Here is a 57,671-nt window from a genome sequence, read left to right as displayed (position 1 = left end):
AACGGCCGATGGACGATGTGGACGTGGTGGGCCGCGTCGTGTGGAAAGGCGGCAAGATCTGACGTGTTCGGCGCTTGCCATTTGATCCCGTGCTGGCCATTTCAGAGGCATGAGCCAAGCAACCGCCGCCAGCCAGCCGCCGATGAAAGTGGCGATCCTGCCCGTCACCCCGTTGCAGCAGAATTGCACGCTGTTGTGGTGCACTGCCACGATGAAGGCGGCCGTGGTCGATCCGGGTGGCGATCTCGAACGGATCAAGGCCTTGATCGCCAAGGCTGGGGTCACCGTGGAAAAGCTGCTGGTGACGCACGGTCACCTCGATCACTGCGGCGGCACGGCCCAGCTTTCGCGCGATCTGGGCGTGCCGATCGAGGGGCCGCACGAGGCCGACATGTTCTGGATCGCCAGGCTGGCCGACGATAGCGGCCGCTGGGGCGTTCCGGCCGAGATTTTCACGCCCACGCGCTGGCTCGAAAACGGCGATACGGTAACGGTCGGCAATCTGACGCTCGACGTGGTGCATTGCCCGGGACATACGCCGGGCCATGTCGTGTTCTTTCATGCGCCGTCACGCTTTGCCCTGGTGGGCGACGTGCTGTTTCAAGGCGGGATCGGCCGTTGGGATTTTCCGCTGGGCAATTTCGACGATCTGATCGCTTCGATCACCGGGCGGCTCTGGCCGCTGGGAAACGATGTGACGTTCATCCCCGGCCATGGCCCGCACAGCACGTTCGGCCAGGAACGCGCCACCAACCCTTATGTCGGTGACGCGGCCCTGGCTTGATTCATTCGGCTTGATGCCGAACGTCAGGCGCCGGTTGCGATCACGATCGCCCAGATCGCGAGCCCCAGCAGGATCAGCAGCGTGCTGATCGCGCCGACCATGCGCAGTTTGCCCAGCGCACCGCCGTCCATGCCCAGGCCATGTCCGACGCGGCCCAGCAGGTAGACTGCCAGTACGCCCAGCAACCACGGGCTGCCCGGGCGGGCCAGTTCGATCGCGGCTGTCAGGATCAGGATGATCGGTGCGCTTTCGATGAAATTGGCCTGGGCGCGCATGCGGGCGATCAGCGCGGGATGGCCGCCATCGCCCATGAACACGCCGGCATCGCGGCGGACCTTGCCGATGCGGATCATCAGCCAGATATTGATAATCGCCGCAGCACCGGAAGCCGTCAGGGTTATGGGCAGAATGGTCGCCATGTTCGTCTATCCCTCTCTCGTCATGCACGGGCCTTTGCACCTGTCGCGCAGCCGGCCCCGGCATGCTGGTAAACCAGCGAGCCGATACTTGCAAAGCGGCAGAAAATCCGTATAGGCGCGCCTTCGCCCGTGATAGGCGATACCGGTCCACCCGCTTTCGTCCGGAACGGAAACCGCATGAACTCCTCGTCGCGAGATGCGGGGTTGTGTGGGGGCACGGTTTTCCCTATCGCGCCCGCAATCGTTGTAATTTTCAGGAACAGGTGCCGCAATGGCCGTCCCCAAGAGAAAGACCACCCCGTCCCGCCGGGGCATGCGCCGCAGCCACGATGCGCTGACGGCCGAAGCGTTCCACGAATGCTCCAACTGCGGTGAACTCAAGCGTCCGCACATGCTGTGCAACGCTTGCGGTCACTACAACGGCCGCGAAATCATCGCCGTCGGCGCCTGAGCCGGTCCAACGGAGGGGTGACCGGATCATGAGCCTGCCCAGAATCGCCGTCGATGCGATGGGCGGTGACGTGGGCGTGCGCGTGATGATCGAAGGCGCCGCGCTTGCCCGCCGGCGCCATGATCGCTTCAAGTTTCTGCTGGTGGGAGACGAGGCGGAGATCGCCCGGGCTCTCGACCATCATCCCAACCTGCGCGGCGCATCCGAAATCCTCCATGCGCCCGAAGCGGTCGCCGGTGACGAGCGGCCGACCCAGGCACTGCGCCGCGCCCGCACCACGTCGATGGGGCTGGCGATCGATGCGGTGAAGCGGGGCGATGCGGGCGCTGCCGTCAGCGGCGGCAACACCGGGGCGTTGATGGCCATGGCCAAGCTTGCCCTGCGCACGATGCCCGGCATCGATCGGCCGGCGCTGGCGGGTCTTTTGCCCACGCTGGGCCAGCATGATCTCATCATGCTCGATCTGGGCGCCAATACCGATTGCGATGCCCGCAATCTCTTTCAATTCGCGATCATGGGGGCCGCCTATGCCCGCATCGTCAACGGGCTTGACAGCCCGCGCGTGCGCCTGCTGAATATCGGCACGGAAGAAACCAAGGGCACCGAAATCCTGCGCGATGCCGCCGCTTTGCTCAAGCAGGCCGATGCCTCGCTGGCGCTCACGTTCGATGGGTTCACCGAATCCGACAAACTGTCGCGCGGCGATTTCGACGTGGCCGTGACCGATGGCTTTTCCGGAAACATCGCGTTGAAAGCGATGGAAGGCGCGGCTCGCTTCGTGGGCGATCTTCTGCGCCGCAGCTTCGCCTCGTCCCTGCGGTCCAAGGTGGGCTTTCTGATTTCCCGCCCGGCGACCGAAACGCTCAAGCACCATCTCGATCCCAACAATCACAACGGCGCGGTCTTTCTGGGTCTCAACGGCGTGGTGGTGAAAAGCCACGGCAACGCGTCGGCCATGGGCGTGGCCAATGCCGTGGCCGTGACGGCGCGCCTGCTCGAGGAGAACCTGATCGAGCGCATCGCCGCCGACGTTGCCGCAGTGGATCCGGACACGATCCGCCAGCCGGCCCGGCGCCGCACGGCGAACACGGAAGGCGAAACCGCGCTGTGACTGTGCGTTCGGTCATTACCGGCAGCGGCTCTGCCCTGCCGCAACGCGCCGTTTCCAATGCCGAAATGGCACTGATGGTGGATACCACCGACGAATGGATCGTCGAGCGCACGGGCATTCGCAACCGCTATATCGCCGGTGAAGGGGAAACCACCGCATCGCTGGCCACGCAGGCGGCCCGTCGCGCGATCGAGGCCGCCGGGGTGGATGCAGCCAGCATCGATCTGATCGTGCTCGCAACCGCCACGCCTGACCAGACGTTTCCGGCCACGGCCACGATCGTGCAGCATAACCTTGGCTGCAACGGCGGCATCGCGTTCGATGTGGGCGCGGTCTGCTCGGGCTTTCTCTATGCGCTCGGCACGGCCGATTCGATGCTGCGCACCGGCATGGCGCGCCGTGCGCTGGTGATCGGCGCGGAAACGTTCAGCCGCATTCTCGACTGGCACGATCGCACCACGTGCGTGCTGTTCGGCGATGGCGCCGGTGCCCTGGTGCTCGAAGCGCGCGAGGTTGACGAAGCCGATCCCGCCGCGCCCGGCATTCTAGCTACCCGGCTTCATGCCGATGGCGCGCACAACCAGTTGCTCTATGTCGATGGTGGCGCGTCAACAACGGGCACCGTGGGCAAGCTGCGGATGAAAGGGCGCGAGGTGTTCCGCCACGCCGTTACCAACCTGGCCGCCGTGCTTCAGGAAGTGCTGGAACGATCCGGCCACCTTGCGGAGGATATCGATTGGGTCGTGCCGCATCAGGCCAATTACCGCATTCTCGACGCCACGGCGCGCAAGCTTGGCCTGCCGCCGGAAAAGGTCGTGGTGACGGTCGATCGCCATGCCAACACCAGTGCGGCTTCGGTGCCGCTGGCGTTTGACGTGGCCGTGCGGGACGGACGTATCAAGCCGGGCCACCTTGTCGTTTTTGAAGCGATGGGCGGCGGCTTTACCTGGGGTGCCTGCATCGCGCGTATCTGATGCGCGCGCTGGAGGGGGGAAGGATCGCCCGTACCGTGTCCGCACGGTCGAAGCGATCCGTAGCATACCGCCGAAGCCGGATTTTTGCTGCGCGGAAAATCCGATCGGTTTCGGCGGTGTCGATGGCATTGCCTGTCCCGCAAAACGCGCTATTGTATGGGATGGGAAGAGATTTTTTTACCGGGGGGTAAATTTATGATGCGTTCAATTGGTACGCTCACTCGGGCCGATCTGGCCGAGAGCATCAATCGCCGGGTCGGTTTGTCGCGGGCTGAATCGCTCGACATGGTCGAAGCGATCCTGCAGCATATGAGCGGCGCGCTGGCCGAGGGCCAGAACGTCAAGATTTCCGGATTCGGCACTTTCCTGCTGCGGGACAAGGCCGAACGCATCGGACGCAACCCCAAGACCGGGGTCGAAGTGCCGATCACCCCGCGCCGGGTCCTGACATTCCGCGCCAGCCAGATGCTCAAGGATCGCATCAGCGACGGTTCCTGATAGATTGGATTCATGACGGATAAGGGCCATCTCGTTTCTCCCGAAAGCGTGATTGATGATGGCAAGGCGCCAGACGCTTTGCGCACGATCGGAGAGGTGGCCCGGCTCCTGGGCGTGAAACCGCATGTCCTGCGCTATTGGGAAGATCAGTTCCCGATGCTGCGCCCGCTGACGCGCGCCGGCAACCGGCGTTATTACCGGGCGCACGACATGGCCCTGGTCGCGACGATCGACCGCCTGCTCAACCACGAAGGCTATACGATCCGCGGCGCTCGCCAGGCACTGGAAGGCGGGCCGCCTGTGAAACGGCCCGTGGTGACGCAACGTGCGCAGGCGCCATTCGCCCCGGAGGCTCCGCCTGATCCGCCACCGGTTCCCCCGCTGGAGGCCGAGCTGGTCGCCGCGGTGGCGCGGCTGCGCTTGCATCTCGAACAAATCCGCTCTGGCCTGGCGCTCGCTCTGGACGAGGGGTGATCTGCGGGGGAATCGGGCAGCGCGCCCTCACAGCCTAAAAGGGCATGGTGGCTGGCTTGTCTGGAAAGGCATTTGCTTTTCAAAACTTTACCGCGCATTGCCCTTGTGGGCATGCCGCGGGCTCGGAACGCTTCGCGCATTTCGTTGTTCGACCGGCGGCAATGATGCCATTGGAGAGTTCCCATGCTCAAGAGCAAGTTTTGTGCGTCGCTGGCTGCAGTCGGTCTGGCGCTCGTATTGACCCCAGCGGCCCAGGCCGCTTCCAAGACGGTCGGCGGCGCCGCGATGGTGGATAGCAAAACGATCGTGGAAAACGCCTCGCAATCGGCCGATCACACCACGCTGGTTGCTGCCGTCAAGGCTGCCGGCCTGGTCGACACGCTGAACGGCCGGGGGCCTTTCACGGTCTTTGCGCCCACCAACGCCGCTTTTGCCGCCTTGCCCGCCGGCACTGTTGAAACGCTGCTCAAGCCGGAAAACAACGCCGCCCTCGTCAAGGTTCTGACCTATCACGTGATCGCCGGCAAAGTGACCGCGGCCGATCTCGTCGGCAAGATCAAGGCCGGCGGTGGCAGTGCGTCGGTCACCACGGTGGAAGGCGAGCCGCTGACCGCCAGCCTGGACGGCAGCAACGTGGTGCTGACCGACGCCAAGGGCGGCAAGGCAACCGTGACCATTGCCGACGTGCCCCAGTCGAACGGTGTGGTCCACGTGATCAATGCCGTGCTGCTGCCCTGAGCGAACACGACCGGGCCTGAAGCGAAACGGAATAGCCGTCGTGGATCTTCAGACCCGCCTCCGACACCGTCATCAAGCCCCCTCCCGCCACCGGGAGGGGCATTTGCCGCTCAGGCTTCCAGCGCCTCGGCGATGAGTCTGCGTGTATTGCCGATGCCGTAGAGCGCGATGAAGCTACCCATGCGTGGCCCCTGCGAAGAGCCGAGCAGGGTTTCATACAAAGCCTTGAACCAGTCCCGCAGACTTTCGAAGCCGTAGAGCGGGTCCTTGCCGATCGCATAGACGATGTTCTGCAATTCCTCTGCCGTGGCATCGTCGCTGGTCGCCGCCAGTTCTTCGTCCAGAGCTGCAAGGGCCGCTGCCTCGCCCGCTTCCGGCTTGCGTCTTATCAGCGTCGGGGCGATGAAATCGCGGTTGTAGGCCAGCGCCCGCGTCACCAGCGCATCGAGTGCGGGGTGCGCGGCCGGATCGGCATCGTGCACATAGTTGGCCAGGTATGACCACACCTGTTCGCGCGTGGCATGGGCGCCCAGCACGCCGACAAGGTTGAGCAGCAGGCCATAGGTGACCGGCAGCCTGTCGCCCGCGCCCGCCGTTTCGCCATTGACGCGCAAAAGATGCCACACCGGGTTGCCCAGTTGTTGCTCGACGGGCTGGGTGGCCAGCTTTTCGCGAAACTGCCAGTACTCGTCGACCGCCCGCGGGATCACGCCTACATGCAGGGACTTGGCGCTGCGGGGCTCGCGGAAAATGTAAAACCCCAGCGATTCCTCGCTGCCATAATCGAGCCATTGCTCGATGGTCAGGCCATTGCCTTTGGACTTGGAGATCTTCTCGCCCTTCTCGTCGAGGAACAACTCGTAGATCAGGCCTTCGGGGCGACGCCCGCCGAGCACCTGGGCAATGCGCCCGGACTGGGTCACGCTGTCGGTCAGGTCCTTGCCGCACATCTCGTAATCGACGCCCAACGTTACCCAACGCATGGCCCAATCGACTTTCCACTGCAGCTTGGCCTTGCCGCCCAGGATCGATTGCTCGACCGTTTCACCGGTTACGTCGGTAAAGCGGATCATGCCGGCCTCCGGATCCACCACCTCGACCGGCACTTGCAGTACCTGGCCATTGCCGGGTGAAATCGGCAAAACGGGCGAATAGGTCTGGCGCCGTTCCTCGCGCAAGGTTGGCAGCATGATCGCCATGATCGCGTCGAAATGGCGCAGCACGTTCCTGAGCGCTTCGTCGAACCCACCGGAATTGTAGCGTTCCGCGCCGGAAACGAATTCATAGTCGAAGCCGAAGCGATCGAGGAATTCACGCAGCATTGCGTTGTTGTGGTGGGCGAAGCTTTCGAACTTGCCGAACGGGTCGGGAATGCGGCTAAGCGGCTCCTGCAGGTGGGCGGCCAGCATGTCCTTGTTGGGAACGTTGTCGGGCACTTTGCGCAGCCCGTCCATGTCGTCGGAAAAGGCCACCAGACGGGTAGGGTGCCCGCCGGTCAGCACTTCATAGGCGCGACGCACCAGCGTGGTGCGCAAGACTTCCTGGAACGTGCCGATATGCGGAAGGCCCGAGGGGCCATAGCCGGTTTCGAACAGCACGGGCACCAGCGCGCCGGCCGCATCCCTTTTTCCGTCGGGATAGCGCTTGACCAGCTTGCGCGCTTCTTCGAACGGCCAGGACTTCGAGGCATGGGCGGCGGCGGTGAGTTCGGTCTGGGTCATGACTCCCGCCCTTTCGCGTCTCGCGGGCGGGATGGCAAGGTCTTTGGCCCTCATGCGGCCGCCGGTTGCATGCGAAAATGCGGTACAACCCTGCAAGCAAGGCTGCACCGCATTTCCGTGGAGGCTCCCGAAGCGCGATGTGGATGGGGGTCTTACTTCAGGAGCGTCAGGACATTCTGCTGGTTCTGGTTCGCCTGCGAAATCATCGCAGTCGATGCCTGGGCCAGGATCTGGGCCTTGGCCATGGCCGTGGTTTCAGCAGAATAATCGGTATCGAGAATGCGGCTGCGCGCATCCGAAAGGTTGGTGACGTTGTCGTTCAGGTTGTTGACCACCGACTGCAGGCGGTTCTGCCCGGCACCAAACTCGGCGCGCACGGCCGTCACCTGCAGCAGAACGGCATCGATGTTGTCCATCGTGGCTTCGGCCTTGGTGGGATCGGAAACGTCGAGTGCCTGGGTGGTGGACGCCGGGTCATAGGCCGAAGCACCGCTGCCGAACATGACCTGCCCGTCAAAGGCCTTGGACCGCAGCGTGACGACATTGCCGGTCTGCGCGCCGGCCTGGATGTCGAGCGTCAAATCGTCCGTGCCGTCGGTGGCCGGCGTGGAAGCCATCACTTTGAACACGTTGTTGCCGTTGAACAGCGAGTTGTTGAGCACGTCGGAAATCTGCGCGGTCAGGTTGGCCACTTCCGATTGCATCGCCACGCGGTCGGAGTCCTGGTAAGTCGCCGATTTGGACTGCACCGCCAGTTCGCGGATGCGCTGCAGCATGGCCGTGACTTCGTTGAGCGCGCCATCGGCGGTCTGCGCCATCGAGATGCCGTCGTTGGCGTTGCGCACGCCCTGCTGCATGCCCTGGATCTGCGCGGTCATCGTCGTGGTGATGGCAAGACCCGCGGCATCGTCCTTGGCGCTGTTGATGCGCTTGCCGGTCGAAAGGCGCTGCATGGCGATGCCGGTTTGCTGTGAGGCTGTGACGGAAGCATTGGCGGCACGCATCGCCGCGATGTTGGTATTGATAACTGCCATTTCCCATTCTCCACTATGGGTTGAGGAGCGATCCGGCGGTTCCCATCCGGTTCGGCAGCAAAGACGGCGATGCCTCGGTTTGTTTAAGAGCAGGCGGCACATGCGGCCCGCAATCCCGGCTTCGGCTTGCTCCGCGTTCCATTTTCGTTCACAGGATCAGGATGGCCGACCCTGCCGTTCCAGACCCGGGCGATCCAGCCCCGCCGGCGCTCGATCTGCCGGCCATTCATGCCAATCATGGCGGTTGCTGGCTACGCGGGCTGGACATGTTTCCGTCCACCAGGGCCGTCGGCAAGGGGGACGCGATCGTGGCCGCGGCCGATACGCCGCTGCTCCTGCTCAATGCCCCGCTGGTGGCCAGTCGCCTCGGCTATCCCGATCTGTCAGGCCTTGATCTGCTGGAGCTTTTTGCCTTCATCCACCCGGCGCGGTTCATGGTGCCCACGCCAAAGGGGCTGGCCGACGTGCTGGGCCTGCCCTTGCCGCAGGGCGATGCCGATGTCCCCTTGCTGCTGCAACAGGCCGCCGAAGCCCTGCTGGCGACGGCAGGCGCCGCCGGCTGGGCCGAGCGGGAAGGGGCGTGGAGCGCGCTGCAATCGCTGATCAAGCTCGGCTGGCCTTGGGCGACGCTGCTGTCGGGCCGGATCGCTCGCCCCGAGCGTGCGGAGCGCTGGCTGTTCTCGCGCCTGCCGGAATGGGAAGAGGCCGGCGAGCGACCGCAGCCCGCGCAAGTCGTGCTCGATCCCGGGGCGGTGGAAGCGCGCCTCGCCACGCTGACCGGGGCCGGGGCGGAAGACCGGCCGGGCCAGCGCGCCTTTGCTCGCGAGGCAGCGCGGATGTTTGCGCCACGCCGGGGTACACGCCAGCCGCATATCGTGCTGGCGCAAGCGGGCACGGGCACCGGCAAGACGCTCGGCTATCTCGCGCCCGCTTCGATGTGGACGCGCGATTCGGGCGGAACCGTCTGGGTTTCGACTTATACCAAGGCATTGCAGCGGCAATTGCGCCGCGAAAGCGCCCGTGCCTTTGCCCCGCCGCCGCCGGGCAGCAAGACGCCGCCACCGGTGGTCGTGCGCAAGGGGCGGGAAAACTATCTGTGCCTGCTCAATCTGGAAGATGCGCTGCAGGGGGGCTTTACCGGGCGCCCGGCCGTGCTGGCGCAACTCGTGGCGCGCTGGGCCGCCTATAGCCAGGATGGCGACATGATTGGCGGCGATCTCCCCGGCTGGCTCGCCACGTTGTTCCGCAGGCGCGGCATCGCCGCGCTGACCGACCAGCGCGGCGAATGCGTCTATGCCGGCTGCCCGCATTATCGCAAATGCTTTATCGAACGCGCGGCGCGCGCCAGTGCCGAGGCGGAACTGGTGATCGCCAACCATGCACTGGTCATGGTCAATGCCGCGCGCGGGCGCGATACGGCGCAGCGCCCCACGCGCATCGTGTTCGATGAAGGGCATCACGTGTTCGATGCAGCCGACAGCACGTTCGGCGCCGCGCTGACCGGTTCGGAAACGATCGAGTTGCGGCGCTGGGTGATCGGGCCCGAAAGCAAGGCGCGCGGGCGCCGGCGCGGGCTTTCGGCGCGGCTGGCCGATGTCGCCGGTTATGACGAAGATGGCGCCCAGGCCATTGCCGATGCGCGCCGGGCCGCGGAACGGCTGCCCGCCGAAGGCTGGCTGGCGCGGATTGCCGATGGTGCCCCCGAAGGACCGGTGGAACGCCTGCTCGCGGCCGTGCGCGCCACGGTTCTCGCGCGCGACGAAAGCGGAGGAACAGAGGCGGGCTATGGCCTGGAAACCGAAGCGGCCCAGCTCGACGGACCGCTGCTGGAGGCGGCCGCCGCCGCGCTGGAAACGCTTGAAGACCTGCGCCAGCCGCTCCTGCGCCTGACCGTGCGGCTGGAAGCGATCGTCGAGGAAGGGCCTGACTGGCTCGATGCGCAGGCCCGCGCGCGGATCGAAGGCGCGCGCGGCGCCATCCAGTGGCGCACCGATCTGCTGGCCGGCTGGGTCGCGCTGCTGGGGCGGCTGGGGGGGCCTGCCGATCCCGATCACGTCGATTGGCTGGCACTCGACCGTTCCGATGGGCGGGAATGGGACATGGGGCTGCACCGCCACTATCTTGATCCGATGAAGCCTTTTGCCGATGCGGTGCTGGCACCCGCGCATGGCGTGCTGATGACCTCGGCCACACTGACCGACGACGAGGACTGGAGCGGCGCCGTCGCCCGCAGCGGCGCGGCGCGGCTTGACGTGCAGCCCCACCTTTTCGCGGTGAAAAGCCCGTTCGACTATCCCAATCAGGCGCAGGTGCTGATCGTGACCGACGTGCCCAGGGGTGACATCGCCGGGCTGGCGGGTGCCTATGCCCGCCTGATCGAGGCAAGCGGCGGCGGGGTGCTGGGCCTGTTCACCGCCATCCGCCGCCTGCGCGCGGTGCATGGGCGCATTGCGGACCGGCTCGCCCGTGCCGGCCTGCCGCTCTATGCCCAGCACGTGGACCCGATCGACACGGGCACGCTGGTGGATATCTTCCGCGATGATCCGCGCGCGTCGCTGCTGGGTACCGATGCCTTGCGCGACGGGGTGGACGTGCCGGGCCGGTCGCTCCGCCTGGTGGTGATGGAGCAGGTGCCTTGGCCCAAGCCCTCGATCCTGCACCGCGCCCGCCGCATGGCCGCCCCGCGCGAGGAAGGCGGCGCGCAAGGGTTTGATGACCGGATCATTCGCGCGCGGCTGGCCCAGGCGTTCGGCCGGCTGATCCGCTCGGCGCAGGATCGCGGGCATTTCGTCGTGCTGTCGTCCGCGTTTCCTTCGCGCCTGCTGTCGGCTTTCCCGGCGGGCACGCCGGTGCGCCGCGTCAGTCTCGAGCAGGCTTTACAATCCATCGCCGGGCGTGTTGATGAAGCGGCGCCGGGATCGAAAGTCGAAAGTTCGCCGTGAAGACGCTTGCCCTGTTCCGCCACGCCAAATCCGACTGGAGCGATGCCCGTGCCCGCGATTTCGACCGGCCGCTGAACGGGCGTGGCCAGCGCGGCGCTCTGGCCATGGGCCAGCATGTGCGCGACAGCGGGCGCCGCTTCGACCGGGTGATCGCCTCGCCCGCGGTGCGCGTGGCCGAAACCGTGGAATGGGCCAGCAAGGCGTGGAACCGCGTGTTTCCGGTGGAATGGGACCGCCGCATCTATCTCGCCAGTTCAGCCACGCTTGTCGATCTGCTGCGCGCCTTGCCGGGCGACCCGCAAAGCGTCTTGATGATCGGCCACAATCCCGGCCTTGAAGACCTGATTTTCGACCTGGTGCCCGACGACGGATCAAGCCCCTTGCGCGAAGTGGTGGAAGCCAAGTTCCCCACCGCCGCCTTCGCCGTGCTGGAACTTGACGTGACGCGCTGGGCCGAGATCGACAGCAATTGCGCGCGGCTGGTGGCGTTGACGCGGCCACGTGATCTCGATCCCGCGCTCGGGCCGCAGCCACAGGGCTGAATGGCTGGCGCTGATCGAAGGCCGGTTATTCACGATCACCGCATTGAATGTTCGATTTGGCCTGAAGCCGCCATTTGACTTTTGGAACCGATCCTCGCCGCCGTTAGTGACGGCTTCTGGCTGGTGCACGGAACATTCCGGTTTGCCTCTGTCGATGCGCTCGTTCAGACGCTAAAGTGTTGCCGAAACAACAGGCACTGAGGAGCGAGGGCGGCTTGGTCAGTTATCAGGACATCTATCCCTCGCCTGCCATCCTGCGCAGCTTCGATATCGTACGCCCGCGTGCGGCCGAATTGCTGAACCTCGAGTATTTCGAAGCGGAACCTGCCGGGATGCCGCATGAGATCTTCTCGCAGCACCATCTCCTCCTCAATCTGCGCGAAACTCCGATGCGGGTCGAGAACTGGCGCGACGCGATGCATCGTGATTTCACTTTTCTGCCGAACGAGATCGTGCTGACCCCCGCCGGCATCCGTAGCGGCTGGCACTGGCACGAGCGATCGAAAGTCATCGTCATCACGATCATGCCGGACATGCTCGATCGCTTTGCGACGACCGAATTGGGACTCGTGCTGGGCCAGCGCCAGCTATGGGATACACCACAAGCACTCGATGCCGATCTCTGCCAGTCGGGGATCATGCTGCTCGATGCTCTGCGTAACCGCGCGACGGGATCGGAAGTGATGTACGAATCCCTGGCGCGCATCTTCCTGGTCAAGCTCATCCAGCGCTATGGCGAACTTCGCAGCGAGGCGCTCGATTTCAGCCGGGGCTTCACCGCCAGCCACTACAAGCGAGTGCTGGATTTCGTGGCCGCCCGGTTTGCGGGGCCGATCACGATCGAGGAGATGGCGCAGGTCGCGGGCCTCAGCCCGGCGCACTTCTCGCGGCTGTTCAAGGAGGTTCTGGGCGACAGCCCCTATCAGTTCGTCATGGATTACCGGGTCGAGCAAGCCAAACGGATGCTGAGCGAGCGCGGCCGGCCGATCATCGATATCGCGCTCGCGTGCGGCTTTGCCGACCAGGCGCATTTCAGCCGCATCTTCAAGCGCCTCACCGGCCAGACCCCGCGCGCCTTCCGTCTGGCGCGGTAGCAGGATCGTTCAAAAACTTCCGACGCCTGTTCAAGCCCGGCAGGCCAGACTGCGGCAAAAGCATCTCGTCACTTCAAGCCGAGGAGCAAGCCATGAACACTGTCGAGAATATCACCAAGGTCCGTTTTCCCAGCGCCGAGGCGGGCGTCGATCTCGTCGGCGATCTCTACGCCCCGCTGATTGACCGCATCGACAGCGCCGCGTTCGTCATCATCGGGCCGATGACTTTCCAGAAGGAGCAGGCGCCGACCCAGTATGCGCGCCGCCTTGCGGCGATGGGCCACACCGCGCTCGTGTTCGACACCCGCTACCGCGGCGAGAGCGGCGGTGAGCCCCGGGCATGGGAGAACCCCTGGCACAAGGTTGCCGACATCATCAGTGCCGCCGCCTTCCTGCGCAGCCAGCCCGGCGTCAACCCCGAGCGACTGATCGGCCTCGGCATCTGCCAGGGCAGCTCGGAAATGCTGCGCGCGGTCGCGGAGGATGACATGCTCAAGGCCGGCGTCACGCTCGCAGGCCAGTATCGTGATCACGAAGGCGATATCGCCTGGCTGAGCGAGGAGGGTTATGCGGCACGCCTCGCCCAAGGCCAGGCCGCCAAGGCCAAATACGATGCCACCGGCGAAATCGACTATGTCGCTGCCGTCGACGAATTCGACATGAATGTCGGCATGCCGGGCAAATTCGTGTGGGACTGGTATCACGTCTGGGCCGACACGGGCCTGTGGGACAACCGCTATGCGGTCATGAGCGATGCGGACCTGCTGCCCTACGAGTCGATCAGCGCGGCACGAAACCTCACCAAACCCTACTTGCTGATCCACAGTGACAACAGCTTCCTTCCCGACGCCGCCCGGCGCCATTTCGAAGCCATGCCCTCCACCCGCAAGACGCTGCTGTGGGACGGGGACACGCCGCACCTGAGCTACTACGATCAGCCCGAGGTTCTCGACCGGACCGCGGCCTCGATCGAGAAGTGGGTGTCGGAACTCTGAAACTGCCGAGCAACGCCCCGTTTCGCAAAGCTGCCGGCTCTCCCGGCGCCACGAAACGGGGCGTGATGGCCCTACCGACCAACTCACGCCATTTCCAATGCACGCGAGTGACATCAGCTCCCGCTGCAACCTGCCAGCGAGACATGTCGGGAGCAATCGTGGCATAGCCAAAGTTAGCAGTTTTCTGGATATCCAAGCTTGCAACTGGCAATGGCGAGCACATCACCGTTCCCTCATCACTCGCTCGATTAGGCGCGCGGATAATCCCGCTCCGTCTTCTCGCATAATCAACTCCGCTAGCCGCCTTGCCTCAGCGTGGCAGTGGTCGTTTGTCAGAAGCTCCGACAGGATTGGTGAGACTGGTCTAGCTGCGAAAAGCCTGGCTGCGACAACCCGGCCAATGCCGAGGCGCTGGATTCTTGTGCCATTGTCATATTGGTCGCCCATGTGCGGAACGACGAGTTGCGGCTTACCGGCACGAAGGGCCTGACCCGTGGTGCCGATCCCGCCGTGATGCACGATCGCGGCGGCGTGAGGGAACAGGAGCGAGTGTGGCGCGTAGCGACAAGCGAATATCCTGTCGTCCGACTGTCCACTGTGGCCGCCGCCATGGAGGAGGACCGCGCGCCGGCCGAGCTTCCTCGCGAGCTTTTCCGCCTCGCCATAGAAATCGCCCGGGGCGAAAACGGCGAAGGAACCGAGCGTGAATACGAGCGGGGCAGGTCCCGCATCAAGGAACGCGGCAAGCGCAGGATCCAGTTGCGGCGGAGCGCCGTTTTCGCTGTCGAAAAACGGGAAGCCCACCACTTCGGACCGTGGCGACGCGTCGGGCGGCAGGGGCGCGAAGTGCGGCGAATAGCAGCATAGGGTGAGCGCCGCACGGCGCCCTCCGTCCAGGAGCAGCGCTTCGCGCGATGGTTCCAAACCATTGGCCTGGCGTACGGCGTTGATCCGCGCTCCATAACGATGCCGCAGGACGGCGCGCATCAGCCGATAGACCGACCGGTTCCAGCCTCTGCCAAGTGCACCCGGCGAAGGACCGGCCAAGATCCTGAACTGCGGGGTTCGGGGTGGATCGTCTTTGGAAAAGAGGGTCATCGGTTGAAGCACGACATTGACCAGCGGCAGGCCGTGCTTTTCCGCTGCGATGCTGGCCGCGAAGGCGAACAGCGAAGCGACCACAAGATCGGCCGGATCGAGCAAGGAGTCGAGTGCGACAACGCTGTCGGCCACCGAGGGCATCAGCACTTGCTCCATAAGGAACTTCTGATCGCTCATGACCCGCGCCACAGCGTCGCGATCGGAAACACCCATGCGCTGTCTGATCGTTTCGAAGGAGGGTAGGATCGCTTGCCCCTCGAGACCAGCTGCATGGACCTTGGCGACATGGTCCTCGGGAACCGCGAGCACGACGCTGTGGCCACACTGCTTCAACGCCAGACCCATCGCGATGAAAGGATGCAGATCGCCCAGTGATCCGATGGTGACCAATACGATCCTCAGCATGGGCACGGACATGGCAAACGAGCACTACAGCCCGAAGACAACAACCACATTGTGGTCGTGTTAGGAACTGCGGATCCAAGGCCTGTCGGCCGCCAGCGGCAATTACCCCGCTGAGCTGAGAACCGGCCTTTGCCGACCAATTCAAACCGTTCGTTTGCATGACAGCGGATGCCAACCCTTGCCGTAACCTGCTGTCAGCACATATTGGTTATTACAGCGATGTCTTTGCCAAAAGACGCGTTTTCACCGAACCTTGCTGCTCACGTGTCGCAGATCAGGCGGTAGCCAATTCCCGGCTCATTGAGGATCAGCGATGGCTGCGAGGGGTCGTTCTCCAGTTTGAGCCGTATTGCCCGTGCCGCCACGCGCAGGTACTCGACATCGGATTCGTGCCCCTTGCCCCAGACGGAGCGAAGCATCTGGGCATGGGTTACGACGCGCCCAGGCGATTTGCCGAGTTCGGCAACGAAGCTGTACTCCTTCGGCGTCAGGTGAATTTGCCGGCCTTCCTTACGAACGACCCGCGCATCAAGGTCGATTTCGATATCGCCATGCCGCAGGACCGGCGTGGCGATTTCCCGGGCCTGGCGGTGCCGCAAAGCCGCCCGGATGCGCGCCAGGACTTCGTCATTGTCGAAGGGCTTGGAGATGTAATCGTCGGCGCCGAGATCAAGAGCGGCGACCTTTTCCTCGGTTGCGTCACGCGCAGAGATCACGATGACCGCGCTGCCTGATCGCTTGAGCACCGGAATGAGCTCCAGACCATCACGGTCGGGAAGACCAAGATCAAGGAGTACGACATCGGGCTTGTCGATCTCGATCGAAGACATAGCTTCCCTGGCCGTGCCCGCCTCGACGACACGATTGTCGGTACGGGCAAGACCCGAACGCAACAGGCGCCGAATGGCAAGTTCGTCGTCCACGACCAGAACCGTCGGTCGATGCATCATAGCGCTGGCAGTTCCTTCAGCTGGCCGGCCGGAAAGCGGATGACGAAAGACGCTCCCATGCCGTCTCGGCGGTTTGCCGCTGCAACATCAAGGCCCATGGCCTCGGCGAAGCCTTTGACGATGGCGAGGCCAAGCCCGGTACCTCCGCCACGATCCGAGCCTTCGATGCGGGAAAAGGTGTCGAAGATGCGCAGCTCCTGCCCCGGCGGGATACCTGGACCCTCATCCTCGATGATCAACGCTATCTCCCTTCGGTCATACCGGGCGGTGATGGCGATAGGCGCGCCTTCGTTACCATGTTTGGCCGCGTTCTCGATCAGATTGATCAGGCAATGATGGAACAGCTGCGGATCGGCCATGACGAGTGGCAGGTCTGCCGGCAGCGCGACATTGACCGGATGCTGCCGCAGCATCGCTTTGAGGTCGTGCAGCGCGCTTCCGACGGCTTCGGACAGATCGACCGGGACGGTGGACTGGCGCAGTGATCCCGCCTCTATCCGCACCATGTCGAGCAGATTGGCGACAAAGCGATGAAGCCTCTCCGCCTCGGCCCTGATCTCGGTCAACTGCACGTCCTGCTCGCCGGAAAGCGCCCGGATCTCCTTGAGATTTCCGAGAATGGTGGTGAGTGGCGTGCGCAAATCATGACTGACGGACGAAAGCAGCGCATGACGCAGCCGGTCCCGCTCGCGCACCTGGGCAAGTGCCTGCATTTCCCCTTCGAGCATCATGCGCTCGAGCGCAAGGCCCGCCTGATCGAGCAGGCTCATGAGCAGCGGCAACTGGTCCGACCTTACCGCTGCGCTTGCATCCGGCCGTGACAGACCGAACACGGCAAGGACCTTTTCGGACGAACCGAGCGGATAGAACAGCCATTCGGATGCCGTCAGCGTGTCCGAGCCCATTCCCGCAGGCTTATTGTGGGAAAAACACCATTGCGCCGCGGCGCTGTCGAGCGTTTCGAGCCGGCAACCGGGTGGCACCGACGCGCGCAGAGCCAGCTGATCGCCGCGAGGCATCAGCACGGCGGCATTGGCTTCGAACAAGCGGCCGATCTCGCTGGAGATGACCCGGGCCAGCTCGTCCACGCTGCTGATCCCGGTAAGCTTGCGTGCGAAGCCTGCAAGCGCGCTGTTCTGGGCCGAGCTCTCCCGCGCCAGCAGCGCCTGGTCGCGCACGCGTGCGGCAAGCTGGCTGGCCGCCACCGCCACGCCCAGGAGCACGAGCACGGTGACGATGTTCTGCGGATCCTGGATCGTGAAAGTCAGCGTGGGCGGAATGAAGAAGAAATTATAGGCGAGCGAGGAAACAAGCCCCGTGACGACCGCGGTGCGCAAACCATATCGCGTCGCCGCCACCAGCACGGGCAGCAGGAACAGCAAGCCGACATTGGTGATGTTGCCCCGCGTAAAGATTGCCACCCCGCCGAGCGTGACCAGGCCTGTGAGCCCCAGCGAGACGAGGTATCCTGCAAGGCTGCCCCAGGCACCTTCGGGCCGCGTGCGGCGCAGCCGCCGATGGTCTGCGCCGGCCATGCCAAGCGGCAGCACGTGGACCGCAAGGTCCGGGGTCTCGCGCACGAGCCGGTCGACGATCGAACCGTGACGCAGCTCGAACCAGCGCGAACGCATCGACTTGCCAACGATCAGCTGGGTAGCGCGCATGTCGGAAGCATAGCGCCTGAGACCTTCGAACACGGTCTCGGCCGGTACGCTTGCCACTTCGGCTCCAAGCTGGGTTGCAAGGTGCATCGTTTCGGCAAGCTGGCTGTTTTCTGCAGGGGTGAAAGTGATCGCGCGGGGTGTCTCGATGTGTACGACCGACCACGATGCGCGCAAGGCATCGGCAAGCCGCTTGGCAGCTCTGACCAGCTCAGCCGCACCGGGCTGTTCGCTGATCGCAACCAGCAGACGGTCGCTGACCGCGAAGGTGCCGGCCACGGCATTGGCGCGCATGTAGTCGAGCATCTGGGCATCGACCGCCTGCGCTGCCCGGCGCAGCGCAAGCTCGCGCAGGGCTGAAAGGTTGGACTTGGAGAAATAGTGCGTGAGCGCGCGCGTCGCTTCGTCGGGCACGTAGACCTTGCCCTGGCGCAGCCGCTCGATCAGTTCGTCCGGCGGAATATCCACGATTTCCAGATCGGCGCTCTCGATTACCCGATCGGGCAGCGTCTTCCGAACGCGTACCCTGGTAAAGGACGCGACCAGATCGTTCAGGCTTTCGAGATGCTGGATATTGAGCGTCGAATAGACATCGATCCCGGCCTCGAGCAGTTCCTCGACATCCTGATAGCGTTTGTCGTGGCGGCTTCCGGGCGCGTTGGTGTGAGCGAGCTCGTCGACCAGGACAAGCTGGGGCCGTCGGACGAGAATGGCATCGATGTCCATCTCGTCCAGCTGGTGCCCCTCGTAGGCGACCTTGCGGCGGGGAACGATCTCGAAGCCATGAACCTTGGCCTGCGTATCCCTGCGGCCATGAGTCTCGACAATGCCTATGACGACATCGACACCCGCCTCGCGCCGCGATGCGCCGTCGCTCAGCATCTCGTATGTCTTGCCCACACCTGGCGCGGCACCGAGAAAGACTTTGAGACGGCCTTTCCCATCGCGCACGGTGCTGCGCAAAAGGGCATCGGGATCAGGCCGCGTTTCGTTCATCGCTGCCGTTGTGCGCCGGGCGGTGGCAGGCTGTCGAGTGCAAGATTGAGTTCCAGGACGTTGACGCGCGGCTCTCCCAGGAAGCCGGCGAGGGGGCTTTCGACATGACCGGCGACGAGCGCCCGGACCGGCGCCTCGCCAAGTCCGCGCGCTCTTGCGACGCGCGCAACCTGGAAAAAGGCTGCCTCGGGACTGATGTGAGGATCAAGTCCCGAGGCAGAAGTGGTCACCAGGTCAGGCGGAACAGAGACACCCGGTGAAGTCCGCAGCGCAGCCACGTCGGCTTGCACGCGATCGGAAAGGGCCTGGCTTGCCGGCCCGAGGTTCGAACCTGCCGAAGCGGTCGCGTCGTAACCCTTGCCGGCGGCGGACGGACGGCCGTGAAAATAGCGCTCGCTGGCAAATGCCTGGCCGATGAGCGACGAGCCGATGGCTCGTCCGTTGCGCTCGATCAGGCTGCCGTTGGCGGCACCGGGAAACAGGACCTGCGCGGCAGCGGTAAGTGCGAGCGGGTAGGCGATCCCGAGCAGGAGCGCGAAAAGGACGGTCAGGACGAGCGCCGGGCGCAGGGCAGAGACAAGATCCTTGAACATTCTGTTATCCTCAGGCGAGGTGGAGGCCGGTGATCACGAGGTCGATCGCCTTGATGCCGGCAAAGGGAGCGACAAGGCCCCCGAGGCCATAGATCGCAAGATTGCGCGCGAGCAGCGGTCCCGCTGCCATCGGGCGGTAGGTCACCCCGCGCAAGGCAAGCGGCACCAGCGCGGGAATGATCAGGGCGTTGAAGATGATCGCCGAAAGGATCGCGCTTTCCGGCGACGCAAGGCCCATCACGTTCAGCTTGCCGAGGCCGGGATAGAGGGCCACGAACATCGCCGGAATAATGGCAAAGTATTTGGCAACGTCGTTCGCGACCGAGAAAGTCGTCAGTGCCCCGCGGGTCATCAGCAACTGCTTGCCGAGACCCACGATCTCGATCAGCTTCGTCGGGTCGCTGTCGAGGTCGACCATATTGCCCGCCTCCCGCGCCGCCTGCGTGCCCGTGTTCATCGCAACGCCGACATCGGCCTGGGCAAGCGCCGGTGCGTCGTTGGTGCCGTCGCCGCACATCGCCACCAGCTTGCCGCCCTGCTGTTCCTTGCGGATGAGCGCGAGCTTGTCTTCAGGGGTGGCTTCCGCAAGGAAGTCATCGACGCCGGCCTCGGCCGCGATCGCCGCGGCGGTGAGCGGATTGTCGCCGGTGATCATCACGGTCCGGATGCCCATGCGGCGCAGTTCGGCAAACCGCTCCCGCACCCCGGCCTTGATCACGTCCTTGAGCGCGATGACGCCAAGCAATCTGCCATTGAGCGCGACGGCAAGAGGCGTCTGGCCCGAACGCGCGATGTCTTCGGAAATGCGCCTTAGTTCAGCTGCCGAAGCGCTCCCCGCGGCTTCGGGGTTTGCACGAAGGATAGCGTCGACCGCGCCTTTCTGCACCAGGTCCTGCCGTGTCCGAAGGCCGGAGAGACGGGTCTGCGCCGTGAAGGGTATGACTTCGGCGTCTTCGGGAAGCCCGGCCATGGCGATCCCAAACCGTTCGCGCGCGAGCACCACGATGGAGCGTCCTTCGGGCGTCTCGTCAGCGAGACTGGCAAGCAGTGCCGATTCGGCAAGCGTAATCGCCTGAACATCGTTCACCGGCCGGAATTCCGCCGCCTGGCGATCGCCGATCGTGATCGTGCCGGTCTTGTCGAGCAGGAGAACGTCGACGTCACCGGCGGCTTCGACCGCACGACCCGACTTCGCCAGCACGTTGAAACGCACGAGCCGATCCATGCCGGCAATGCCGATCGCCGAAAGCAGCGCGGCGATCGTCGTGGGAATGAGCGTGATCAGCAGTGCGGCAAGGACCGCCACCGGAATCGCACCGCCGGCATAGCTCGCAAAAGCGGGAATCGTTGCGACGGCAATCAGGAAGATGATCGTCAGACCGACCAGCAGGATCGTCAGCGCGATCTCGTTCGGCGTCTTCTGCCGCTCAGCCCCTTCGACCAGGGCGATCATCCGGTCGAGAAAGCCCCGGCCCGGCTCCTGGGTGACGCGAACGCGAATCCAGTCGGAGATAACCCGCGTTCCGGCGGTGACGGCCGAGCGATCGCCGCCCGCCTCGCGGATGACCGGAGCGCTCTCGCCCGTGATCGCCGCTTCGTTGACCGATGCAACGCCGGCGATGACTTCGCCATCGGCAGGAATGAGATCGCCCGTTTCGACCAGCACTTCATCGCCGCGTCGCAGATGCGAGGCCGCAACGGTGCGGCCATCGGGCAGGCGGGCGACGAGGTCGCTCTTGGTCGCGTGCAGCGAGGCGGCCTGGGCCCGTCCGCGTCCTTCGGCGAGGGCTTCGGCAAAGGTGCCGAACAGCACGGTAAGCCACAGCCATACGATCAGTTGCGCCTGGAAGCCGAAAGGCAGCGGCTCGTCGCCGATGACCAGCAGCACGGTCAGGAGCAATGCGACCACCGCCGTCGTGAACAGCACCGGATTGCGCACGAGTTCACGCGGGCTCAGCTTGGCGAACGCTTCGCGCGCGGCGGGCGCGACCAGGCTGGCTGAAAACATCGAAGATGCGGTTGTCATGGAAACTTTCCTCAGAACAGCTGGCCCGAGATCGTGGCGAAGTGGTCCGCGACCGGGCCGAGCACGAGACTGGGCAGGAACGTCAGGCCGCCGACGATCAGGATGATGCCGACCAGAAGGCCGATCCACAGTGGTCCCGTCGTCGGAAACGAGCCGGCGGTTTCCGGCGTGTACCGCTTGCCGGCAAGGCTGCCGGCGATGGCCAGCGCAGGCACGATCATGAAAAACCGGCCGATCCACATCGCCACCGTCAGCAGGCCGTTGTACCAGGGCGTCCCCGCGGTAAGGCCGGCAAATGCCGAACCGTTGTTTCCCGTGCCGGAGGAGAAGGCATAGAGGATTTCGGTAAAGCCGTGCGGACCCTTGTTCAGGGGGCCTGCGAGGCCCGACGGCAGGACTGCACTCAGCGCGGTGAAGCCGAGAATGCACAAAGGCAGCACCGCGATTGCCAGTACGGCGAGCTTGACTTCGCGGGCTTCGATCTTCTTGCCGACGTACTCCGGCGTGCGGCCGACCATGAGGCCGGCAACGAAGACCGCCAGCATCGCGAACAGCAGGAAGCCGTAGATGCCTGCGCCGACGCCACCGACGACGATCTCGCCAAGCTGAATGTTGAATAGGGGAATAAGGCCGCCCAAAGCGGTGAAGCTGTCATGCATGGCGTTCACCGCGCCGCACGAGGCGGCAGTGGTCACCACCGCGAACAGGGCGCTGGCCGCAATGCCGAAGCGAACGTCCTTGCCTTCCATGTTGCCGCCGGCGACGCCGAGGTGATGCAGCACGGGGTTGCCCGCCGCCTCCTGCCAGTAGGTGATGCCTGCGCCGGCAAGAAAGAGGACCATCATGGCCGCGAGAATCGCCCAGCCCTGGCGGGTGTTGCCGACAGCCTTGCCGAAACACCAGGTGAGGCCCGACCCGATCGCGAAGATCGACAGCATCTGGACCAGGTTGGTGAGCGCGGTAGGGTTCTCGAACGGATGCGCGCTGTTGGCATTGAAGAAGCCGCCTCCGTTGGTGCCGAGCATCTTGATCGCTTCCTGGCTCGCCACGGGGCCGAGCACCAGCGTCTGTCTGACACCCTCGAGCGTGGTCAGATCGATGCTGGATGCAAGGGTCTGCGGCACGCCGCTCGCCGTAAGGAACAAGGCATAGACCACGCAGGCGGGAAGCAGCAGATAGAGCGTGATGCGGGTGCAGTCCGCCCAGAAATTCCCGATCGTGGCAGCTTCACGCCGGGCAAAGCCGCGAAACAGCGCGAAGGCAATGGCGATGCCGGTTGCGGCAGACAGGAAATTGTGAATGGCAAGCGCCATCATCTGGCTGAAGTTGCTGAGCGTGCTTTCGCCGGCATACCATTGCCAGTTGGTGTTGGTGACGAAGGCGACGGCCGTGTTCATCGCGCCATCGCTGCTCAGACCGGTCAGCCCGCGTGGATTGAGCGGCAATACCGCCTGCAGCCGCAGCAGCGCATAGGTGAGCACCGTCAGAACGAGCTGGAAAAGCAGCATGTGCAAGGCATAACCGCGCCACGTCTGTTCGGCGTCGGGCCTTATGCCGGCAAGGCGGTAGAAGCCGCGCTCTACCGGGCCAAGCATGCGATGCGCAAACGTCGCTCGTCCTTCGTAAAGGGCAAACAGGTAGCTGCCGACCGGTTTTGCCAGGGCAACGGTCACAGCAGTGAAGAGAACGATCAGGGTCCAGCCTGCGATGGTCATCATGAAAGTCCTTCAGAACCGCTCCGGCCGCATGAGAACGACGAGAAGGTAGACAAGCAGAAGCGCGCCGGTCAGGCCGGCGAGTGCCAGGGACAGCGTCATCAAAGTCTCCTCAGGCTTTCTCACAAAGGCGAACGAAAGCCAGGGTTACGAGAAACAGCGCACCCAGCAGGGCTAGCCACAAGAGGTCGGGCATCATGGCGTCCTTCAGTGCCGGAAGCTGCGGGGAGGGATGGGTTCGTGGCGCAACAGGCCAGCGCCTTCGAGCGTGAGGGCAAGGCCGCACGCAAGAAGGACGACGCTTGCCAGACAGACAAGGAACGCCACAGCGCTGACCGGATGCGGGCGCGGCGTTGCTATCAGAACGTGCACCAGCAGTGCGAGCTTCGTGCATAGCCCAAGAAGCACAAAGCCAAGGGTTCGGCAGGCGAAGCCCGCCACCCAGGGGTGTCTCTTCAGGCCGAACCGATCAGGGTACCACGACATGGGGGGGCTCCAGCACGACAATTGCTGGAGTTCAGGTGCGACAGCTTGGCATAAAGATTCCATGGGGAAGCCGAGCTTGCCCATAAAGTTTATGTAAAATCGAGGTGGAACCCGACGGGCCGCGCGCGCGATTGATGCGACTTGAAATGCGCCATCGAAACGCGAAGGGACCGTGATCTGCGTTTCCGAAGTCGCCCTCTGCGCCCACTACCGCGCCGTCTGTTCCGCGATCCAGCCGTGCACCTTGGCGTCCAGCACCGGCAGGGGCAGCGCGCCGCTGCCCAGCACCTGGGCATGGAACGCGCGCAGATCGAAGCGCGGGCCGAGGCGGGTTTGCGCTTCGTCGCGCAGGCGCTGGATAGTCAGGGCGCCGATCTTGTAAGCCACCGCCTGGCCGGGATCGGCGATGTAGCGATCCACTTCGGCCTGGGCGTCGCTGCGCCCCATGCCCGAATTGGACAGCATATAGTCCAGCGCCTGCGCGCGGGTCCACCCCTGGCTATGCAGGCCGGTATCGACCACCAGACGCATCGCGCGCAGCATCTCGTCGTCCAGCGTGCCCCAATGCTGCATCGGATCGGCATAGATGCCCATGGGATAGCCCAGCGTTTCGGCATAGAGGGCCCAGCCTTCCACATAGGCGGTGTTGCCGCCATAACGCTGGAAATCGGGCAGGCTCGCATTCTCCTGGGCCAGGCTGATCTGGAAATGATGCCCCGGGGCGCCTTCGTGCAGATAGAGCGTGGCAACGCCGGTCAGGAACCGGCTTTTGAGATCGAACGTGTTGAAATAGAAAACGCCGGGCCGCGTTCCGTCGGCCGTGCCGGGGCTGTAGCTGCCGCCTGCCTCGAACCGCGCGCGATAGGCCGGGTGCGGCACGATCGTCAGCGGCGTCCGCGGTAGGGAAACGAAGAAGCGCGGGGCCTGTGCCGATACGATTTGCGCGACCTGCCGATAACCGGCGGCAAGGTCTTCGGCCGTGCGCGGGTGATAGCGCGGGTCGATCCGGAGCGTGTCGAAGAACGTGCGCAACGGGCCGGCGAAGCCCAGCCGGGTTTTGACCGCCTCCATGTCTCGCTGGATGCGCGCCACTTCCGACAGGCCCAGCGCATGGACGTGCGCGGGATCGAGATCGAGCGTGGTGTGATGACGCAGCAGCGCGCGATAGAGCGCCGTGCCGCCCGGCAGCGCGCCGAGCCCCACGCTGGTGCGGGCGGCGGGCAGATATTCGTTGGCCAGGAACGCGCGCAGGGCGCGATAGGCGGGATAGACCGCTTCCACCGTGGCGGCACGATATTCGGCGCGCAGGCGGCTGCGCGCCAGCAGGGCGGATTTGCGCGCGAGGCGGCTGGCCGGCGCCGTGTCGCCCGGCTGTTCGGCCGGGCTCATGAACAACGATCGTTCGGGTGGCCGGGCCAGCAGCGCGTCGATCTGCCGGATCAGCGTTTCGACAACCGGGCGGGGGCTGGTGATGCCACGCGCCAGGCCCCGACGATAACCGGCCATGGCCTGGGCAAAGACATGCGGCAGGGCGCGGTCGCGCGCCAGGTTGGCGGCATGATCGGCCGCGGTTTCCAGAGGGGCAGGGCCACCTGCCGAGGCGAGGCCGGGATATTCGACCTGCAGGCCGCCCACCGGATTGAGCGGCATCATCGCCAGCATGTCTGCCACCGCCGGCGACAGCATCGTGCTTTCGTCGTCGAGAAGCGCCGCATAGGCCTGGGCAGAGATACGATGCGGCGCGTCAAGCGCGCGGCGATCGATCCGCGCCAGCGCGTCGCGCGCCGCGGCGTTGCGCTGGCGCTGCATGGTCAACAGCGCCGGATCGAGAACCAGGCGGAACTGGCTGCCGCTCACTGGCTCGCCCCGTTCCAGGGCATCGATCGGGTCGAGCGCGCGGCGCGCGGCATCGTCTTGCGCCAGCAGCGTGTCGAGCATGGCATTCGCGGCCGGCGAAGCCTCTTGCGCGCGTGCCGGAGACGGCTCGACGGCGTCGGCCCTGGCAAGGGCCGGGGTGGCAAGCAGTGCAAGGCAAAGCAGACAGGCCAGGCGTACCGCCGCTGTCAATTCCATGGGCGTGACCGATACCACTTGGTCAATACATACTTCACGCCCGCGATTACCGGGCGGCCGGCATGCAGGCTGTTGGGATTGGGCCGGCCCTCGGCCGTCATGTTGTTCCAGATCAGCAGGGCGCCCTGCTGCGGCGGAACGGACAGGTGCACTTTCGGGAAATCGGTGGAGCCGCCGTCGTCGACCGCGTTGAGATAGGCCATCGCCGTCCAGCTGCGCTGGCCGCCGTTGCGCATTTCCTCGGCCCACATCGGGTCGGAAGGGCGGAAATGATCGAAATGCGCCTTGAACTCCTGGCCCGGCTGGTAACGCTGGCCCTGAATGGTTTCGCCAAAGCGGGGATCGATGCCCACCAGATCGTCTATCCGCCGTTGCAGCATACGGATGAAGGGATCGCGGGGATCGACGTCGCCGCTATAGCTCGTGCGGCCGCCGTCGTTGCTGTAACTGTCCGATGGCCGCGCCACCGCGTCGACCACGCCGATCAGCCGTTCGCATTCCGCGCGGGTGAAGAATTCGCCTACGGCATAGATTTCCAACCCTTCGACGGGGATGCGGTAAGCGGCCGGATCGGCATCGAGTCGCGTGCGGACCTGGTTGCCGATGCGTTTGAGATCGGCAACGTCGGGATCACGGTCGGAACGGAACAAAACCATAGTCTGATCGTCATGAAGCAAGGCCCCGGACGCGGCAAGCCGTCATCGGGCAGGCGCGCCGGTCGCAGCAGAAGTTTCATCATCCGGGTTTTAGTCCACTTCGGACTGAAATCATTGATAATTCTTGCGAAATAATGTCGATAAGGGGGCATTGCGAGATATAGTTAATTCGAAAACGTTTCGCGGATCGGACCAGAGGCGGAAATGCCAGGCCCTGCGAACGTCACGGTATTCGAATTGCCCTGTTTCTCTTACGCTGGCGCGCCCGTTCGACAGCAATGCCGTTTCTGAACTGGGAGATCGCGTTCCCTTGGATGCCGTATTCGATGTCGAGGCGGAAGCTTTCCGCATTGCCAAGGCCCTCTACGCGCTGCGCCGCCGTCGCGACAGCGCAACGCCCATCAGGGGATTGTTCGGAGAGCCGGCATGGGACATTCTGCTCGACCTGTTCATTGCCTACAAACAGGGCGTGGACCTGCAGGTTTCCAGCGTCTGTCTGGAAGCGGGCGTTCCTTCCACCACGATCCTGCGCTGGATTGCGCGGCTCGAAAGCGAGGGCGTGCTTTATCGCCAGGCCGACAGCGGCGATCTGCGCCGTCGCTACGTCAGGCTGACGGCAGACGGCGTCGCCATGATGCGCAAGATTCTGGTCGCCATCGGCGCGATTTGATTTTTGCACAAACGCGGTGCGCCGCCGGCTTGGGCGCGCGCACCGTGTTTGTCGGGGGGGGGCGGCCAACCCGGACGGGGTCAGCCCGCCGCGTCTTACCAGAAGAAATTGTAGATAACGTCGACGACCTGGCCGGTGTAAGTATCCACGAGCACGACGTCGTTGAAATAACGCACCCACTGGAACGGGGGATAGGCCGGCGGCAAGCGGTAGGCCCAGGGATCGGTGATCCAGAACTGCTGGGCAAAGAACGGCACGCCAAGATAGAGGCCAGCGCTCAGGCGGTTGTAGCCAAAGCCCGGTATGGGCGGAAAGTACCCGGGGCCACGGAACAGATCGCGATGACCCGCACGCCACCCGCGCCAGTCGAACCTGGGATCCTGGCGCCAGTCGTTGCGCCAGCCGCCGCGGTTGTCGCCCCATCCGGGGCGGCCGCCCCAGCCATTATTGCCCCAGCCCGGCCGGCCAGGGCCGCGGTTATCGCCCCAGCCTGGCTGACCAGGGCCGCGGTTGCCGTTCCAGCCGGGTTGGCCGGGGCCGCGGTTACCATTCCAGCCTGGCTGACCAGGGCCACGGTTATCGCTCCAGCCGGGTTGGCCGGGGCCGCGGTTGCCGTTCCAGCCGGGTTGGCCGGGGCCGCGATTACCATTCCAGCCGGGCTGGCCAGGACCCCGGTTGTCACCCCAGCCGGGCTGGCCGGGGCCGCGGTTGCCGTTCCAGCCGGGTTGGCCGGGACCACGGTTGTCACCCCAGCCGGGCTGGCCGGGGCCACGGTTCCATCCTGGCTGACCCGGCCCGCCATTGCCATTCCAACCCGGTTGCCACGGGCCGCGATTGCCGCCCTGCCAGCCAGGTTGCGGTCCGCGCGGGGCGGGGATCTGCGCCTGGGGCGGGGGGGCGACCGGGCGCGCCTGCCCGCCGCCGGGAAAGCCGCCGCCGCGCGGCTGGCCACCACCAGGGAAGCCACCCCCCCGGTTTTCACCACGGTTTTCGCCGCCACGCCGTTCGCCCCGCTCCTGTGCAAAAGCACCTGACGGCAGCGCGGTGGCCAGGGTCGTGACGGCCAGCGCCACGCCGATCGTCGATTTCCATTTGCTGATGGCGGCCATGGCCGTCTCCTCGCGTCCAAAGGGGTCTCAAAAAAATCGCGGCGACAGCGTGAGATTTACCATCGCATGCACATATTTCTAAATGTTGTCCGCTGTCGCGTCGCTGAACCGGGTTGATAGCCCGATGTTCATCTTGATACCCTGGCCCATGCCGTATCAATCCGATGTCGAGGACAGCCTCCAACACGTGCTCGCCGATGCCCAGGCGCGGCTGGCAGCGGCGGTTACCGATCGCCAGGCCGCGATGCATTGCCCGGTGATCGGCACGCCTGATGGGGAAATGCGCATCATGGTGCTGCGAGCCGTTTCGCCGGGGCTGGCTGCCGTGCGGTTTCACACCGATGCCCGCAGCCCGAAAGTGGCCACGATCGCGGCCCACGGCCGTGCCGGCGTGCTGGCTTATGACCCGCAGGCACGGGTGCAGTTGCGCCTCGCCGGGCGGGCGCGAATCGCGCGTACCGGGCCGGTGCCCGATGCGGCATGGGAGGCGGCCGCCCCGTTCAGCCGCCGCTGCTACCTGGCCCAGGCCGGGCCGGGAGCACCCCTTGCCGGCCCCGGCAGCGCGCTACCGGACGATCTGCTGGGCCGCCGCCCGACCCTGGCCGAGACCGAGGCAGGGCGCGATGCTTTCGCGGTCCTGCTGATCGAGCCGGAAACGCTCGACTGGCTGAGGCTCGATGCCCAAGGCGGGCGCCGGGCCCGTTTCGTGCGCAGGGCGCAGGGTTGGGAAGGGGGTTGGGTAGCGCCCTGACGCCCTGATATTCTGACGGTCGCGCCGGCCTCGTTCCGATCCAGTCCTCACCCCCTTCCGTTCGGAAAGGGGTGGGGTTGCTACTCAGCGCGTCAGCTTCTTGTATGCCAGGCGCGTAGGCCGGTCGGCCGCATCGCCCAGGCGCCGGCGCTTGTCTTCCTCGTACATGGCAAAGTTGCCTTCGAACCATTCGACGTGGCTGTTGCCTTCGAAAGCCAGGATGTGGGTCGCCAGGCGATCAAGGAAGAAACGGTCGTGGCTGATCACCACGGCGCAGCCGGCGAAGTTTTCGATGGCTTCCTCGAGCGCGGCCAGCGTTTCGACGTCGAGGTCGTTGGTCGGCTCGTCAAGCAGCAGAACGTTGCCGCCGGTTTTCAGCATCTTGGCCATGTGCACGCGGTTGCGTTCGCCGCCCGAAAGCTTGCCGACGTTCTTCTGCTGATCCTGGCCCTTGAAATTGAAAGCGCCGACGTAGGCCCGGGTCGAGGTGTCGAACCCGTTGACTTTCATATAGTCCAGCCCGTCGGAAATTTCCTGCCACACGTTCTTGCTCGGGTCCAGGTGATCGCGGCTCTGGTCGACATAGCCCAGGCGCACGGTGGAGCCGATCTCGATCTCCCCGCTATCAGGCTGTTCCTGGCCGGTGATCAGCTTGAACAGCGTGGATTTGCCCGCGCCGTTGGGGCCGATCACGCCCACGATGCCTCCCGGGGGCAGCATGAACGAGAGGTTTTCGAACAACAGCTTGTCGCCATAGGCCTTGGAGATGTTCTTGGCCTCGATCACTTTGCCGCCCAGCCGCTCGGGCACCTGGATCACGATCTGCGCTTTGCCGGGCGAGCGGTTTTCCTGGCCGGCAACCAGTTCCTCGAACCGCTTGATGCGCGATTTCGACTTGGTCTGGCGGCCCTTGGTGCCGGCCCGGATCCATTCGAGTTCGTCGTTGATCGCCTTCTGGCGGCCGGTGGCCTCGCGGTCCTCCTGCTCCAGGCGCTTGGCTTTCTTTTCCAGATAGGTGGAATAGTTGCCTTCGTAAGGGAAGTACTTGCCGCGATCGAGTTCGAGAATCCAGCCCACGACGTTGTCGAGGAAATAGCGGTCGTGGGTGATCATCAGCACCGCGCCGGCATATTCCTTGAGATGGTTTTCGAGCCATTCGACGCTTTCGGCGTCGAGGTGGTTGGTCGGTTCGTCGAGCAGCAGGATCGACGGCTTCTGGATCAGCAGGCGGGTCAACGCGATACGGCGCTTTTCACCGCCCGAGAGGCTTTCGACCGACCAGTCGCCGGGCGGGCAGCGCAGTGCTTCCATGGCGATTTCCAGCTGGTTGTCCAGAGTCCAGCCGTCGACCGCGTCGATCTTGCCCTGCAGTTCGCCCATTTCCTCCATCAGCGCGTCGAAATCCGCATCTTCGGGCGGATCGGCCATGATGTTGGAAATTTCGTTGAACCGGTCCACCAGGTCGGCCACTTCGCGGGCGCCGTCCTTGACGTTTTCCAGCACCGTCTTGGTCGGGTCGAGCTGCGGCTCCTGCGGCAGATAGCCGACGGTGATGTTTTCCCCCGGCCAGGCTTCGCCCGTGAAGTCCTTGTCGATGCCGCCCATGATCTTCATCAGCGTGGACTTGCCCGCGCCGTTGGGGCCGACGATACCGATCTTGGCGCCCTGATAGAATTGCAGATTGATGTTGTTGAGCACCGGCTTTTGCGCGCCGGGGAAAGTTTTCGTCATGTTCTTCATGACGTAGGCGTATTGGGCGGCCATCTGTGGGTCCTTGCGCGAGACGGAACGTTTGGCAAAACAGCGAAAATCGCCCGCGCTCTACAAGGCGCGGATGGCTTCGGCAAGCGGCTGGGCGGCGCCTTCGGGGTGCTGCGATGCGCAGCCGGGTCAGGCCGGCAGATCGATCCGTGCGGGAAACAGCACCGTCGTGATCACGCCGGCCCGGCGGCGCTGGTGACCCAAGCTTTCGACATGGGCGTTGCGCGTGCGGTGGCTGCCGCCAAGCTGGGAAACCAGCCCGGCGATAATGGCCGTGCCAAGCCCGCGCCGCACCCGGGGCGCAGTGGCGCCCGGTTCGTCGGCGGGCAGCGGTGCAGGCAGGCCGCGGCCGTTGTCGGCTACCGTCAGGCACAGCATGTCGCTTTCCGTGCGTTCCAGGCGCACTTCGATCCGGCCCGGCTCGCCCGGGGCGAAGGCATGCTTGAAACTGTTGGCCAGCAGTTCGGTCAGCAACAGCACCAGCGTCAGCAGGCGCCCGACTTCCAGGCGTATGTCGTCCACCACCAGCCTGACATCGACTTTGTCGGAACCCGCCATGGCCCGCGTCTGGTCCACGGCGTGTTCCAGAATCTCGGCCAGCGGCTTGTTCTGCGCCGCCGGATCGTAAAGCTGGCGATGGACGCGGCCCATCATTTCGATGCGCTGGTCGGCGCGGTCTATCAGCTGCAGGGCCAGTGCCGGATTGCGTTCGATCTGGCGCCGCTGCAGCCGCAGCATCGAGGCGATCGAGGCCAGGTTGTTGGCCACGCGGTGCTGCAATTCCTTGAACAGCAATGCTTGGTGGTCGGCCATTTCGGCCAGGCGCGCTTCGTTTTCCTCAAGCTGGCGCTGGCGGCGAACGAGGCCGTCGATCAGGACGACATCGACCGCCACCACGCCGGCATAGAACAGCGTCGCGGTGGCCACCTGAGCGTTGAAGGCCAGGCTGAAAACGGGCGGCACGAAGAAATACCATGCGGCAAACCCGCTCAATATGCCGCAGACGATGCCCGGCCCGCGGCCGGCCATGAACGTTGCCACGATCACCGCGGGGAAAAACGTGAGATAGGGAAAGCCCGGGGGAAAAAGCGCATCGGTGGCGAGGCGTAACACTAGCGCGACGGCAAAGAGGCCGATGCCGATCGCATAACGCGTGGCCGCGCCACGCGTCTGCAGGCCCCGGACGGACCAGAATTGGGGGCGGCGCGACAGCGTCATTCACCGTCACGTTGCCTCATAGTGCTTGCCAGCGCAATCGCTTCTGCGCGATGATGCCGGCGTTGCCGGCAAGCAGCCGGTCCCGCGCCCGCGCATCACCGGCGCGGCACCGGCGCGTCGCAAAGGGGAGATCGGCTTTGCTCGATGGCGTTAACGAGGCAGCACAGACACTTTTGCCGCAGATCGTGACGCTGCGCCGGGCCATCCATGCAGAGCCGGAGCTGGGCCTGCACAACCCCGCCACGCGCGACAAGATACGTGCCGCCCTGGCGCATCTGCCGCTGGAATGGGCGCAGGGCCCGTCGACCACCGGGCTTGTCGCCACGTTGCGGGGCGGGGCCGTTGCCGCCGGCGCGCCGCGCCGCTGCGTGCTGCTGCGCGGCGATACCGATGCCTTGCCGATGACCGAGGAAACCGGCCTCGATTTCGCCTCCACCATAGCCGGCGCGATGCACGCCTGCGGACACGATACCCACGTGGCGATGCTGGCCGGCGCGGTGCAGCTTCTGGCGGCGCGCGCCGCCAGCCTGCCGGGCGACGTGCGCTTCATGTTCCAGCCGGGCGAGGAAGGGTACCACGGCGCCCGCTTCATGATCGACGATGGCTTGCTCGACGATCCGCTGCCCCAGGCCGCTTTTGCCTTGCACGTCATGCCCAACCAGCCGCATGGCCAGGTGTCGGGCCGTGCCGGCGCCTTGATGGCTTCGGCCGACCAGTTCGAAATCATGGTGGAAGGGCGCGGCGGCCATGCCTCGATGCCGCATGACGCGCTCGATCCGGTACCCGTGGCCTGCGAGATCGTCGGCGCGATCCAGGCAATGGTTACCCGCAAGTTTTCCGTTGCCGATCCCGTGGTGGCCACGGTTGCGCGGATCGAGGCTGGCACGGCACACAACGTGATTGCCGATCGCGCCCGCCTGATCGGCACGCTGCGCACGCTCTCGACCCATAACCGGGCACGGCTGCGCGGGCTGCTCGAAACCTGTGCAACCCATGTCGCTGCTGCGCACGAAATGACCGCCAGGATCACGTTGCACCAGGGTTTTCCAGTGACGATCTGCGATCCGCGCGCGGTTGCTCTGGGAGAGGCGGTGGCCAACGACCTGGCGGGGCCGGCGCCGTTCGTCCGGCTGGACCATCCTATCATGGGCGCAGAAGATTTCTCCTATGTGCTTGAAAAGATTCCGGGCGCGATGTTCTTTCTGGGCGTGGCACGGCGCGATGCCGATTGGCGGCAGGCTTGCGGCATCCATTCCACGCGCATGGTGGTGGATGAAGCGGCGCTGCCGGTGGGCACGGCCGTGCTGGCCGGCTGTGCCATCCGGTTTCTGGTGCAGGGGTTCGACGGGCACGGCGGGTAAGACAAAAATTTTTCGCGGATCGGGAACCGACCCGAGCCACGGCGCATTTTCCGGCCATTGCAATGGCGCTTTGCCATGGGGTCAAAAGGTCGGGATTACACGTTTGTCCAATGACAGGGCAGATCAGGCACCAGGCAGCGCGGACGACGCCGTTTCCGCGCGAGAGCCCGACAGTGCCCGGCCCCAAGTCCGATATGGTGCACCCCGCTACAGTGCGGGTGGTGCCGGCCAGGCAGCGGGGCCGCAGCACGCCAGCCAGGCGGGCAGTGCCTATGACGATAGCACAGATCGCTTTCTTCGCAGCCACCCCGACGATGCGTTCGCCGGGGCTTCGGGCGTTCTGTTCGAACAGGCCATGGCACAGACCCGCATGGCGGTGTGTCTGTGCGACCCTCACACGCCCGATGCGCCGATCGTCTTCGTCAACCGTGCGTTCCGCTGGCTGACCGGCTACGAAGACAACGAGATCATCGGCCGCAATTGCCGCTTTCTGCAAGGCCCCGGCACTGATCGATCCGCCGTTGCCCGGATTCGCAAGGCCATTGCCAACCAGGACGTGGCCGTCGTCGAGCTGCTCAATTACCGCAAGGACGGCACGACGTTCTGGAACGCGCTGCATCTTGGCCCCATTTATGACCCCCAGGGCCGCCTGATCTATTACTTCGGCAGCCAGTGGGACGTTTCCGACGTGCGCGCCGCGCGCGCTGACGAGCGCCATGCCCGGGAACTGGCGCGCGAGCTTTCGCACCGGATGAAGAACATGTTTGCCGTGATCGGCGGCATCGTCAATTTCACCGGCCGCACGCATGGAATCGAAAGCGAAGCGCGCGAGATCAACGATCGCATCCAGGCTTTGGGCCGTGCCTACGAGACCACGCTTGACGAAGCGTCGAGCGGTTCGATCGAGGTGGGCCAGGCCATCCGCTCGGTGCTTTCGCCCTATGACCCGGATGGCCGCCGTTTCCGGTTCGAAGGCAATGGGCTGCGCAGCGATTTCTCCGCGGTTTCGGTGCTGGGCCTGTCGCTGCACGAGCTGGCCGTCAATGCGGCCAAGCATGGCGCACTCAGCAATGATGGCGGCAAAGTCACCGTGGTCTGGCACAAGAACGGCAACAACGATGCGCCGACCATCGTGATCGACTGGATCGAAGAAGGCGGGCCGGCCGTCGTGCCGCCCGATGGCGAGGCACAGGCACCCACCGGCAGTATCGTCGACCGCATGCTGCACATGGCGAGGGGCAACATCATGCGCGACTGGCACCCGGATGGATTGAGGGCAAGGTTGCGCGTTCCGCTGCGCGAGGATGCCGTATGATGAATGGCCATATGACCGACGGAATACGCTGCCCTTCGTCCGGCTGCCGGGTGCTGGTTCTCGATGACGAGCCGCTGATCCTGCTCGATCTTGAATTCGCGGTCGAAGATGCCGGTTGCGTGCCGGTGACCGCGCTGGAACTGGCCGAGGCGCTCACTATCGCCGAGCACGACGAGATCGTTGCCGCCATACTCGACGTTTCGCTGTCGCATGGGCAGACCTGCGCCCCGGTGGCCCGGGCTCTTGCCCAGCGCGGCGTGCCTTACGTGCTGCACACCGGCGATCTTGACCGGATGGACGAAGCCGTGCGCAGGCTGGGCGGCGTGCTGGTGCCAAAGCCGACCCCGGCCGCCGTGGTCGTCAGCCGCGCCCTCGAAGGGGTGGTACAGCGCCAGCAGGCGTGAACTTGCCCGCCGGGAAGTTTTCCTTGGGCTGGCGTTTTGCCGGCCCAACGCCTATTTCGCCCGCCATCGGAAGGAGTTTCCATGGCGACGCACAAGACCCGCATGCTTATCATCGGTTCCGGCCCGGCCGGATTGACCGCCGCGATCTATGGCGCGCGCGCCGGGATGGAGCCGATCGTGGTGCAGGGCCTGCAGCCTGGCGGACAATTGACGATCACCACCGATGTCGAAAACTATCCCGGCTTCCGCGACGTGATCCAGGGGCCTTGGCTGATGCAGGAAATGCAGGCACAGGCCGAACATGTCGGCACGCGGATGATCTGGGATACGATCACCGATATCGATCTGGCCGGTCCGCCGTTCCGCGCCACGGGCGATGGCGGCGATGTCTATGAAGGCGATACCCTGGTGATCGCCACGGGCGCGCAGGCCAAGTGGCTGGGCGTGCCGGGCGAGCAGCTGCTTTCCGGCAAGGGCGTTTCGGCCTGCGCCACATGCGACGGCTTTTTCTATCGCGGCAAGAACGTGGTGGTGATCGGCGGCGGCAACACCGCCGTGGAAGAAGCGCTTTACCTGACGAACCACGCCGAGCACGTGACCTTGATCCACCGCCGCGACAGCTTGCGCGCCGAACGCATCCTGCAACAGCGCCTGCATGCGCATCCCAAGATCGGCGTCTTGTGGAACAAGGCCGTGGCTGCTTTTGCCGGCGATCCCCTGGCTGGCGGGCTCAAGGCGGTGGAACTGGTCGATACCGTAACCGGCCAGGGCAGCCGCGTGGAAACCGACGGCGCTTTCGTTGCCATCGGCCACGCCCCCGCCACCGGTCTTTTCGCCGGCAAGCTGGAACTGGACGAAAACGGCTATATCGTGGTGCAGCCCGGCACGCCCAAGACCGCCATTCCTGGCGTGTTCGCCTGCGGCGACGTGATGGATCACACCTATCGCCAGGCGGTAACGGCGGCAGGGACCGGCTGCATGGCTGCGCTCGACGCCGAACGTTTCGTCGCCGAACGGGATTTCGCCACCGCGCAACTCGCCCGGGCTTGAGCCTGCGCACGGCGCGCAAGGGTTCAGTCCAGCGCCAGCAAAACCTGCTCTACCAGCCATTCGCGCGCATCGGCAAACGAATGACTGGCGCTGGGATGGCCGATCACCCGGCTGTCCACGCCCCAGTGGCTGCGGAAAAGCTGCGCGATACGATCGCCCTCTGCCAGCAGGATCGTGACTTTGCCGGCATGGCTGGCAATCCCGCGGCGCATCTCTTCCGCCAGGGCCGACGATGCCTGTGGCGCGGCGGCGGTGCGCAATCCGCCAGCGAGCTGGCCCAGCGCCACCCGCCCCGCCAGCAGCCGCAACCATTGGCGCGGGTCGGCCAGGCGGCGCAGGTAATGGCGGCGCAGCGCGGCGGCGGAATGGACCGCCATCGTTCCATTATCGCCATCCACCGTCCAGGGATTGGCCAGAACCAGCCCGTCGAGCCCCGGCAGCGCCCCGGCATGGAGCATCAGCGCGCTGGCGGCGTCGCAATTGCCCATTGCGATCACGCGCTTTACCGGCGGCGCCGCGCTACGAAAGGCAGATAGCGCGGCGGCGATATCGGGCGCGGCATGGCGAAAGCCGCGGTTTTCGCCTCCGCTATCGCCCACGCCGCGCCGGTCGAAGCGGAACGCCGGCACCCCCTGGCGGGCCAGTGCCGCCGAAAGCCAGGCCTGGCCGCCCCAGGCCCCGCTGCGGATCTCGTTGCCCCCCGAAACGATCAGCACTCCGGTGGCACCACTGGCCTGCCCCATATCCAGCGTGCCGAACAGCGTTTGATTCCCGCACGCAAAAGTGACGATCTCGCGGTTCATGCGCCGCTCTCGGCCAGAATGCGTGCGGCAAGGGCCGCGGCCAGTGCCGGCGCCGGCGCAGGTTCCTGCCGCAGCCAGGGTGCCGGCCCCGGCACGTCGAGATCCGCAAAGGCCACCACGCGCTGCCCTTCGGCCTGGCTGCGTGCGCCCTGCAACCCGGCGATCAGTGCCGCACCGCACGGATAACCGGCCAGAATCAGGCCATGATCGCGCCCGCGTTCGAGCAACGCGGCGCTGGACGTGCTTTCGCCGCGCGCCCGCGCGGCGAGGGTCGCGGCGCGCAGCAAGGGTTTCAGAACGGCATCGCCGTCGAGCGGCTCCAACGCCCATCCCGGCAGCCCGGGCGGCGCGACCAAGGCCCCGCCGCGCAAGGCCAGCACATGGCTGGCGGCAAAATGGCGCGCCGCCGCGGCCATGGCCGCGCGCCAGGCGTTGAGGCTCTGCGCGGCGAAGTCCTGCACGCTTTCGCCGCAGCCGGGCAGATCGGGCAGGAACGCGGCGACGCTCGCCGCCGCAAGCTGGCGCATCGTTTGGGCAAGCAAGGCGCGGGTGCGGTTCATTTCGTCGAACAGCGGCGGCAGGACAAGGATGCGCCGATCCGCCTGGCCCTCGCCCGCCAAGGCCCATTCGCCGTCCGCCCCGCCCCCGGGGCAGGGCCAGCGCAATGGCCGCAAGACGTCAGCCATCGCCCCGCTTGCGGGCCACGAAGGCCAAAAGCGCTCCATAGGTTTCCAGCAGGCTGCCTTCGATCTCGTCGTCTTCGAGAATGATGCCGAAGCGATCCTCCAGCGCGGTAAGCAACCCGGCGACGGCCATCGAATCCAGTTCGGGCAGGGCGCCGAACAGCGGGGTCCGGGCGGTGAACGCGGCGGCGCGGGCCGGGGCCAGTCCCAGCACATCGGCGATCAGCGCGCGCAGTTCGGCGTCGAGCGAAGCGGGGATCGATGCGGGCATTTCCGGCGCCTTAACCATCGTTGCCAGGCGGGGCAAGCAGGGTTCGCCCCACAGCCCGGCGCGCCAGGCCGCGCAGCAGCCCGGGCCAGTGCCGCCACGCGGCGCGGTGATGCGCGCGCAGCCGCCAGCGCGTGTATGCCTCGTCCATCCAGTCTGCCTTGTAGGGATCGTCGCCTGTGCCGAAATCGATCGCGGTCACGCCGTCCCGGTCGATCGCATGGGCAAATAGCGCGGCCGAAAGCAGCGTGCCGGGCGACGCCGCCTGCGCATCCTGCCGGTGGGCCAGCTTGTGGATGAAAGCCGTGCCGCTCTCGATGCTCCACACTTGCGCGGCAACGGGCGCGCCATCGATCGTGGCCAGGCCCAGCCGCAAGGCGCCCGCCGCGCTTTCGGCTTGGGCGAAAGCGCGCAGAAAGGCTGGATCGCCCTCGGCCGGTTTCCAGCTTGCGGCATAGACGGCTTCATAGGCGGCCCAGTCCGCCGGATCGAACGCGGTGGCAATGCGGCACTGCACCGCGCCGCGCGCGCTTTTGCGTCGCACCGTGGCACGCAAGGCGCCGGGGCGGGCGGCCCACCAGGCGGCAAAATCCTTGCCATCGAGCGTCACATGGCGGTTGACATGGGCTGGCTCCACCGTCGCCACCCATCCCGCCGCGCGCAGGGCATGCGCCATCCAGCCCGCTTCGCGCGCGGGCAAGGGCGCGAAATCGAGCACGCCCCACGGCGCCAGGGCTTGCCCCAGCGCGGCCAGCAGCGTGCCGGCCCGATCAGGCGCGTCGGTCAGCGGGCGCGCCCAGAAGCTGTACCAGTTGGCGAGCGCCGAAAGGCCGTGGGGCGTGGCGACGAGCGGAAGCGCCAGCAGCGCGCCATCGTCGGCCTCGGCCACGGCCAGAAAGGCACGCTGCCCGGCAAAGGCGTGGCGTGCCAGCCGGGCAAACCAGTCGAGGCGATCGAACGGCCCGGCCGCCCGGCCGCGCGCCAGCAACGCGGCCAGGCGCGGATATTCTTGCACTTGGGCAAGATCGGCATGATAGACCCGGCATGCCACGCTTGGGCCTGGCTCCCTTCGTTTCGATCCCTGTCAGGAGTGCCGTGCCCGTTCAGCCCGACCCCGCCGTGCAACCGCTGGACCATCTTGCCCTGCGGGGCAAGGCCGGCGCGCCGGCACTGGTGCTCAAGGATGCGGTGCTTAGCCACGAGGGGTTAAATCGGCGTATAGGGCAGTTGGCGGCATGGCTGACGCGCCAGCCCGGGGCCGTGCCCGGCGCGCGGGTGGCGAGCTGGCTGGGCAAGGGGCTGATCGCCTGCCTCATGCCGCTGGCGGCGGTGCGCGCGGGTCTGGTGCACGTTCCCATCAATCCCGTGCTGCGCCGCGCCCAGGCCGCGCATATCCTGGCCGATAGCGGTGCATTCCTGCTGCTGGCCAATGCCGGGCGGCTGGAAACGCTGCAGTCGGGTGATCCGGCCGATGCCGTCTGTCACGATGAAGCTGCCGTCGTTGCCGCGCTGGACAGTCTCGATCCGTTGCCGCCTTCGGCTGCCGCGCCGGCCAGTCTGGCCGCGATCCTCTACACCAGCGGGTCCACCGGCCGGCCCAAGGGGGTGATGCTGTCGCAGGCCAATCTGTGGCTCGGCGCGGCGAGCGTTGCCCATTACCTGGGCCTCGATACCGATGACCGCGTGCTGGCGGTGCTGCCGCTTGCGTTCGATTACGGGCAGAACCAGCTGCTGTCCGCGTGGATGGCGGGCGCCTGCGCCGTACCGATCGATTACCTTGTCCCGCAGGATGTCGTCCGCGCCGTTGCGCGCCATGGCATCACCACCCTGGCTGCCGTGCCGCCGTTGTGGTTGCAACTGCTGGAAAAGCCCTGGCCCGACAGTGCGGCAAAGACCCTGCGCCGCCTTACTAACAGCGGCGGTGCATTGACTCCCGATCTGGTCCGCCGGTTGCGCGGGATGTTCCCGCAGGCACGGCTCTTTGCGATGTACGGATTGACCGAGGCGTTCCGCTCGACGTTCCTCGATCCCGCGCTGATCGACGATCACCCGACCGCGATCGGCACGGCCATCCCCTTTGCCGAAGTGATGGTGGTGAACGATGCCGGGCACGAGGCCGCACCCGGAGAGGAAGGCGAACTGGTCCATGCCGGGCCGCTGGTGGCGCAAGGCTATTGGCAGGACGCGGCACGCACCGCCGAACGCTTTCGTCTGGCGCCGGCCTTTTCGAGAGTGGGCGGCATCGCGGTGTGGTCTGGCGACAGGGTATGGCGCGATGCGGCGGGCCTGTTGCATTTCGTCGGCCGGCGCGATGCGATAATCAAGACGTCGGGCCACCGCGTCAGCCCGCACGAGGTGGAGGAAGCCGCGCGGGCCACCGGCCTGGTGGCCGATGTCGTGGCGCTGGGTCTGCCCGATGCGGCGCTGGGCCAGGCGATCCATCTGGTCTGCCGCGCCGCGCCGGGCACCGCGGCCGATGCGGCCACGCTGTGCGCCGCGATGGGGCGCGATCTCCCGGCCTTCATGCTGCCGCGCGAGGTGCACTGGCGCGAGGCGCTGCCCCTCTCGCCCAATGGCAAGCACGATCGGGCCGGTCTTTACCGGGCCTTGACCGATGAGGATTAAGGCAGCGCCGATGAAACCGCTTGGCCCTGTTCCCCCGCATTTCCCCGCGCAAGGGGCAGACCTGCTGGTGGCCGGCCGCACGGCGCGCGATTGGGCGCAGGCGCACGGCACGCCGCTGTTCGTTTATGATGGCGGGGCGGTGCGTGCCCGCGTCGCCCAGTTGCGCGCCGCGCTGCCGGCGGCGGTCCGGCTGCATTATGCCGTCAAAGCCAATCCCTTCGGGCCGTTGCTGGCGTTGCTCGACGATCTGGTCGACGGTTTCGACATCGCTTCGGCCGGGGAACTGGCGCTGCTGCAAGCGCAGGGCATCGATCCGGCGCGTGCCGGCTTTGCCGGACCGGGCAAGCGCGACAGCGAAATCGCGGCAGCGCTGGCCGCCGGCGTCACGCTGCATTGCGAATCTTCCGCCCAGGTGGAACGCGCGCTCGCCATCGCGGCCGCCGCCGGCCGTCGCCCCGCCCTGGCGATTCGCGTCAATCCCGATTTCGATCTGCGCGGCTCGGGCATGAAGATGGGCGGCGGGGCGCGGCCTTTCGGGGTCGATGCCGAACAGGTGCCGCCTCTGGTGCGGCGCATCGTTTCGGCAGGGGCAGACTGGCGCGGCTTCCATGTCTTTGCCGGCAGCCAGGCGCTCGATGCCCAGGCCGTCATCGCGATGCAGGGGGCAACGCTCGATCTTGCCGCCCGCCTGGCGGAGGACGCGGGCGTCGCTTTGCCGGCGCTCAACCTGGGCGGCGGGTTCGGCATTCCTTATTTCGCCGGCGACACGCCACTCGATCTGGCGGCGGTCGGTGCCGCGCTTGATGCGCGTCTTGCCTGCCTGCCACCGGTGCTTGTCGGCGCGCGGTTCACGCTCGAACTGGGGCGCTATCTGGTGGGGGAAGCCGGCGTCTATCTGGCGCGGGTGCTCGAACGCAAGCAGAGCCGGGGCGAAACCTTTCTGGTGACCGACGGCGGTCTGCATCATCAACTCGCTGCCAGCGGCAATTTCGGCACCGTGGTGCGCCGCAATTACCCGCTCGCCCTGGCGACACGGATGGATGCACCGGCAAACGAGGTGGCCAGCGTCGTCGGTTGCCTGTGCACCCCGCTCGATCGCCTGGCAGACCGGGCCGCGCTGCCCCATGCCGAAGCGGGGGATCTCGTGGCTGTGTTCTGCGCCGGTGCCTATGGCGCAAGCGCCAGCCCTTCGGCCTTTCTGGGACACGGGCCTGCGACTGAAATTCTGGCTGAAAACCTGCCGCTGTAAAAGGTTAATCTTTCAACCTTCGCGCGTCCCGAATTGGGACCTGGCTGGCAAACGCCTTGCCCGGAAAGGCGTTTCGCAACAAGACTAACCCTATCTTCACCCTTTTCCATGATAGCCGATGGTGAACGATGGTGAAGGTCGCGGGCTTTGCGGTGTCTCTGCCGGGTTGTCTTTGCCGGGATGAAGCCAAGGGCCGGCGCGAGCCAGACAAAGGAACAGTGTGCGATGCCGTTTCATTCCGGCCCATCCCCGAACGCCGCGCGGACTTTCGCCGCGCGCGGCCGTCTGGCGCGATCGGGCCTGGCAACCGCTGTTCTTTCGCTGATCCTTACCGGCTGCGCTGGGGGAACCCGCGGTCCGCAACTGCCGCCTGCCTCGTTCGTGGCCCTGCAAGAGGGTCCGGGTGAGGAATACGTGATCGGTCCCCTGGACGAGTTGACCATTTTCGTATGGCGCAACCCCGAACTTGGCGCGTCGGTGCAGGTGCGGCCCGATGGACGGATCACCACGCCGCTGATCACCGACATGCCTGCGGTGGGCAAGACCCCCTCGATGCTGGCCGAGGATATCAAGCTGCAGCTTTCGCAGTATATTCAAGAGCCGATCGTTTCGGTCATCGTCAACAAGTTTGCCGGCACGTTCAGCCAGCAGGTGCGCATCGTCGGCGCCACCGAAAAGCCCGCCTCGATTCCCTATCGCGCCAACATGACCCTGCTCGATGCGATGATCGCGGTGGGCGGCCTGTCCGAATATGCGGCCGGCAACCGGGCGCGGCTGGTGCGCTTTGACAAGACCTTGGGCAAGCAGACCGAGTATGGCGTCCGCATCGGCGATCTTTTGCGCAAGGGCGATACCAAGGCCAATGTCATGCTGATGCCCGGCGACGTCATCATCATTCCCGAAAGCGCGTTCTGATCATGGCCTGGCCAACCATGGCCCGGGCGGGGCGCCTCTCGTCATGACGAACCTTCTCGATGAAGTGCGCATTGCGCTTTACGGCATCTGGCACCGGCGCTGGCTGGCGCTGGGGGTGGCCTGGCTGGTCTGCCTGCTGGGCTGGCTGATCGTTGCCATGGTGCCCAATTCCTACGAATCCAAAGCGCGCATCTTCATCCAGGTCGACGATGTGCTGTCAGACCAGATCGGCATTGGCGGCAATGCCAAGCAGGATATCGAACGCGTGCGCCAGACGCTGACCAGCACGGTCAATCTGGAAAAGGTGGTGCGCGCCACGCGGCTGGGCGACAAGGTTACCAACGACAAGCAGATGGAAGCGGCCGTTGCCAGCCTGGCCACGCAGATCAAGGTGGTCAGCCAGCAGGACAACCTGTTCGAAATCAGCGCCACATCGGGACGCGGTTCCTATACCGATGCACAGAACGCCAAGCTGGCGCAGGATATCGTGCAGAAGATGATCGACATCTTCCGCGAAGAAAACCTGGCTGGCGGGCGCGGTGAGATGACCGACAGCCTCGCGTTCATGGATCAGCAACTGGCCGACCGGCAGAAAGACCTGGAAGCCGCCGAGCAGAAGCGCCAGGAATTCGAAGCCCGGAACGCGGCGCTGATGCCCGGCACGGGATCGGTTTCGGCCAAGCTTGAAGGCGCGCGCAGCGAGTTGCGCGGGGTGGAGTCCGATCTTCTGGCGGCGCAGAGCGCGCTGGCTTCGATCAACGGGCAGTTGTCCGGCACGCCGCCCACGATTACTATTCCCGGCGCGCAGGGCGGTGCACGGGGCGCGCTGGCGCAGGCGCAGGCAGACCTTGCCGGCATGCGCGCGCGCGGGCTGACCGACAGCCACCCCGATGTGCTTACCGCCAAGGCTCAGATTGCCAGCCTGCAGCGCCAGGCCGCGGCCGAAGGTGGGCATTCGGGCACGCCCAATCCGGCCTATGCCTCGCTCCAGTCGATCAGGGCGGATCGCGCGGCGAGCCTTGTCTCGCTGCAATCGCGCAAGGCATCGTTGCAGCAGGAGATCGGCCAGCTGACCGGCCAGCAATACAGCGAACCTGCCGTCGCGGCAGAAGCGGCGCGGATCAACCGCGATTACGACGTTCTCAAGGACCAGTACGACAAGCTGCTGCGGGATCGCGAGCAGCTGCGCTTGCGCGGGCAGGTGGAAAGCGAGCACAACGCGGTCAAGTTCGACGTGATCGATCCGCCCAGCACGCCGCGAGGCCCTTCGGCGCCCGATCGGCCGTTGCTGTTGATGCTGGTGCTGATCGTCGGGTTGGCAGGAGGCTGTGGCGCAGCTTTCGCCATGGCCCAGCTGCGTTCCAGCTATGCCACCACCGGCCAGCTCGAACGCGCCACCGGGATGATCGTGCTGGGTTCGGTATCGCTGACCCAGACGGCCATGGCGCGGGCGCGGCAGTGGAAGCAGATGAAACTGTTCGGTGGTGCCAGCGCCGGCCTCGTTCTGGTGCTGATGGTGCTGCTGGCGGTGGAATTCCTGAAACGGCGGATGGTGGCATGAAGGCGCAGGACATGACCGACCAGAGCAATCCACCCCAGCCCCCCCGGCCCCAGGCCCCACTGCCCCAGGCCCCACTGCCCCAGGCCCCACTGCAAAGCCTTGGCAAGGGCGCCCCTTCGCTGATCGAGCGTGCCGCCGGCACGTTCGATTTCCGCCAGCACATGCGCGCGCCGGCCCCGTTGCCCCGTGGCGCTGCGTCATCGGCGCCGGCGGGCTTGGCCGAGCCATCCGCACCCGAATCCGTACCTATAACCCCCGCACTTGCAACGCCCACGCCTGCAACACCCACCCCCGCTCCGTTCGAAAGCAGGCAGGTGTTCGTGCCGTCAACGTCCGGCGTTTCTGGTGCGCCATCGCTGCAGGCGCCGGCCGGGGAGCAGGGGCCGCTGGACGGCATTCCCTCACGCCAGCGGTTTCGCAAGGCGCCTCAGCCGATCGACCGGCGCCTGCTGCGCGAACAGTGCCTGATCGAGCCGGAAGGGCCGGTCAGCGCGTTGCTCGAGGAATTCCGCATCGTAAAGCGGCAACTGCTGCTGAACGCGGCGGAATCGCGCGCCGGGCGCACCGCGCCGCATGGCGAGCGCATCCTGGTCTGTTCGGCCCACCCGGGCGAGGGCAAGACGTTTTGCGCGGTGAATCTGGCACTGTCGATCGCGGCGGAAAAAGACAACGAGGTGCTGCTGGTCGATGCCGACTTTGCCAAGCCTTCGGTGCTTTCCACCCTGGGCCTGCCGGGCGGGCCGGGGCTGATGGACGCGTTGGCCGATCCGCAGGTAATGGTCGAGGAATGCATCATTCCTACCGATATTCCCGGTCTTTCGGTGCTGCCCGCAGGCAACCAGACCGGTTCCGACACCGAATACCTGGCCTCGGTGCGCACCCGCGCCATTCTTGATCGGCTGACCGCGCAATCGCCAAGCCGCATCGTCATTTTCGACAGCCCGCCCGCGCTGGCCGCTTCGCCCGCCTCGGAACTGGCGATGCACGTGGGGCAGGCGTTGATGGTCGTGCGGGCCGACGTGACCGGCGAAGCGGCCCTGCGCGATGCGGTGGGCATTCTTTCGGGCTGCGCCGATATCAAGCTGTTGCTCAACGGCACGCGCTTTTCGCCAACCGGGCGGCGCTTCGGCACTTATTACGGATACAAGGAATGAGACGCGCGCGTTCCATTATCCTGCGCGGGCTGCTGGCGGGGCTGGGGCTGGCCGTGGCCCCGGCCGCATCGGCGCAGGCGCTGTCGTACGATACGGGCAGCGACGACGGCGCGGCTGCCCCCGCCGGCAACGGTTCTGCCCCGCGTGGCGGGCATAGTGCCCGTGGCGCGGGATCTGGTGTGCGCACCACGATTCGCCCCTATCTGGAAGTGACGCAGAACCTGTTGGCGCAGATAACGCCAGACAACGACGTGGTGACGTTCACGACGCTGGCCGCCGGAGTTGACGCGACGCTTGCCGGCCGGCGCACCCAGGGCCAGATCGCCGTGCGCTATGAACGCCGTTTCGTGCAGAAAGGCCAGGTCGGCGATGCCGATACGATTTCGGGGCTGGCGCGGGTTTCGCACCAGCTGGTGCCGCGCACGCTCAGCATCGAAGCCGGCGCTCTGGCCGCCCGCACGCGCGTCGAGGCCAACGGCTCGGGCACGCTGAACCCGCTTTCGGTCAACGATGCGGTAAGCCAGGTCTATTCGTTCTATGCCGGCCCGGCGCTGACCACCCGTGCGGGCGATGTGGCGATCAAGGCCAGTTATCTTGCCGGCTATACCAAGCTCACCCAGAAGAATGCCTATCAGCCCGCCCCCGGCCAGCCGCGGGTGGACCTGTTCGATCATTCCGTCGTGCAATCGGCCCAGGCTTCGGCCGGGATCAAGGCCGGCACGCTGCTGCCGATCGGCCTGACCGGCAGCGCGGCCTGGGATCGCGAAGACATCGCCAATCTGGATCAGCGGGTCGACGACAAGCGCGCCGCGGTACGCGCCACGCTGCCCGTGAGCCAGACGGTGCAACTGGTGGGCGATGTGGGCTGGGAACATATCCGCGTATCCTCGCGCGATGCGCTGCGCGATGCGGCCGGCAATCCGTTGGTGGGCGGGGATGGCCGCTATGTGACCGACGAAAGCCAGCCGCGCCGGATCGCCTATGACAGCAACGGCCTGATCTGGGACGTGGGCGTGATGTGGCGGCCGAGCCGGCGCACCTCGCTGTCTGCCTTCGTCGGCCGGCGCTTTGACAGCACGACCTATTACGGCAGCTTCGCCTATGCGCCCAATACGCGCAGTTCGCTCAACGTATCGGTCTATGACGGGATTTCAGGCTTCGGCTCGAGCCTGTCCAACGCGTTGCAGCAGGTACCCACCGATTTTGCGACAACCAGCGCCTTTGGCAGCGGCACTTCGGGCTGCGGCATCGGCGCGTCGGGCGGATCGTGCGTCAACGGCGCGCTTTCGTCGGTGTCTTCGTCGGTATTCCGCGCGCGCGGGGTCAACGCCACTTATGGCTTTGCCATGGGGCGCCTGCGGCTGGGCGTGGGCGCGGGCTATGTGCGCCGCCGCTTCATCGCCGCGGCCGGAAAGGTGCTGGCCACAGCCAACGGCACCGTGGATCAGAACTGGTACGTCAACGGCAGCGTATCGGGCCAGCTCGGCCGGGACGCCAGTTTCAGCGTCACGGTCTACGATGCGTGGTACGACAGCGGCACCGCCGTCTTGGGGAACACCAATTCCTATGGCATCTTTGCATCCTATTATCGCCGCCTGGCCGATCGCCTTACCGCAACGGCGTCGGTCGGGCTTGACGGGGTGAGCCGCAATCTGGCTGCGGACCAATTGGAAGCGACAGGCCTGATCGGCCTGCGCTATACGCTTTGACGGTTCAGGAGGCGACACGCCGATGTACGATGAATTCTACCGCCTTTCGGCCCGACCGTTCCAGCTGACGCCCGATCCGGATTTCTATTTCGAGAGCGCCACGCACAAGAAAGCTTTGTCCTATCTGGGCTATGGCCTGGCGCAAGGCGAGGGCTTCATCGTCATCACCGGCGAGGTGGGCGCGGGCAAATCCACGCTGGCCGCGCACCTGATGGCCAATATCGACCCGGCGCAGCTCGTCGGCGCGCAGATCGTGACCAGCAAGCTGGATGGCCAGGAACTGGTGCATATGGCCGCGCGCGCGTTTGGCCTCGACGTTGCCGGGCACGACAAGGCAGCCGCGCTGGCCCGGATCGAAGCTTTCCTGCACGAAGAGGCGCGCGCCGGGCGGCGCTGCCTGCTGGTGGTGGACGAGGCGCAGAACCTGGCGGTGGAAGCGCTGGAAGAATTGCGCATGCTGTCGAACTTTCAGCTGGGCGCCTATCCGCTGTTGCAGATCCTGCTGCTTGGGCAGCCTGAATTCCGCACGCTGCTGCAACACTCGCCCCGGCTGGAGCAACTGCGCCAGCGCGTGATCGCCATACATCATCTGGCGCCGATGGAACCTGCGGAAGTAGGGCCTTATGTCGAACACCGGCTGACGCGCGCAGGATGGAATGGCAACCCCGCGTTCGAGCCGCGTTTCTATGCCGATCTTGCCCGTGCCAGCGACGGCATCCCGCGCCGCATCAACCAGATACTGAGCCGCGTCCTGCTCGCCGGCACGCTCGAACAGGCCAGCCGCATCGATGTGGGCCTGCTGCATGCCGTGCTGGATGACATGGCCGCCGACAGCGCCGCGCCCGCGCCCGCCTTCACGCCCGAAATGCCGGAGCCGGTGCACGCCGCGTCGCGCCCGCCACTATCGGCACCGGTGGCGGAAATGCCGGCCGATCGCGGCTATGCGCAGAACAACGACGCTGCGTCCGGATCGGAACCATTGCAGCACACTGTCGATCATGCCGCGATCGAGGCGGCTCTTGCCGGCCGCGACGAGCAGATCGCCGAACTGCAGCAGGCCGTGATCGAAGTGGCGGCGATGCGCGCGGCCCTGGGCGAGCAATCGGCGGCCGCGCAAGCCGAGGCCGCAGCGCGTACCGACGCGCTGGAAGCCGCGCTGGACGATGCGGCGGCGCGCATCGCAGGGCTGGAACACCGCCTGGCCGAACAGGAGCAGGCGATCCGCCACGTGCTGACCATGCTGATCGAATGGTTCGAAACCGACCGCCCCAGGCGGGCGGCCTGATTTGGCACCCCGCCATGGCGTCGCGCGTGATCAACGGGCTTTCCGTCGATGTGGAAGAATGGTTCCAGGTCGGCGCGTTTGAGAAAGTGATTGCCCGCAGCGCCTGGGACGGGCTCGATTCGCGGGTCGAGCGCAACGTGCAGGCGATACTGGCGATGTTCGCGGCGGCCGGGGTGAAAGCCACGTTCTTCACGCTCGGCTGGGTGGCGCAGCGCCATCCGGCGCTGGTGCGTGCCATTGCCGAAGCGGGGCACGAGGTGGCCAGCCATGGCTGGGACCACAAGCGGGTGTTCACAATGGACCCGGCCGCCTTTGCTGCCGATCTCGCGCGCGCGCGCGATGCGCTGGAACAGGCGGCCGGGCAGGCGGTCACCGGTTATCGCGCGCCAAGCTTTTCGATCGACGCGCGCAATGCCTGGGCCCACCGCGTATTGGCCGATGCCGGCTATACCTATTCCTCGTCGGTCGCGCCGATCGTGCACGATCACTATGGCTGGCGAGACGCGCCGCGCTTTGCCTTTCGTCCGCTGGCGGACAGCGTCCTGCTGGAGATTCCCGTGACCACCGCGGAGGTGGCCGGGCGGCGGATGGCGGCCGGTGGCGGCGGCTTTTTCCGCCTGCTGCCCTATGGCGTTTCCGCATGGGCAATCCGCCAGGTGAACGCGGCCGGGCGTCCTGCTGCGTTCTATTTCCACCCATGGGAAATCGATCCCGATCAGCCCCGCCGCACCGATGCCCCGTGGCGATCGCGCTTTCGCCATTACACGAACCTTGCCGCGATGGCCGGCAAGCTGGAGCGGGTGCTGCGCGATTTTGCCTGGGGGCGGATGGACGCAGTCGCCGCCGGAGAGGCCGCCCGGCTCGACAGCGCAACGCCTGTGCCATTTTCGGCGGCGGCATGAACGCGCCTTTTCGCCTGGCCGCACCCGAAGTGCGCGAGGCGGGGCCGGGCGACCGCGCCGCCTATGCCCGATTTCTGGCGCAGCAGGACGATGCCACCGTGTTTCACGAGCCGAGCTGGCTGGAGGCGGTGGCGCATGGCAGTGGCCACGCCAGCCGGCTGCTGCTGGCCGAGCAGGCCGGGGTCATCGTGGCGGCGCTGCCGCTGCATGCGGTATCGTCATGGCTGTTCGGGCGGGCGCTGGTATCGACCGGATTTGCCGTCGGGGGCGGGGTGATCGGCGATGAGGGCGCCGCGCCGGCGCTGTTCAACGCGGCCCAGGCCCTGGCGCAGCGGTTGAAATGCCCGGGCATCGAGTTGCGTGGCGGAACGGTGCCGCAAGGGCCTGGCTGGCACGTGAAGCGGGATAGTCATGCCGGTTTCGTCATGCCGCTGGCCGCCGACGATGCCGCGCAGTTGCAGGCCGTGCCGCGCAAACAGCGCGCCGAGCTGCGCAAGGGCCTGGCGCAGGACCTGGAAATTCGCGCCGGCAATGGCCCGCAGGACCGTGCCTGGCACTATCGCGTCTATAGCGAATCCGTACGCAATCTGGGCACGCCGGTCTTTCCGCGGCGGCTTTTCGCCTGCGTGCTCGATGCTTTTGGCGCGGATGCGGACATCCTCACCGTGCTGCATGGGGGGATGCCGGTCGCCAGCGTACTGAGCCTTTATTACCGCGGCGCAGTCATGCCCTATTGGGGCGGCGGGGTCCTTGCAGCGCGCGGTCTGCGCGCCAACGACGTGATGTATTATGCCCTCATGAACCATGCGCGGGCACGGGGGATGGCGCGATTCGATTTCGGCCGGTCCAAAGTGGATTCCGGCGCTTATCACTTCAAGCGCAACTGGGGTTTCGTGCCCCGGCCGCTGTCTTATGCCCATTGGGCCGCGGAAGGACAGCCGCCGCGCGACGTGAACCCGTTGAGCCCGCGCTATCAGGCCAGGATCCGCTTGTGGCAGAAGCTGCCCCTGCCGGTTGCCAACCTGATCGGCCCGGTCATCGCGCGTGGGCTTGCCTGACGTGGTACGGCCTGACGTGGTACGGCCTGATGAGGTCGGGCCTGACGTGGAAACGCGTGACGGGGGCGGGCAGGACGGGGGCGAGATCCTGTTCCTTGCCCATCGCATCCCGTTTCCGCCCGATCGCGGCGACAAGATCCGCGCGCATCATATCCTGCGCATGCTGGTGACGCTGGCCCCCGTGCACGTGGGCTGCCTGGCCGACGATCCGGCGGACATGGCGTGTGAGAGCCAACTGGCGGCGCTTGCGGCCAGCCATTGCCTGGTGCGACGGCGAGGGTCGCTGGCCGGGGCCGGGTTGGCGGCGGTGCTGGGCGGACGGCCCATCAGCCTGACCGCATTTTCGTCGGCCAGGCTGGCGCGCTATGTCAGGCGAACACTGGCTAGCCGGCCCATCGCCACGATCTTCGTGTTTTCCGGCCAGATGGCACAATATGTGCCAACCGGGTTCGAGGGGCGCGTCGTGATGGACTTCGTTGACGTCGATTCGGCCAAGTTCGCCGAATATGCCCGGCGCCCTGGCCTGGCCGCGCCGATCCATCTGCGCGAAGCCTGGCTGCTGCGCCGCCACGAAGTGCGCGTCGCCCGCCGCGCGACGACAAGCCTTCTGATCAGCGAAGCCGAGGCTGCGCTGTTTCGCCGCCGGCTGGGGCGCGGGCCGGCGCCCGATGTACGGGTCGTGGGCAACGGCATCGACACGGTCTTCTTCGATCCTGCGGGTGTGCCGGCCGCGCCGCAGATGGTGATGGGCGGGCCGCAGATCGTATTCACCGGGCAGATGGACTATCCGCCTAATGTGCAGGCGGCTGTGGCCTTTGCCCGCAAGGCGATGCCGCTGATCAGGAAACGGTTTCCGGCAGCAGTGTTCAACGTGGTGGGCCGCGCGCCGGCGGCGGCGGTCCGGGCGCTCGACGGCGAGAACGGCACGCGGGTTACCGGCGCGGTAGGCGACGTGCGCCCGTGGCTGGCGGGGGCCGATCTTGTCGTCGTGCCGCTGACGTTGGCGCGGGGGGTGCAGAACAAGGTTCTGGAGGCCATGGCCATGGCGCGGCCGGTGCTGCTGACGCCGGCGGCCGCCACCGGCATCGACGCGATCGATGGGCAGGACTTTGCCGTTGCCGCGCCCGATCCCCAGGAAATGGCCGCGCGGGCGGTGGGCTTGCTGGCCGACACGATCCGCGCCGATGCCCTGGGCCGCGCCGCCCGGGCCTTTGTCATCGCGCACCACGGATGGGACAGGGTTCTTGCGTCTTTGCCGGAACTTGTCGGCCTTGATCGCCGGTTTGGCCGCCATGCGGCGTGAAAGCGTCTCTCTTGCTTCCGTGGCTCGTCGCACTTCGTGGTTCGCCGGTGAAAATCTGGCGCCCTGGGGTCTGCTCGGCCTGTGCTGGCTGAGTCTGCTTGGCTTGTTTCATGGCGATTGGGCGGCAATGGCCGGGCAGTGGTGGAACAGTTCCACCTACAATCACGTGCTGCTGGTGCCGGCGATTCTTGCCTGGCTGGTATCGTTGCGGCTGCCTGCCCTGGCGCAGATCGCGCCGCAGGGCTGGTGGCCGGGCCTCGTGCTGTTTGCCGGCGCCGCCTTCCTGTGGATGCTGGGCGGTTTTGCCGGCTTTTCGCTGGTGACGCAAACGGCCTGCGTGCTGATGCTGCAAACGAGCTTTCTCGCCCTGATGGGGCCGCGGGTGGGGGCAGCCCTGCTGTTTCCGCTGGCATACATGCTGTTCCTGGTGCCCTTTGGCGATGAATTAATCCCGTTTCTGCAGATCGTTACCGCGCGCATCGTAATGGTGCTGCTGCATCTGGCAGGCATTCCCGCCGTGCTCGACGGGGTGTTCATCACTGTGCCGGCGGGCTATTTCAAAGTGGCCGAGGCCTGTTCGGGCGTGAAATTCCTTATCGCCATGGGCGCCTATGGCGTTTTGGTCTGCCATGTCTGCTTTGCGAGCTGGTGGCGCCGCACGGCGTTCATGGTGCTGGCGCTGGCCGTGCCGATCATTGCCAACGGGATACGCGCGTGGGGCACGATCATGATTGCCGGCTGGCGCGGGATCGAATTTGCCACGGGGTTCGACCATGTCTTTTACGGCTGGGTGTTCTTTGCCGTGGTCATGGCTTTGACGATGCTGGCCGGGTGGCCGTTTTTCGACCGTGCGCGCGAAGAGCCGCCCGTGAATGCGGCGGCGCTCCTTGCCGATCGGCGCCTGGCCTGGGCGTCGCGGGCGCGCCTGGGCCAGGGCGCCGTGCTGGCCGGACTCGCCGTGTTGGCTCTGGGTTTCCTTGCCTGGGGCGCCGCGGCCGGCCGGCTCTCCGCGCCGCTGCCTGCGCGGATCGATCTGCCCGCGGTGCCGGGATGGCATCGTGTGGCCACGCCGCCGGGCTGGCCCTGGCAGCCGCGCCACGGCGGGGCCGACCATCGCCTGCTGGGGCGCTATGCCGACGGGCAGGGCCATGTGGTGGATGTGTCGTTCGCTCTCTATGCCGGGCAGGGGGAGGGCCGTGAAGCGGGCAGTTTCGGCGAAGGCGCCGTGCCGCCCGACAGCGACTGGGCCTGGGAGAAGCCGGCGCCCGGGCTGGAGAGCGGCAAGGCCGACGTGCTTCAGGCGCCTGGCCCCGTGCATCGCGTGGCGGTCACCTGGTATCGCACCGGCAGCTGGCTGGGCGGCAGCAACGTCATGCTCAAGTTGTGGAACATGGCCGATCGGCTCTTGCTGCGGGCGCGGCCCACGGCCACGCTGATCCTGTCGAGCGAAGACAACCCCGGCGCCCCCGCCGCGCCGGCACTTGCCGCTTTCGTGGCGGCAGCGGGCCCGCTTGACAGATGGATCGATACGATCGCACGCGGACGATAGGGGCGGGTTTCAAGACATGTGCGGCATTGCGGGCATTTTTCACACCCAGGGGATGAAACCGGTCGATCCGGCAAGGCTGCGCATGATGGGCGATGTCATCGCCCATCGCGGGCCGGACGGAGACGGGGTGTGGACGGCGCCGGGCGTGGGCCTTGGCCACAGGCGCCTGTCGATCATCGATCTTGCCGGATCGCCGCAACCGATGGCCAGCGCCGATGGCGGGGCAATGCTGGTGTTCAATGGCGAGATCTACAACTATCGCGAACTGCGGGCCGAACTCGCCGCGCTGGGCGCGCGGTTCCATACCGATGGCGACAGCGAAGTGATCCTGGCCGCCTGGCAGCAATGGGGCACCGCCTGCCTGTCGCATTTCAACGGCATGTTCGCCTTCGCACTTTACGATCTGCGGGCGCGCACCCTGTTCCTGGCCCGCGACCGGCTGGGGGTAAAGCCGCTGCACATGGCCACGCTCGCCGATGGCAGCGTGATTTTCGGTTCCGAACTCAAGCAGTTGCTGGCCCACCCCAGCTTGCGCCGCACGCTCGATCCGCTGGCCGTGGAAGATTACCTTGCCTGGGGGTTCGTGCCCGATGGCCGCGCGATCCTGTCCGGCGTGGAAAAGCTGCCCGCTGGCCATTACCGCCTGCTGCGCCATGATGCGCCGCCGCCACCGTCTGTTGCGTGGTGGGACGTTTCCTTTGCCGAGCGCGACGGGGCCAGCCGCAAAGACCTGGAAGCGCATTTGCTGCACCGCCTGCGCAAAGCCGTTACCTCGCGCATGGCGGCCGATGTACCCCTGGGCGCGTTCCTTTCGGGCGGGGTGGATAGTTCCACCGTGGTGGCCTTGATGGCCGAAGCCAGCGCCAAGCCGGTCAAGACCTGTGCGATCGGCTTTGACGTGGCGGCCCTGGACGAAACCCGCTGGGCAGGCGCAGTGGCGGAACGCTTTGCCACGCAGCACCATGCCCGCACGGTCTCGGCCGACGATTTCGCGCTGGTCGAGCGTCTGGTGGCGATGTTCGATGAACCGTTTGCCGATGCCTCGGCGCTGCCCACGTTCCGGGTTTGCGAACTGGCCCGTGCGCACGTGACGGTGGCGCTTTCGGGCGACGGCGCGGACGAAGCCTTTGCCGGCTATCGTCGCCAGGTATTCCACCACCACGAGGAACGGGTGCGCCGCGTGCTGCCGCCCGGACTGCGCGGCCCGGTGTTCGGCACGCTCGGGCAGCTCTATCCGAAAGCGGACTGGGCGCCGCGCCGCCTGCGTGCCAAGGCCACGTTCCAGAGCCTCTCGCAGGATGGCGAGACGGGCTATGCGCGGGCGCTGGCGGTGACGGCGCCCGAAATCCGGGCGGCGCTCTACAGCCCCGACTTTTCCCGCCTGCGCGGGGGCTATCGGGCCGAAATGCCGCTGATTGACCTGATGCGCCGTGCCCCGGCGCGAAGCGGACTGGACCGGGCACAGTATGCCGATCTCAAGTTCATGCTGCCGGGCGACATCCTGACCAAGGTCGATCGCACCAGCATGGCCGTGAGCCTGGAAGCGCGGGAACCGCTGCTCGATCACCGCCTGATCGAATTCGCCGCGCGCCTGCCCGAAGCGATGCGTGTGCAGGGCGGGACTGGCAAATGGCTGATGAAGCAGACCATGCGCCGCTACCTGCCCGATGACGTGCTTTTCCGTCCCAAGATGGGTTTCGTCACGCCGATCGCGGCCTGGCTGCGCGGCCCTCTCGCCGATCCGGCGCGCGCCATCGCCAGCGGCGGCGCGCTGGCCCGTACCGGCTGGTTCGACGCCTCACGCATTGCCGCACTCGCGCAGGCGCACATCGCCGGGCGCGCCGATCACAGCCGGGTACTGTGGCAATTGCTCATGCTGGACCGCAGCCTGGCTCGGCTGGACCCCTCTTTGGCGTCATGACAAAAAATGACTGATGGTCCGTGTGTTACCACCGATGGTAAACGGTAAGGTGATTTAAACCATTTCGGACTAGCCCCGTCGGGTAACTCAACTGCGCCGATGGTCCATGCGAAAATTTCTACGATCCCCGATCGGAATCTCGCTGCTGCTGAGCCTGGCGTTGTGCCTGCCTTGGCTGGGTTTCACGGAAGTCTTCGGTCATCTCTATTGGAACACGCTGTTTCGTGGCGGGCGCGAGATCGCGCCTCAGAATATCGTGGTTGTGACGACAGACGATTTGCCAGTGCTTGGTGCAAAGGAAGAGGCCCTCGTCATCTCCAAATTGCGGCGTTATGTCCCTCGCCGCGTTTTCGTTGATGTCACTGTTCCTTACGGTATCAATGCCGCTGACGACAAGGCTTTGGTCGCGGCGCTTGACAGTTTTGGCTCAGATATCGCGTTCATCGCGCGAGCCGATCAGATGAGCCATTTTGACGCGACATCATTTAATTTCCCTAGGCATGATCTTGCCAAAAATCGCATGGTTGTAGTTTCGGCTTGGAACGATAATTTCATGCATGTGGCTGAACGTGGTCCATATTATTTGAATATTAATGGAAAAGTATATCAGTCAGCAGCTGCGGCATTGGGTAATGAAAAGGAAATTGTTAAAACCGGAACAATTTATCCTAATTATTGGATAGACCCTGAAACAATAACGCGGATATTTTCACGTGATTTGATTGAGGGTAGGGTAAATCCTTTACTAATTACTGGCAAGACGGTTATTTTATCGTCATCTGCACAAGCTCCTTTGGTTAGATATTTTGGCCGTGGTGCTGTTTCTCCTATAGCGCATGACATTGCTGGAGCTGCTGCGTTGAGCAAGCCAGTGATGTTGAACATTACGTTTGTTCCGCTGTACTGCATCGTTATCATGCTCGTTATTCTGGCTCAGCGCGATAGCGGTTCACGACGGCGATGGTGGTTTTATGCTGGCGCTTTGCTGATCGGACTGCTCCAGCCCGCACTGCTTCGCTTGCTGGGCGTCGTGGCGGATCCCGGCCCGACGATGATGTTTATCTTATGCTTCAGCGCGATTCGCATATGGCAGAAACGTCTCCGGCGCGTCCAGCACACCAGCCGTTCCGGCTTGCCAAATCTGCTGGCAATGTCTTCTGACAGCTTGGGCGTTGGGTCCGATGTGGTTGTCGCGGTGATCGCCCGTTATGAGGAGATATTAGCAACATTACCGAATGAACTTCACGACGAATGCGCAAACCAGATTGCCCGGCGATTATCGGTAGGATCAGGCGCGAGCCAGATTTACCATGGGGATGGCGGGCACTTCGCCTGGCGTGAAGAGGCTCGGCCGATCGAGATCCAGCTTAACCATCTTCAAGGATTGCGGGCGTTGTTTTCTGCGCCATTGCAAATCGGCACTCATACTTTCGATACCAACATTCACTTCGGGCTTGATCGCAACGAGGGGTTGGACGCGCTGACACGGATCAATTCCGCTCTAGCTAGTGCGAACGACGCACTGACTAACGGCCGCCCGGTGGAAGTGTTTGAAGCGGAGCGTTTGGCGCAAGCGCCTTGGGAGCTATCCCTCCACGCTCGCATCGACGAGGGTTTGCGCAATGGTGATATCTGGTTGGCTTTCCAGCCACAATGGGATTATCGGACCGGGCGTATCTCCGGTGCGGAGGCGTTGATAAGATGGAATCATCCGACCCGTGGCTTCATCGCGCCAGATGCGTTCATTTTACAGGCTGAGCGCGCCGGGCGCATAGACGCACTCACATACTGGGTGTTGGAAGAGGCCATCACCGCAGCGCAAGCGGTCAATGCATTAGGTCAGCGTTTTCAGATGAGCATCAACCTGTCGGGGCAGATGGTCGACAAACCTGACCTCGTGGACAACTTTAGCGAGGTCGTGGCTAGACGCGGCATAGACCCCCGCCTCCTGACAATCGAGATTACCGAAACTGCGGGTGTCAACAACCGTCCGGACGCTGTGCGCAATCTTTCCCAATTGCGCGACCTTGGTTTCCGTCTTTCGATCGATGACTTCGGCACTGGCGAGGCTAGTCTCGCCTATCTCGCTGACTTGCCGAGCGACGAACTTAAGATTGATCGCCGCTTCGTGTCCCGTCTACTGGCTAGCGATCGTGATCGCGCTATCATCACCAGCATGATCGGCCTCGCTCACGCCTTGGGGCAAGCGGTCGTGGCTGAAGGTATTGAGGATGAAGCCACCTTCCAACTGCTTGCTACGCTTGGGTGTGATTATGCCCAAGGATATTATCTAAGCAGACCCCAACCCTTCGATGTCATGTTCCGTGATTACGAGGCGCGCTTGGCGCCGCACAGCAAGGCTGTTTAGCCTCCTTCTGATGGAGCTACGGCCTTAGGGCCAGCCAAGCTTTACACTGACCCGGATCCGTTGGAACCACCGATCGCTGGGCCGTGCTTTTTGGGGTATAGCTGGAGGCCCGCAAAACCGATAGCGTTTTGGCGGAGGTGATGATTCAATAATCGCGAGCGATCATGGAGAGCCGTGGTGGATCCAAAGTCCCTGTTCAGTTTGAGCGAGCATCTCGAGGCCTTGAGCGGGGATGGCGAT

The 57,671-nt window shown here is 65.4% G+C and carries 50 protein-coding genes (1 of these 50 running past the window's edge); 31 read left to right on the top strand and 19 right to left on the bottom strand.

The genetic code is table 11. The annotated features are described in order from the left end of the window. Positions 1-62 carry the end of a S24 family peptidase gene (locus AC3EDY_RS10190; protein ID WP_488572383.1) on the top strand. 676 nt of this gene lie to the left of the window's left edge, so the window shows 62 of its 738 coding nt (coding positions 677-738); its start codon lies off the left edge, out of view; it ends in the stop codon at positions 60-62. A 47-nt stretch (positions 63-109) separates the two neighbouring features. After that, positions 110-784 (top strand): MBL fold metallo-hydrolase, encoded by a 675-nt coding sequence (locus tag AC3EDY_RS10185; protein WP_488572382.1) that lies wholly within the window; start codon positions 110-112, stop codon positions 782-784. A gap of 23 nt (positions 785-807) precedes the next feature. On the opposite strand, the gene AC3EDY_RS10180 is transcribed toward AC3EDY_RS10185, so the two are convergent. Next, on the bottom strand, positions 808-1,203 hold the full coding sequence (locus AC3EDY_RS10180; protein WP_488572381.1) for an MAPEG family protein: 396 nt from the start codon (positions 1,201-1,203) through the stop codon (positions 808-810). Between the two features lie 271 nt (positions 1,204-1,474). Between AC3EDY_RS10180 and rpmF the strand changes: the two genes are divergently transcribed. From rpmF to AC3EDY_RS10150, 6 genes are all read left to right on the top strand, one after another. Further along, positions 1,475-1,654, top strand: coding sequence for a 50S ribosomal protein L32 (gene rpmF / locus AC3EDY_RS10175; RefSeq protein WP_488572380.1), 180 nt, complete (start codon positions 1,475-1,477; stop codon positions 1,652-1,654). Positions 1,655-1,682: 28 nt separating this feature from the next. Beyond that, positions 1,683-2,765: a phosphate acyltransferase PlsX gene (plsX, locus tag AC3EDY_RS10170; protein WP_488572379.1), complete on the top strand. Its 1,083-nt coding sequence runs from the start codon at positions 1,683-1,685 to the stop codon at positions 2,763-2,765. Then, on the top strand, positions 2,762-3,739 hold the full coding sequence (locus AC3EDY_RS10165) for a beta-ketoacyl-ACP synthase III (RefSeq protein ID WP_488572378.1): 978 nt from the start codon (positions 2,762-2,764) through the stop codon (positions 3,737-3,739). Before plsX ends, AC3EDY_RS10165 begins: the two co-directional genes overlap by 4 nt. A 198-nt stretch (positions 3,740-3,937) precedes the next feature. Further along, positions 3,938-4,237, top strand: a complete 300-nt coding sequence (locus tag AC3EDY_RS10160) for an integration host factor subunit alpha (protein WP_488572526.1) — start codon at positions 3,938-3,940, stop codon at positions 4,235-4,237. A gap of 12 nt (positions 4,238-4,249) precedes the next feature. After that, positions 4,250-4,711: a MerR family transcriptional regulator gene (locus tag AC3EDY_RS10155; protein WP_488572377.1), complete on the top strand. Its 462-nt coding sequence runs from the start codon at positions 4,250-4,252 to the stop codon at positions 4,709-4,711. Between the two features lie 183 nt (positions 4,712-4,894). Beyond that, positions 4,895-5,449 carry a fasciclin domain-containing protein gene (locus tag AC3EDY_RS10150; RefSeq protein ID WP_488572376.1) on the top strand — a complete coding sequence of 185 codons (555 nt, stop codon included), beginning with the start codon at positions 4,895-4,897 and terminating at the stop codon, positions 5,447-5,449. 110 nt (positions 5,450-5,559) lie between these two features. Here AC3EDY_RS10150 and AC3EDY_RS10145 read toward each other — a convergent pair whose 3' ends face one another. Continuing rightward, complete coding sequence (locus tag AC3EDY_RS10145; RefSeq protein ID WP_488572375.1) at positions 5,560-7,170, bottom strand: lysine--tRNA ligase; 1,611 nt, start codon at positions 7,168-7,170, stop codon at positions 5,560-5,562. Between the two features lie 152 nt (positions 7,171-7,322). Continuing rightward, entirely contained in the window at positions 7,323-8,204 is an 882-nt protein-coding gene (locus AC3EDY_RS10140) for a flagellin N-terminal helical domain-containing protein (RefSeq protein ID WP_488572374.1), read from the bottom strand. Between the two features lie 161 nt (positions 8,205-8,365). Between AC3EDY_RS10140 and AC3EDY_RS10135 the strand changes: the two genes are divergently transcribed. From AC3EDY_RS10135 to AC3EDY_RS10120, 4 genes are all read left to right on the top strand, one after another. Beyond that, the gene (locus tag AC3EDY_RS10135) at positions 8,366-11,146 is read left to right on the top strand and encodes an ATP-dependent DNA helicase (protein ID WP_488572373.1); all 2,781 of its coding nucleotides are present in this window, start codon (positions 8,366-8,368) and stop codon (positions 11,144-11,146) included. Further along, complete coding sequence (locus AC3EDY_RS10130) at positions 11,143-11,688, top strand: SixA phosphatase family protein (RefSeq protein ID WP_488572372.1); 546 nt, start codon at positions 11,143-11,145, stop codon at positions 11,686-11,688. The genes AC3EDY_RS10135 and AC3EDY_RS10130 overlap by 4 nt, the downstream gene beginning before the upstream one ends. Before the next feature lie 215 nt (positions 11,689-11,903). Next, on the top strand, positions 11,904-12,782 hold the full coding sequence (locus AC3EDY_RS10125; protein WP_488572371.1) for a helix-turn-helix domain-containing protein: 879 nt from the start codon (positions 11,904-11,906) through the stop codon (positions 12,780-12,782). Between the two features lie 92 nt (positions 12,783-12,874). Beyond that, positions 12,875-13,777, top strand: coding sequence for an alpha/beta hydrolase (locus AC3EDY_RS10120; protein ID WP_488572370.1), 903 nt, complete (start codon positions 12,875-12,877; stop codon positions 13,775-13,777). A 222-nt stretch (positions 13,778-13,999) separates the two neighbouring features. Here AC3EDY_RS10120 and AC3EDY_RS10115 read toward each other — a convergent pair whose 3' ends face one another. The 9 genes from AC3EDY_RS10115 to AC3EDY_RS10075 form a co-directional block, all read right to left on the bottom strand. Then, positions 14,000-15,283 (bottom strand): glycosyltransferase, encoded by a 1,284-nt coding sequence (locus AC3EDY_RS10115; protein ID WP_488572369.1) that lies wholly within the window; start codon positions 15,281-15,283, stop codon positions 14,000-14,002. Between the two features lie 260 nt (positions 15,284-15,543). After that, positions 15,544-16,233, bottom strand: coding sequence for a response regulator (locus AC3EDY_RS10110; protein WP_488572368.1), 690 nt, complete (start codon positions 16,231-16,233; stop codon positions 15,544-15,546). Next, entirely contained in the window at positions 16,230-18,890 is a 2,661-nt protein-coding gene (locus AC3EDY_RS10105) for a DUF4118 domain-containing protein (RefSeq protein ID WP_488572367.1), read from the bottom strand. Before AC3EDY_RS10105 ends, AC3EDY_RS10110 begins: the two co-directional genes overlap by 4 nt. Continuing rightward, entirely contained in the window at positions 18,887-19,483 is a 597-nt protein-coding gene (kdpC, locus tag AC3EDY_RS10100; RefSeq protein WP_488572366.1) for a potassium-transporting ATPase subunit KdpC, read from the bottom strand. The genes AC3EDY_RS10105 and kdpC overlap by 4 nt, the downstream gene beginning before the upstream one ends. Positions 19,484-19,493: 10 nt before the next feature. Continuing rightward, positions 19,494-21,509 carry a potassium-transporting ATPase subunit KdpB gene (kdpB, locus tag AC3EDY_RS10095; protein WP_488572365.1) on the bottom strand — a complete coding sequence of 672 codons (2,016 nt, stop codon included), beginning with the start codon at positions 21,507-21,509 and terminating at the stop codon, positions 19,494-19,496. 11 nt (positions 21,510-21,520) lie between these two features. Further along, positions 21,521-23,224: a potassium-transporting ATPase subunit KdpA gene (gene kdpA / locus AC3EDY_RS10090; protein ID WP_488572525.1), complete on the bottom strand. Its 1,704-nt coding sequence runs from the start codon at positions 23,222-23,224 to the stop codon at positions 21,521-21,523. Between the two features lie 12 nt (positions 23,225-23,236). Further along, positions 23,237-23,326 (bottom strand): potassium-transporting ATPase subunit F, encoded by a 90-nt coding sequence (locus tag AC3EDY_RS10085; protein ID WP_488572364.1) that lies wholly within the window; start codon positions 23,324-23,326, stop codon positions 23,237-23,239. 591 nt (positions 23,327-23,917) lie between these two features. Continuing rightward, complete coding sequence (locus AC3EDY_RS10080; protein WP_488572363.1) at positions 23,918-25,783, bottom strand: DUF885 domain-containing protein; 1,866 nt, start codon at positions 25,781-25,783, stop codon at positions 23,918-23,920. Then, entirely contained in the window at positions 25,774-26,439 is a 666-nt protein-coding gene (locus AC3EDY_RS10075; protein ID WP_488572362.1) for a prolyl hydroxylase family protein, read from the bottom strand. The genes AC3EDY_RS10080 and AC3EDY_RS10075 overlap by 10 nt, the downstream gene beginning before the upstream one ends. Before the next feature lie 310 nt (positions 26,440-26,749). Between AC3EDY_RS10075 and AC3EDY_RS10070 the strand changes: the two genes are divergently transcribed. Continuing rightward, the gene (locus AC3EDY_RS10070) at positions 26,750-27,109 is read left to right on the top strand and encodes a winged helix DNA-binding protein (protein WP_488572361.1); all 360 of its coding nucleotides are present in this window, start codon (positions 26,750-26,752) and stop codon (positions 27,107-27,109) included. A 95-nt stretch (positions 27,110-27,204) separates the two neighbouring features. Here AC3EDY_RS10070 and AC3EDY_RS10065 read toward each other — a convergent pair whose 3' ends face one another. Beyond that, positions 27,205-28,218, bottom strand: coding sequence for an RcnB family protein (locus AC3EDY_RS10065; RefSeq protein ID WP_488572360.1), 1,014 nt, complete (start codon positions 28,216-28,218; stop codon positions 27,205-27,207). 148 nt (positions 28,219-28,366) lie between these two features. Between AC3EDY_RS10065 and AC3EDY_RS10060 the strand changes: the two genes are divergently transcribed. After that, the gene (locus AC3EDY_RS10060; protein WP_488572359.1) at positions 28,367-28,969 is read left to right on the top strand and encodes a flavin-binding protein; all 603 of its coding nucleotides are present in this window, start codon (positions 28,367-28,369) and stop codon (positions 28,967-28,969) included. An 84-nt stretch (positions 28,970-29,053) separates the two neighbouring features. On the opposite strand, the gene ettA is transcribed toward AC3EDY_RS10060, so the two are convergent. Beyond that, complete coding sequence (gene ettA, locus AC3EDY_RS10055) at positions 29,054-30,733, bottom strand: energy-dependent translational throttle protein EttA (RefSeq protein WP_488572358.1); 1,680 nt, start codon at positions 30,731-30,733, stop codon at positions 29,054-29,056. 126 nt (positions 30,734-30,859) lie between these two features. Continuing rightward, positions 30,860-31,948 (bottom strand): sensor histidine kinase, encoded by a 1,089-nt coding sequence (locus tag AC3EDY_RS10050; protein WP_488572357.1) that lies wholly within the window; start codon positions 31,946-31,948, stop codon positions 30,860-30,862. Between the two features lie 137 nt (positions 31,949-32,085). Between AC3EDY_RS10050 and AC3EDY_RS10045 the strand changes: the two genes are divergently transcribed. From AC3EDY_RS10045 to trxB, 4 genes are all read left to right on the top strand, one after another. After that, the gene (locus AC3EDY_RS10045; protein WP_488572356.1) at positions 32,086-33,309 is read left to right on the top strand and encodes a M20 metallopeptidase family protein; all 1,224 of its coding nucleotides are present in this window, start codon (positions 32,086-32,088) and stop codon (positions 33,307-33,309) included. 103 nt (positions 33,310-33,412) lie between these two features. Continuing rightward, entirely contained in the window at positions 33,413-34,624 is a 1,212-nt protein-coding gene (locus AC3EDY_RS10040) for a PAS domain-containing protein (RefSeq protein ID WP_488572355.1), read from the top strand. A gap of 11 nt (positions 34,625-34,635) precedes the next feature. Next, positions 34,636-35,028 (top strand): response regulator, encoded by a 393-nt coding sequence (locus AC3EDY_RS10035; RefSeq protein ID WP_488572354.1) that lies wholly within the window; start codon positions 34,636-34,638, stop codon positions 35,026-35,028. Between the two features lie 81 nt (positions 35,029-35,109). Continuing rightward, positions 35,110-36,078: a thioredoxin-disulfide reductase gene (gene trxB / locus AC3EDY_RS10030; RefSeq protein WP_488572353.1), complete on the top strand. Its 969-nt coding sequence runs from the start codon at positions 35,110-35,112 to the stop codon at positions 36,076-36,078. A gap of 23 nt (positions 36,079-36,101) precedes the next feature. Here the strand turns inward: trxB and AC3EDY_RS10025 are convergent, their stop codons facing one another. From AC3EDY_RS10025 to AC3EDY_RS10010, 4 genes are read right to left on the bottom strand one after another with little or no spacing between them, the layout of a single operon-like run. After that, entirely contained in the window at positions 36,102-36,881 is a 780-nt protein-coding gene (locus AC3EDY_RS10025) for a hydrolase 1, exosortase A system-associated (protein ID WP_488572352.1), read from the bottom strand. Beyond that, complete coding sequence (locus tag AC3EDY_RS10020) at positions 36,878-37,567, bottom strand: hypothetical protein (RefSeq protein ID WP_488572351.1); 690 nt, start codon at positions 37,565-37,567, stop codon at positions 36,878-36,880. Before AC3EDY_RS10020 ends, AC3EDY_RS10025 begins: the two co-directional genes overlap by 4 nt. Next, positions 37,560-37,835, bottom strand: a complete 276-nt coding sequence (locus AC3EDY_RS10015) for an acyl carrier protein (RefSeq protein ID WP_488572350.1) — start codon at positions 37,833-37,835, stop codon at positions 37,560-37,562. The genes AC3EDY_RS10020 and AC3EDY_RS10015 overlap by 8 nt, the downstream gene beginning before the upstream one ends. Positions 37,836-37,845: 10 nt before the next feature. Then, a complete protein-coding gene (locus AC3EDY_RS10010) occupies positions 37,846-38,847 on the bottom strand; it encodes a GNAT family N-acetyltransferase (RefSeq protein WP_488572349.1) in 1,002 nt (333 codons plus the stop codon). 29 nt (positions 38,848-38,876) lie between these two features. On the opposite strand from AC3EDY_RS10010, the gene AC3EDY_RS10005 reads away from it, so the two are divergent. The 13 genes from AC3EDY_RS10005 (at position 38,877) to AC3EDY_RS09945 (ending at position 57,431) form a co-directional block, all read left to right on the top strand. Then, positions 38,877-40,457 (top strand): acyl-CoA ligase (AMP-forming), exosortase A system-associated, encoded by a 1,581-nt coding sequence (locus AC3EDY_RS10005; protein ID WP_488572348.1) that lies wholly within the window; start codon positions 38,877-38,879, stop codon positions 40,455-40,457. 10 nt (positions 40,458-40,467) lie between these two features. Then, entirely contained in the window at positions 40,468-41,706 is a 1,239-nt protein-coding gene (locus AC3EDY_RS10000; RefSeq protein ID WP_488572347.1) for a pyridoxal-dependent decarboxylase, exosortase A system-associated, read from the top strand. A 225-nt stretch (positions 41,707-41,931) separates the two neighbouring features. Continuing rightward, positions 41,932-42,621: an XrtA/PEP-CTERM system exopolysaccharide export protein gene (locus AC3EDY_RS09995; protein WP_488572346.1), complete on the top strand. Its 690-nt coding sequence runs from the start codon at positions 41,932-41,934 to the stop codon at positions 42,619-42,621. Between the two features lie 43 nt (positions 42,622-42,664). Beyond that, complete coding sequence (locus tag AC3EDY_RS09990; RefSeq protein ID WP_488572345.1) at positions 42,665-44,182, top strand: XrtA system polysaccharide chain length determinant; 1,518 nt, start codon at positions 42,665-42,667, stop codon at positions 44,180-44,182. An 11-nt stretch (positions 44,183-44,193) separates the two neighbouring features. After that, positions 44,194-45,336, top strand: a complete 1,143-nt coding sequence (locus AC3EDY_RS09985; protein ID WP_488572344.1) for an AAA family ATPase — start codon at positions 44,194-44,196, stop codon at positions 45,334-45,336. After that, positions 45,333-47,045, top strand: a complete 1,713-nt coding sequence (locus AC3EDY_RS09980; protein WP_488572343.1) for a porin family protein — start codon at positions 45,333-45,335, stop codon at positions 47,043-47,045. Before AC3EDY_RS09985 ends, AC3EDY_RS09980 begins: the two co-directional genes overlap by 4 nt. A 22-nt stretch (positions 47,046-47,067) precedes the next feature. Further along, positions 47,068-48,330 carry an XrtA/PEP-CTERM system-associated ATPase gene (locus AC3EDY_RS09975; RefSeq protein WP_488572342.1) on the top strand — a complete coding sequence of 421 codons (1,263 nt, stop codon included), beginning with the start codon at positions 47,068-47,070 and terminating at the stop codon, positions 48,328-48,330. A 14-nt stretch (positions 48,331-48,344) separates the two neighbouring features. Continuing rightward, positions 48,345-49,232, top strand: a complete 888-nt coding sequence (locus AC3EDY_RS09970; protein ID WP_488572341.1) for an XrtA system polysaccharide deacetylase — start codon at positions 48,345-48,347, stop codon at positions 49,230-49,232. Next, positions 49,229-50,290 (top strand): FemAB family XrtA/PEP-CTERM system-associated protein, encoded by a 1,062-nt coding sequence (locus AC3EDY_RS09965; protein ID WP_488572340.1) that lies wholly within the window; start codon positions 49,229-49,231, stop codon positions 50,288-50,290. The genes AC3EDY_RS09970 and AC3EDY_RS09965 overlap by 4 nt, the downstream gene beginning before the upstream one ends. Position 50,291: 1 nt before the next feature. Then, a complete protein-coding gene (locus AC3EDY_RS09960; protein ID WP_488572524.1) occupies positions 50,292-51,593 on the top strand; it encodes a TIGR03087 family PEP-CTERM/XrtA system glycosyltransferase in 1,302 nt (433 codons plus the stop codon). A 19-nt stretch (positions 51,594-51,612) separates the two neighbouring features. Then, complete coding sequence (xrtA, locus tag AC3EDY_RS09955; RefSeq protein ID WP_488572339.1) at positions 51,613-53,142, top strand: exosortase A; 1,530 nt, start codon at positions 51,613-51,615, stop codon at positions 53,140-53,142. A 16-nt stretch (positions 53,143-53,158) separates the two neighbouring features. Continuing rightward, positions 53,159-55,063, top strand: coding sequence for an XrtA/PEP-CTERM system amidotransferase (locus AC3EDY_RS09950; protein ID WP_488572338.1), 1,905 nt, complete (start codon positions 53,159-53,161; stop codon positions 55,061-55,063). Positions 55,064-55,169: 106 nt separating this feature from the next. Then, positions 55,170-57,431: an EAL domain-containing protein gene (locus AC3EDY_RS09945; RefSeq protein WP_488572337.1), complete on the top strand. Its 2,262-nt coding sequence runs from the start codon at positions 55,170-55,172 to the stop codon at positions 57,429-57,431. The last annotated feature ends 240 nt before the right edge of the window (positions 57,432-57,671 follow it).

The organism is Novosphingobium sp. DS6-6 (assembly GCF_057784975.1).
This window is presented reverse-complemented; position numbering and strand designations above follow the sequence as displayed.

What these genes read in the sequence shown, in the direction of transcription:
- AC3EDY_RS10080 (WP_488572363.1), bottom strand. Translation starts at nt 25,783, where the DNA reads ATGGAATTGACAGCGGCGGTACGCCTGGCCTGTCTGCTTTGCCTTGCA.
- AC3EDY_RS10180 (WP_488572381.1), bottom strand. Translation starts at nt 1,203, where the DNA reads ATGGCGACCATTCTGCCCATAACCCTGACGGCTTCCGGTGCTGCGGCG.
- AC3EDY_RS10065 (WP_488572360.1), bottom strand. Translation starts at nt 28,218, where the DNA reads ATGGCCGCCATCAGCAAATGGAAATCGACGATCGGCGTGGCGCTGGCC.
- AC3EDY_RS09980 (WP_488572343.1), top strand. Translation starts at nt 45,333, where the DNA reads ATGAGACGCGCGCGTTCCATTATCCTGCGCGGGCTGCTGGCGGGGCTG.
- trxB (WP_488572353.1), top strand. Translation starts at nt 35,110, where the DNA reads ATGGCGACGCACAAGACCCGCATGCTTATCATCGGTTCCGGCCCGGCC.
- AC3EDY_RS10020 (WP_488572351.1), bottom strand. Translation starts at nt 37,567, where the DNA reads ATGGCTGACGTCTTGCGGCCATTGCGCTGGCCCTGCCCCGGGGGCGGG.
- AC3EDY_RS09985 (WP_488572344.1), top strand. Translation starts at nt 44,194, where the DNA reads ATGACCGACCAGAGCAATCCACCCCAGCCCCCCCGGCCCCAGGCCCCA.
- kdpA (WP_488572525.1), bottom strand. Translation starts at nt 23,224, where the DNA reads ATGACCATCGCAGGCTGGACCCTGATCGTTCTCTTCACTGCTGTGACC.
- AC3EDY_RS10150 (WP_488572376.1), top strand. Translation starts at nt 4,895, where the DNA reads ATGCTCAAGAGCAAGTTTTGTGCGTCGCTGGCTGCAGTCGGTCTGGCG.
- AC3EDY_RS10075 (WP_488572362.1), bottom strand. Translation starts at nt 26,439, where the DNA reads ATGGTTTTGTTCCGTTCCGACCGTGATCCCGACGTTGCCGATCTCAAA.
- AC3EDY_RS10160 (WP_488572526.1), top strand. Translation starts at nt 3,938, where the DNA reads ATGCGTTCAATTGGTACGCTCACTCGGGCCGATCTGGCCGAGAGCATC.
- AC3EDY_RS09945 (WP_488572337.1), top strand. Translation starts at nt 55,170, where the DNA reads ATGCGAAAATTTCTACGATCCCCGATCGGAATCTCGCTGCTGCTGAGC.
- AC3EDY_RS10035 (WP_488572354.1), top strand. Translation starts at nt 34,636, where the DNA reads ATGACCGACGGAATACGCTGCCCTTCGTCCGGCTGCCGGGTGCTGGTT.
- AC3EDY_RS10005 (WP_488572348.1), top strand. Translation starts at nt 38,877, where the DNA reads ATGCCACGCTTGGGCCTGGCTCCCTTCGTTTCGATCCCTGTCAGGAGT.
- AC3EDY_RS10025 (WP_488572352.1), bottom strand. Translation starts at nt 36,881, where the DNA reads ATGAACCGCGAGATCGTCACTTTTGCGTGCGGGAATCAAACGCTGTTC.
- AC3EDY_RS09970 (WP_488572341.1), top strand. Translation starts at nt 48,345, where the DNA reads ATGGCGTCGCGCGTGATCAACGGGCTTTCCGTCGATGTGGAAGAATGG.
- AC3EDY_RS09965 (WP_488572340.1), top strand. Translation starts at nt 49,229, where the DNA reads ATGAACGCGCCTTTTCGCCTGGCCGCACCCGAAGTGCGCGAGGCGGGG.
- AC3EDY_RS10105 (WP_488572367.1), bottom strand. Translation starts at nt 18,890, where the DNA reads ATGAACGAAACGCGGCCTGATCCCGATGCCCTTTTGCGCAGCACCGTG.
- AC3EDY_RS09995 (WP_488572346.1), top strand. Translation starts at nt 41,932, where the DNA reads ATGCCGTTTCATTCCGGCCCATCCCCGAACGCCGCGCGGACTTTCGCC.
- AC3EDY_RS10120 (WP_488572370.1), top strand. Translation starts at nt 12,875, where the DNA reads ATGAACACTGTCGAGAATATCACCAAGGTCCGTTTTCCCAGCGCCGAG.
- AC3EDY_RS10185 (WP_488572382.1), top strand. Translation starts at nt 110, where the DNA reads ATGAGCCAAGCAACCGCCGCCAGCCAGCCGCCGATGAAAGTGGCGATC.
- AC3EDY_RS10140 (WP_488572374.1), bottom strand. Translation starts at nt 8,204, where the DNA reads ATGGCAGTTATCAATACCAACATCGCGGCGATGCGTGCCGCCAATGCT.
- kdpB (WP_488572365.1), bottom strand. Translation starts at nt 21,509, where the DNA reads ATGACAACCGCATCTTCGATGTTTTCAGCCAGCCTGGTCGCGCCCGCC.
- AC3EDY_RS10000 (WP_488572347.1), top strand. Translation starts at nt 40,468, where the DNA reads ATGAAACCGCTTGGCCCTGTTCCCCCGCATTTCCCCGCGCAAGGGGCA.
- AC3EDY_RS10110 (WP_488572368.1), bottom strand. Translation starts at nt 16,233, where the DNA reads ATGATGCATCGACCGACGGTTCTGGTCGTGGACGACGAACTTGCCATT.
- AC3EDY_RS10060 (WP_488572359.1), top strand. Translation starts at nt 28,367, where the DNA reads ATGCCGTATCAATCCGATGTCGAGGACAGCCTCCAACACGTGCTCGCC.
- ettA (WP_488572358.1), bottom strand. Translation starts at nt 30,733, where the DNA reads ATGGCCGCCCAATACGCCTACGTCATGAAGAACATGACGAAAACTTTC.
- AC3EDY_RS09950 (WP_488572338.1), top strand. Translation starts at nt 53,159, where the DNA reads ATGTGCGGCATTGCGGGCATTTTTCACACCCAGGGGATGAAACCGGTC.
- plsX (WP_488572379.1), top strand. Translation starts at nt 1,683, where the DNA reads ATGAGCCTGCCCAGAATCGCCGTCGATGCGATGGGCGGTGACGTGGGC.
- AC3EDY_RS09990 (WP_488572345.1), top strand. Translation starts at nt 42,665, where the DNA reads ATGACGAACCTTCTCGATGAAGTGCGCATTGCGCTTTACGGCATCTGG.
- AC3EDY_RS10155 (WP_488572377.1), top strand. Translation starts at nt 4,250, where the DNA reads ATGACGGATAAGGGCCATCTCGTTTCTCCCGAAAGCGTGATTGATGAT.
- AC3EDY_RS10135 (WP_488572373.1), top strand. Translation starts at nt 8,366, where the DNA reads ATGGCCGACCCTGCCGTTCCAGACCCGGGCGATCCAGCCCCGCCGGCG.
- AC3EDY_RS09975 (WP_488572342.1), top strand. Translation starts at nt 47,068, where the DNA reads ATGTACGATGAATTCTACCGCCTTTCGGCCCGACCGTTCCAGCTGACG.
- AC3EDY_RS10115 (WP_488572369.1), bottom strand. Translation starts at nt 15,283, where the DNA reads ATGCTGAGGATCGTATTGGTCACCATCGGATCACTGGGCGATCTGCAT.
- AC3EDY_RS10015 (WP_488572350.1), bottom strand. Translation starts at nt 37,835, where the DNA reads ATGCCCGCATCGATCCCCGCTTCGCTCGACGCCGAACTGCGCGCGCTG.
- kdpC (WP_488572366.1), bottom strand. Translation starts at nt 19,483, where the DNA reads ATGTTCAAGGATCTTGTCTCTGCCCTGCGCCCGGCGCTCGTCCTGACC.
- rpmF (WP_488572380.1), top strand. Translation starts at nt 1,475, where the DNA reads ATGGCCGTCCCCAAGAGAAAGACCACCCCGTCCCGCCGGGGCATGCGC.
- AC3EDY_RS10050 (WP_488572357.1), bottom strand. Translation starts at nt 31,948, where the DNA reads ATGACGCTGTCGCGCCGCCCCCAATTCTGGTCCGTCCGGGGCCTGCAG.
- AC3EDY_RS10085 (WP_488572364.1), bottom strand. Translation starts at nt 23,326, where the DNA reads ATGACGCTGTCCCTGGCACTCGCCGGCCTGACCGGCGCGCTTCTGCTT.
- AC3EDY_RS10145 (WP_488572375.1), bottom strand. Translation starts at nt 7,170, where the DNA reads ATGACCCAGACCGAACTCACCGCCGCCGCCCATGCCTCGAAGTCCTGG.